Raw genomic sequence first — 57,671 nt, 5'->3', positions numbered from 1 at the left:
GTGGCCTGGGCCGGGCGTTCGCGGTCGCCCTGGCGGCGGCCGGCGCCGACGTCGTGCTCACCGACCGACCGGGCGTGGACCTCACCGAGACGAGCGCCCTGGTCGAGGCCCGCGGCCAGACCGCCCGAATCCGGCCGTTCGACCTGGCCGACACCGCCGGGTTGGCCTGCTATGTGGACGAACTGCGGGCCGAGGTCGGCCCGTTGCACATCCTGGTCAACAACGCCGGCACCGCGGCCCTGGAGCGGTTCAACGAGATCACCGTGGCGAGTTGGCGCCGGGTGCTCGCGGTGAACCTGGACGCGGTCTTCTTCCTGTCCCAACGCGTCGCCGAGCACATGATCGCGGACCGCGTGCCGGGCCGGATCATCGCGGTGACCTCGAAGAACGCGCATGTGGCCGAGGCCGGTCTGGCCCACTACAACGCCTCCAAGGCGGGTGTGGACCTGCTGGTGCAAAGCCTCGCGGTGGAACTGGCGCCGCACGGGATCACCGTCAACGCGGTGGCCCCGGGCATGGTCGAGACGCCCATCGACGGCGATTTCCCGCTCGATCGCGAGCCGTTCGAGGCCGCCTACCGCGAACGCATCCCGCTCGGGCGGTACGCCACGCCCGACGAGTGCGCGGGCGCCGCGGTCTTCCTCGCCTCCCCCGCCGCGTCCTACGTGACCGGCACCCGGATCGTGGTGGACGGCGGTGTGCTCGCCGACCAGATGCCCCGGATGCGCCACATGCCGCCGTACCGCAACTCGCTCTGACTCACCGGCGCGCCGGGCCGGCCCCGCACCGGGGTCCGGCTCCGGACGCCCCGCATCCCCTTCGTGCACGGATCGAGAAAGTGAGCGGGACCCATGTCCTCACTCGGTTCTTCCCCTTCGTCGTCCCGCCGCCGCCTGTTGGCCGCGGGTGGATTGGGCGGGCTGCTGCTCGCCGGCACGGCGGCCGCGGGTACCGCCTCGGCCTCCCCCGACGACGACCGCGACGGCGGGCGGCGCGAACCCTCCGGCAGTGTGCCGACGATCGCCGCTCTCTTGGACCTGGAAACCCGCCGTCTGCCCGCCGACACGATGGTCTCGGTGGCGGGCTATCACGCGGCGGGCGACGGCGGCGGCATGGTGGTGCGCTGGGACCCGCGCTCGAAACTGCCCGCCAACGGCGGCACGGTGCACACGATCGGCTCGCCCAAGCGAGAGGGTCGGTGGATCCAGGTGCACGACGGGGTGATGGACTTCCGCCGGTTCGGCATCCTGGACGACAAGGTCCCCGCCGACGCCGCGCTGGACGCGATGGTCGACGATCCGTACATCCACCGGATCGAGGCCCACACCGACCTGCTCTTCGTCAAGCGGCACACCTTCGGCCGCTCCCGGATCGTCCTGGACTTCGGCGGACACACCGTCCGCACCACCGGCATCGAGAAGAACACCCACGACAACCCGTTCGGCGCGGTCCTGTACTTCAAGGGCAAGGTCACCGACACGGTGGTCGCGTACCCGCTGGCCGAGACCGTCATCGAACTCACCGACGCCTTCCCGGTGCCGGACTCCGGCAGGTTCAAGGTCGGCGAGTGGTGGACCGTGGAGATCGACCCGATCGCGGGCGGCGGCACCTATGAGCGCGAGTTGCAGAAGCTGGTCGAGATCACGCAGATCGTCGACGGCAAGCACATCCGGGTGGACTACCTCAACGGCTGGGAACTGGCCGCCGGACGCCGCATCACCTGGACCCGAATCGAACCGGTCCGGCGCGCCGACGTCCGCAACATGGTGTTCCTCGGCGCCGGCCCCGCCGACGACGAATACACCGGCTCGCACCCGATCGCCTACGAATACGCGGTGCGCTGCGACGTGATCGGGATCGAGGCCACCGGGTCGTTCTGGCCGGTGATCATGCGCCGTTGGTGCACCCACTTCCACACCGCGCGCTCCTCGCTGAAGAACCCGCCGACGGTGATGTACGGCGGCGCGGGCTACCTGACCCAGCAGATCTACTGCCTGTACGGCCGGGTCGAGGACTGCGTCTCCAGCAACGCCCGACACCTGAACGACCTGACCGCGTCCGCCTACTGTCACGTGGTCAACTGCCACGGCGACGGCGACGACCAGGGCGGCAACCCGTTCACCACGCACGGGCAGTACGAGCACGACCTGCTCTTCGAGGGCAATTCGGGACTGATGGACATCGCCAACTCCGGCGCCCTGTGGGGGACTTCAGCGAAGCGCATCACCGTGCGCGACCACGTGTGCTCGTGGTTCGTCGCCGGCACGAAGATCACCGACCTGACCCTGGAGAACGTCCGGGTGATCCCCCGACCGACGTTCGACTCGGGCGGCACCCTCCAGGTCAACGCGGACGGCGTACAACTGCGCGGCTGCGTCGCGCACACCTTCGCGATCGGCCGGCGCTCGGCCCGCTCCACCCGGCCGAACGTGATCGAGGGCTGCACGTTCCACCTGCCCGCGAAGCAGGTGCTGGTGCAGACGCCGGTGACCAACACCGTGCACTTTCGGGACTGCACGTTCACCGGCGTGGACGGCGCGATCCTGCGCGGTTCGGGCGAGGTCGACTTCGACGGGTGCACGATCGTCGGGGCCTCGCCCGCGGCCGCGCCGCTGGAGGTGGGCGCGGCCGTGCTGCGGCTGACCGCGAGCACGCTGACCGACACCGGCGTAGTGCTCTCCGCGGTCCGCGACCAGAGCGTGCACGTGAGCGCCGGCACCCGGATGACCGGCGGCAACGGCTCCGGTGCGCTGCTGTCCCGAGCCGCCGGAACGGGCGTCGCACGCTGGCGGTTGCACGACGCGGAGTCCACCACCGACGGCGCCCACGTGCGGCTGGAATCCGGGATCAACCACTGGGTGGCCACCGGGACCCGGTTCACCGGCGGCCGGCTGGAACTGCGCCCGCAGGCGTTCGCCGGCGCGTCCTCGGCGCTGCACACCACGTGCGTCGAGGACGGCGTCACCCGGACCGCGCTGCCCACGGACGGCCCGCGGGTGGTCACCACCGGGAACCTGGCGATCTGAGATGGAACCGCGCACCACCACCTCGGCCGACGATCCGGCGCTGCGCGCCCTGTGGGCGGTGGCCTTCCCGGACGCACCCGGCCTGCCCGCGCTGCACGCGCACGACCCGGGCCGGCACGAGCGCACCCTGGTCGTCGCCGCCGACGACGGCGCGATCGACGCCGCCCTGCACTGGCAGCCCCGCCCGATCCGCGACGCGGCGGGCGGGGTCGAGACGGTCGGTTGTGTGGGCAGCGTCGCCAGTGCGCCCCGGGCCCGCGGCCGAGGGCTGATCCGCCGACTGCTCGCGGTGGCGATCGACGACATGACCCGATACGGCTGCGCGTGGTCGCTGATGTTCAGCGGCACGCCCGGCGTGTACACGGGATCCGGCTGGGAGACCTTCCCGACGCCGTATCTGCGCGGTGTGGCCGGCCCCGAGGCGGCGTGGGGCGATCGCCGGGTGCGCCGGGCGCGGCCCGCCGACCTGCCCCGGATGATCACGACGCACGCCGCCTCGAACGCGAACCGGCCGCTGAGCACGGTGCGTTCGCCGGCCGACTGGGCCCACCGCTTCCCGCACTGGTACGCGTCGCCCGCCCGGGTGTTGGCCACCGAGCAGGGCGACTACGCGGTGATCCGCCCGGACACCGGCGAGGTGCTCGAACTCGCCCTTGGCCCGGGCCGTCCGTACGCACTGCCCGCGCTGTTGCGCGAGGCGCTGTACGAACTCGGCGGCCCGGGCACGGTGGTGACGTTGCGGGTACCGATCGACACGGCGCTCACCCGGGCGATCGGCGCCGTGTTGACCGACGTGAGCACCGGCCACACCGACTTCGGTCTGGCCCGGCCGATCCGAAACGACCGGGCGCGGGTACGCGCCACGGTCACCGCCCCCGGTGCCACGCACTGGCTGGGGGACGCGTTCTGATGCATCGTCAGGACGCCCGCACACCGCCCGGCTCGGCGAGGAATCACCCCGTGCCGCCGAGCCGGGTGCCGGTTCTGGTCGGCGGTGACACCACCGTGGTGTGCACCGCCGATCCGGACACCGGTGCGCTGGTGGAGACCGGCCCACCGGTGCCGGTGCGCACCGCGTACGCGGCCGCCCACCCGCGCCTGGACCTGGTCTACGGCGTGGACGAGGCGCTCGACGGCACGGTCACCGTGCTCGAGCCGAGCCGGCACCCCCGACTCCGGCAACGGGTCTCCGCACGCGGCTCGATCCCGTGCCACGTCGCGGTGTCCCCCGCCGGCGGGCACCTGCTGGTCGCCAACTACGGCACCGGCGATCTGCTCGTCCACCGCCTCGACACGCACGGCGCGATCGCCGAGGTGACCGAGCAGATCGCGCTCCCGGGCCCGGGTTCGCGGGCGCACCCGGAACGGCAATCCGCCGCGCACCCGCACCAGATCGTGTTCGAGGACCGGGACACGCTCACCGTCGTCGACCTCGGCGGCGACGTCCTGCTCACCTACCACCTGAGCGCGGGCCGGCTGCGGCTGCGCTCCACCCACCGCGTCCCGACCGGCACCGGGCCGCGCCACCTGAGCGGCCGTTGGCTGCTCGGCGAACTCGACCCGGCGATCCTGGCCCTGCCCGACCTGACCCGCCATCCGCTCGCCGCGCCGGGCCTGCCCTCGGCCATCGTCGCCGCGCCCGACGGCGCGCACGTGTACGCGGCCAACCGGGGCCCGGGCACGATCACCACTTTGGCCACAACCGCCCCGCACACGATGTCCGACCTCCCCGCCGGTGGCGGCGCCCCGCAGGATCTGGCCTTCGTCGAAGACGTGCTCTACGCGGCCCTGCCCGACGCGGACGCGGTCGCCGCGTTCCGGTGGACCCCCGGCACCGGCGCGCTGAGCCCGCTGGGCATGGCGCTGCACACCCCCGATCCACGCTGCCTGCTGCCGCTGCGCCGGCCGTGACCGCCGACCGGCCCGCCCGAGACCCGCATTTCCGGCGCTGGAAAGGGCCCGGATGGCTCGGATTGCTCGGATGACCCGGCCTGCCCGGCCCGCCCGACCGAGTCGCCCGCCCCACCCCGCCCCCGTCAGGCCGACCCGCCCGCCCGAGTCGTCCGCCGCCACCCCGCCCCGCCCCGTCAGGCCGAGCGGAAGACCTCACTCACGCTGGTGAAGCTGTCCTTCGCGTGCCCGGCCTCGACCGCCCGCCGGAAGATCTCCTGGACCGCGCTCGGCAACGTCGCGTCCACCCCCGACTGGAGCGTCGTGTGCACGACGTGCTCGATGCTCGCCAAGCCCATCGCCAGGTTGTCCACGTCGCCACTGTGGTCCCCGACGTCCAGACGCGGCGTGTAGAAGGCGAGGAAGTCCGGAACCGACGCGGCCGTCGCCGACGCGTGCGGCAGGAACTCGGCGGCCGAGATGCCGTTCGCCCGCGCCACCGTCAGCGCGTGCAGGGCCGCGGTCATCGAGGTCCAGAAGATGTCCATCTGAAGCTGGTACAGGAGCGCGGCAAGGCCGGGGTCCGCGCCTCGGTAGTCGGTCCCGGTCAGCACGGCCAGGGTCTCCTGGTGTGCGGCGAACACGTCGGCCGGGCCGCTGTAGAACGTCGACATCTCGGGCGAGCCGATGCCCGACGGCGACGACTGCACCCCACCGGTCAGATGCCGGGCGCCGTGCCCCGCCGCCCACTCGGCCGCCGCCCTGGCCCGCGCGGGGGTGTCCGAACTGAGGTTGACCAGCACCCGACCCGCCAGCGCCGCCGCGGCCGGTTCCAGGATCGCGTGGACCGCGTCGTAGTCCGTCAGGCTCAACACCACCAGCTCATTCGCCGCCAACGCGGCCTCGATCGTGGCGGCCCGCGACGCTCCCTCTGCCACCAGCGCGTCCGCCTTGCTCGCGGTCCGGTTCCATACGGTCACCGGATGACCGGCGGCCAGGAATGCGCGGGTCATCGCCTGCCCCATCGGGCCGAGACCGATGACCGTGACCGGCTGCTTGTCGACCGCCTGCTTGTCGACCGCTTGCTTGTCGCCCATGAGTACTCCAAAGATCTCGCAATGGTGGACTAGAACGAACGCTCTATCCAGTCCCAGGAACGTAGCACACACTAGAGCGAACGCTCTATCCACTCTGGAGCGAACGCTCTATCCGATAAACTCGCCGCGTGAAGACCAAGGCGCAGCAGCACGAGTCGGCCGCCCCCGCCGCCGGGACGACCCCGCTCGGCACCCGCGAACGCATCGTCCGCACGGCTTCGCGGCTGATGCAGCGACAGGGCTACGACGGCACCGGGATCAAGCAGATCTCCACCGAGGCCGGCGCCACGCTCGGCTCGATGTACCACTTCTTCCCGGGCGGCAAGCAGGAGTTGGCGGTCGCCGCGATCCGGCACGGGGACGGCGAGTTCGCCGACGTCCTGCGCGACGTGCTGGCCGCCGAGCCGGACCCGGGCGCGGCGATCCGCGAGCTCACCCGCAGTCTTGTCGAGGGGCTGCGCGCGTCCGACTGGGTCGATGGCTGCCCGGTCACCGCGACCGCGCTCGGCACCGCGACCGGCGCGCCCGACATCCAGTCCGCCGCGGCCGAGGCGTTCGCACACTGGCGGGAGCTGGTGCGGGTGCGGCTGGTCGAGGTCGGCTTCGCCGAGACGGACGCCGAGGGCCTCGCGCAGACCGTGATCAGCACCCTGGAGGGCGCCGAACTGGCCGCGCAGGTCAGCCGGAGCGAGCAGCCGCTGCTGCTGGCCGGCGTCCACCTGACCCGGCTGATCGACACCTACGAGCGCGGCACCGCGCCGGCCGGCTGAGCGCACGAGCGGGCGATCCGAGAGCGGGACCGGGCGGCGGCCACGAACCCGGCCGAGTGCGAGTCAGCGCCCCTCGCCCGCCCGCACCACGCCGTTCTCGTACGCGAACACCGCCGCCTGGGTGCGATCGCGCAGGTTCAGCTTGGCCAGCAGCCGGCTCACGTGCGTCTTGACCGTCTGTTCGCTCACCACCAGCCGCGCGGCGATCTCGGCATTGGACAACCCCTGCGCGATCAGCGCGAGCACCTCGGTCTCCCGCTCGGTGAGCCGCTCGACCCGGCCGCGCGGTCCGGCGTCGGGCGGGCCGAGTCGGGCGAACTCGGCGATCAGCCGGCGCGTCACGGTCGGCGCGAGCAGCGCCTCGCCGTCCGCCACCACCCGTACCGCGTCCGCGAGTTGCACCGCCGAGGCGTCCTTGAGCAGGAATCCGCTCGCACCCGCGCGCAGCGCCTCGTAGACGTACTCGTCCAGGTCGAAGGTGGTCAGCACCAGGACCCGGGTGGTGTTGCCCGGGTCGGCGGTGATCTCGCGGGTCGCGGCCAGCCCGTCCAGCACCGGCATCCGCACGTCCATCAGCACCACGTCCGGGCGCAGTTCGGCGACCTGTTCGACCGCGTCGCGCCCGTGTACGGCCTCGCCGACCACGTCGATCCCGGGCTGCGCGCCGAGCAGGACCGAGAAGCCCTCGCGCACCATCATCTGGTCGTCGGCGATCAGCACCCGGATGGCCATCGATGTCACTGCTCCTCGGTCGGCAGGAAGACGTCCACGTGGTAGCCCCCTTCGGGAGTATGCCCGGCGTCCAACGTGCCGCCGATCATCGCCGCCCGTTCACGCATGCCCAGCACGCCGTGCCCGGAGCCCTCCCGCGCGGGCGCGTCGGCGTTCGGCGTGGGCTCGTTGTGCACCCGCAGACCGATCCCGGTCGGTACGTACGCGACCTCGACCCGCACCCGCGCGCCGGGCGCGTGTCGCAGCGCGTTGCTCAGCGCCTCCTGGCCGATCCGGTAGGCGGACAGGTCGACGCCCTGCGGCAACGGGCGGGGCATGCCGACGGTGAGGTGCTCCACCGTCATCCCGGCCGCGCGGACGTTGTCGATCAGTTCGGGCAGCCGGTCCAGGGTGGGCAGCGGGGCCGGCCGGCCCTGCCCGTCGAGCTCGCCGTCACCCTCCGGCCCGGTGCGCAACAGGCCCAGTACGCGCCGCAGTTCACCGAGCGCGTCGACCGCGTTGGCGCGGATCGTCACGAAGCTCTGCACCAGTTCCGGCGGCGGGTCCGGGACCCGGTAGCGGGCCGCCTCGGCCTGGATCGCGATCACCGACATGTGGTGCGCGACCACGTCGTGCAACTCGCGGGCGATCCGGGCGCGTTCCTCCAGAAGTGCGCTGCGCTCTCGCTCGGTGGCGGTCAGGTCGGCTTGCACGGCCAGCTCGCGGCGCGCGTCACTGCGACCCCGGAAGGCGATCACGACGACCATCGCGACCGCGGTCATCGTCGCGGCCACGGGCATCGTGCCCCAGCGCGAAGGGTCCTCCTGCGTGTTGCGGACCAACGCCACTCCGAGCAGCGCGGTGATCGCCCACGTCTCCACGACGACCCGCAACCGGGCGTGGAACGCCACATAGGCGAGCACCACGATCTGCGCGAAGATGCCCACGCTGGTCCAGGGCCACTGGACCAGGTCGTGCCCGTTCCCCTCGCCGGCGACGGCGCACGCCGCGGTCGCGGCGAGCGACATCCACCAGGCGATGAGTGGCCGTTGCGGCGCGAGCAGGATCGGCGCGCCGGTGGCCAGGCCCAGGGCGAAGGCCATACCGCCGGACACCCCGGGGTAGCCCGCCAGGACCGCGCCCTGGATGCCCACGGTGAGCACGACGGCCACGTAGAGCAGGCCGAGTGCGACCGCGCGGCTGCTGAACGGTGCCGGCGGACGCTCGGTGCGAACCCGTACGTCGAACAGGTCCGCGCGCAGCCCGCTCAGCCCTCGATGCACCCGGCCCGGCCGGGCCGCGCCGGCGGCGGCCGTGTCGGATGCGTGCACTCCGCCTGCCTTCACACTCACCCGCGGCACGCTACGCGGCGCGTGTGGCCCACCGCGTCCCCGCCCCGGGTGATCCCGGGTGTCACTCTCAGGAGCTACGTGCGACGCCCGGATCTGTCCGCGCCGGCCTCCCAGCGATGGAACACCACCCACAGCGCCAGCAGCACGGCGGCGAAGGCCGACATCCACCCGATGCGCGCCGCGATCCACGGCAGCCCGTCCGGCGCCGTGCCCAGTCCGGTCAGGCCGCCGAGCCCGATGCCGACCGAGGTCACCGCGAGCATCGCGCTCTGGTGCCACAGGAACACCGTCATCGCGGACAGGTTGACCAGCGCGACCGCCGCCCAGATCCCGGGGCGCCGGCTCAGCGCCCGCCGCAGCGGTGCCCGCACCAGCAGCGCGAGCCCGCATTGGGCCAGCCCGAAGGCGACCGCGGCGACGGTGGGCGGGTTGAGGTTGGAGATCGCCTGGCCCGGAACGCCGACCATGCTGACCGGATAGCCGCAGTAGCGGATCAGCCCGGCACACGCGAGCGCTCCGGCCACCAGCAGCGGCGCGCCGAGCCGCTCGATCCGCGCCCGGTGCGGCCCCGCCCACAACACGCCGAGGCTGTACGGGACGAGCCAGCCCGCGAGTACGTTGACCCAACCGACCGCGGCCGGCCCGTCGGCGGCGAAACGGGTCAGGTCCACCAGGACGACCGTGCCGATCGCGAGCACGGGTCCCACCCGGCCGAGCCGGACCACGAGCGGGGTGAGCGCGGTCAGGCCCGCGTAGACGAGCACGAACCACAGCGGTGACAGCACCAGTTTGCCCAGCGTGTGCAGGGTGTCGCCGGGCACGAAGTCGGCGAGCAGCGCGGTCGCGACGGTCCACACCGCGAGCAGCGCGGCGATCGGCCGGCCGAGCCGGATCATCCGCCGCCGGGCCCACGGTCGGTAGCGGTCCGCGCGTGCGTGGGATCGGGCCGCGACGTACCCGCCGACCAGGAAGAACACCGCGAGCGGCTGGAGCAGCCAGGTGACCGGCGCGTAGTCGGGCAGGAGGCGCAGCGGGCTGTCGGTCTGCCAGTGGTCGGCGCCCGCGTACACGCCCGTGACGATCCAGTGGCCGAACACGACGCCCAGGATGGCGATCGCCCGCAGGCCGTCCACCTCGCGCTCGCGGTCCGCCGGTGTCGAGTCCGCGATCCGACGGACCAGGACGCCCGGTTCACGCATGGGTCACCTCCGCGGCACGGCCCCGCGCGATCAGCGCGAGGTTGTACAGGGCCGGCCCGCCGGGCCGCAGGTAGTCCGAGTGGCCGCCGGCGCCGGCCACGAACTCGCGTGCGCCGAAGTCGTGCCCGGTCGGGTCGGCGCCGAAGCCGACGGTGGTGTCGAAGAACGGGATGCTCACGTTGGGCACCAGGTCGATCCAGTCCGCCCCGCCTCGACCGGCCCAGACCCGGGCACCGGTGGCCAGTTCGTCCCGGTCGTCCACGCCCAAGCCGGGGCTGCCGAACACGGCCAGGTCGGCGACGTCGATCCGGGAGACCGCGCGCCCGCACACCACCGAGCCGTAGGAGTGGCACAGCAGCGACACCTGCGCTGCGGGCGCCACCGTGTGCAAACCGGCGACGAAGCGGCGCAGTTCGCGCGCGCCGCGGTCGGCCCGGCCGGTGGTGAGCACGTCGAGGCTGATCGTGCGCGGCGGCGAGTAGCCCAGCCAGGCGATCACCGCGACACGCGCGGTCGGGTCCTGGAGGCGGATCTCGTCGTGGAGCGCGCGGGCGCCGCCGGCGGGGGTCGAGTACGGCTTGTCGCCGCGGGTGTCGTAGTGGTCCAGGTCGCTGTCGCTGCCCGGTACCACGACCGCGATCCGGTCGGCGCCGGCCAGGTCGCCGAGCACCTCCACCGCGCGGACCCGGCCCGCGCGACCGTCGAAGGACAGGAAGTTCCGCCCCGGGTCGGCCATCCGCGCGAGGTGCTCGGCCCGTGCGGTGTGGCCGGTGTCCCGGGCCAGGCCGGCCGCCTCGGCGATGGCGCCCTGGTTGGCCGCGTAGCGCTCGCCCAGCGTCGCGGCGGACATCGCGGGCAGCGTCGGTGGTGTCGGTGCCGCCGCGTCCGCGACGCCCGCGCCGGGTCCGGCCAACGCCCCGGCGACCAGCGCCGAGACCAAGCCCATTCGCAGCCGACCACGCATGTCCCGCTCCCGTCCTCGAAGTACGAACACGAAGCTAGGAATCGGCGTCGGTAGCCCGCGTCGCGCCGGAGAGTGGACTCCGCGGGTAGCTCTCCGGGACTACACGGGTCACCCGCGCGACACCGAATCGGGACAATTCATTGCGCCCGTCCCGCTCGGACCGGCCCGGTGCCGGTGATCGACGCACTCGAACCGGGGTCGAACCGGGCTCCGGTGGCACGGGGTTGGTCGGTCCGCAACGGCGGATGGAGTCGACCGGCGGCACCTTCCGCGGGGCCCGCGCCCCGGCGGCGGCTTCGAACTCGACACCCGGCTGTCGGTCGCGTCGACCGAATCGGACCGGGCGCACAAAATGCTCACGACGCACGAGGCTCCGGAGCCGGCGGAGCCGGTTCGGCCTGCCGCGTCGAGCCGGGGCGAACGGCCGCCCGCGCCCACCCGGCCGCTTCGCTCACGGCCGGCCCGGGCCGGTTCCGACCGGTCGCGGCGGGGCGCGCCGGACCGATCGGAACCGGAACCGAAAACGGCACCCGGAGTCCTGACCGCGTCACATCCCGAAACCGGCTGATACCCGACGGATCCCCCCGCATCGGGTTCCGTATCCTCGACACGTGTCACCGCCGCTTGGGTGTTGACTTGGCCGGCCCTCGGATGGACCCTCGGGCCAGCCACATCGCGGGTCGCCGGCGGCGGGCGCCGGCTCGACATCGCACCGTCCAGGCACGTCCTCATCACGTGGCGCCGGAGCGTCCACCGACCCACGCGTCGTCGACCCATCCGGCATCTCGGCACCGCAGCATATCGATCTTCCGGAATCGGAATCTCCGCTTCCGTATATCGAATTCCCCCGGGCTGCAGGCCCTCGGGACGCCCCGGAAAGGCTTCCTGATGCCGCGAGTTAACGATTCGAATCCGGACCACCCCTCCGACTCCCGAAGCTCCGCGCGCAGCACCACCCCCGGCACGCCCTCCCGTCGGGCCGTCCTCGGCGGTCTCGCCGGCACCGCGCTCGCCGCGACCCAGTGGACCCCCGCAGCTCTGCTGCCCGCGACCGAGGCGGTCGCGGCGCCGACTCCGCCGAACTTCCCGCCCGGCATCACGCTGGGCGTGCAGCAGTACAGGAACTGGTCCGGCGAACTGCGCGCCGACGACGTGTGGACGGCGGTGCCCGCGCACCCCTCCGACGTCGTGGTGCTCGCGAACTGGGCCCGAGCCAACGGCTATCGGCTCCGGCCTCGCGGGATGAGCCACAACTGGTCGCCGATCCTGATCCCGGCCGGCGCGGACACCTCGCGCACGCTGATGGTCGACACCACGCGGAACCTGACCTCGCTGGTGGTCAATCCGGGATCACCCACCACGGTCACCGTCCAGACCGGGTGCAGCGTCGAACGCCTGTTGACCAAGCTGGAGGAGGCCGGGCGCGGATTGATCGCGGCCACCGCGCCGGGCAAGTTGAGCGTCGGCGGCGTGCTGGCCATCGGCGCGCACGGCAGCGGAATCCCCAAGCCGGGCGAGAGTCTTCCGCAGGGCGGCACCTACGGCACTCTGAGCAACCTGGTGTTGTCCTTGACCGCGGTCGTGTGGGATCAGGCCGCCGGTGCCTACGTGCTCCGGACCTTCCAACGCAACGACCCGGAGATCGGCCCGTTCCTGGTGCACCTGGGCCGGGCCTTCGTCACCGAGGTCACGCTCCAGACCAACGCGAACCAAAGATTGCGCTGCCAGAACTTCTACCACGACCAGATCGGCACGCTGCTGGGCCCACCCGGCGGCGGCGGCAAGAAACTCGCCGACTACATCCGCGATTCGGGCCGGGTCGAGGTGATCTGGTTCCCGTTCACCACCGTGCCCTGGCTCAAGGTGTGGAGCGTGGCGCCGAGCAAGCCGTGGGTCTCCACGCAGATCAACAGCCCGTATCCGTACACGTTCGCCAACTTCGTCACCGAGGACCAGGCCGAGTTCCTGGCCGACATCGCGACCGGCAACGTAGGTGCGACCGAGGTGTTCACCAACGCCGAGATGGCGGTGGTGGGTTCGGGCCTGATCGTGACCTGGACCTGGGACATCTGGGGCTGGTCGAAGAACACCCAGCTGTTCGTCGAACCGACCACGCTGCGCATCCACGAAGGCGGCTGGGCCGTGCTGACCACGCGAGCGAACGTGCAGCGCGTACTCAACGAGTTCTTCGTGAAGTACACCGGCCTGCTGGGCGCGTACAAGGCCAACGGACAGTATCCGTGCAACAGTCCGATCGAACTGCGGGTGACCGGCGTCGACCGGGCGAACGAGGTGGTCACCGCGAACGCGGTCGAGCCCACGCTCTCCGCCGCCCGACCGCGCCCCGACCACCCGGAGTGGGACACGGTGGTCTGGCTGGATGTGGCGACCCTGCCCGGCACGCCCGCCAACCACGACTTCTACCAACAGATGGACGCCTGGATCTGGGGCAACTACACCGGCAACTACGCGTGCGTGCGCCCGGAGTGGTCCAAGGGCTGGGCGTATGGGATCGGCGGCGCGTGGACGGACACGGCCGCGATCACCGGCCGGATCCCGAACTCGTTCCGCACCGGCCTTCCCACGACGAGCAACTTCGACGCCGCGCGAGCCACCTTGAACAAGTACGACCCGAGCCGGGTCTTCTCCAACACGTTCCTGGACGTCCTGCTGCCCTGACCGCCTCCACCCGACACGGCATCCTCCCCACCCGGCGCGGCCCGAGCGGGGAGGTACCGTGCTGCGATGCACACTGTGGAACTGACCCTGGACGGAGCCGCCGAACTCGCCGTCCGTCGCGTGTGGAAGGAACTGGCCGACCTCGGCCTGCCCGGACAGAGCCCGCGTCCGTCCGCCGCCGACCGACCGCACATCACCCTCGGCACCAGCCACGAACTCACCGACCCGGTACGTGAGTTGCTTGCCGAAGCGCTCACCGCACTGCCCCTGGAGGTGGAGTTCACCCGGCCGGTGCGATTCGGCGGCCGATCGCGCACCGTGGCGTGGGAGGTCGCGCCGAGCGACGCGCTGCTCGCCCTCCAGTTGCGGGTGTGGCGCACGATCGACGCGGAGAACCCCTACCACCACCCCGCGGCCTGGGTCCCGCACGTCACGCTCGCCCGCACGCTCCGCCCGGGCGACGGGTGGCAGGAACACGCGTGGCGACTGCTCCGGGGTCGGCCCGCCCTACCCGCGCTGCTGACCGGCGCGCGCAGCTACGACCACGCCACCGACACCGCCGAGGACCTCCTGACGCCCACCGGGGCCGTACCGGCATCCGGCTGACCGGTTCGGGCCGGGGCCCGGTCGTCAGCCGTCGCCGTCGAGCCAGCCGTCGTCCAGTGCGCCGTTGTCGTCGTACACGACGAACTCGCGTTCCACCGAGGCGATCTCGTATCCGGCCAGCGCGGCCACCAGGTCCGCCATCGCGCGCGCGGCGGCCTCGTCGCCCATCCCGTGGCAGCGCTGCGTGACGAACCGTTCGGACCGCCCGTGCGCCCGGGTCCGACGCGCGTTGTGCGACAGGTGCGCACCGTGCCCGACCACCTCGGCGGCCAACGCGGCCAGGTCGGCGTCCTCGGCGAGCACGAGCTTGAGGTGATGCTCGAAGTACAGCCCGGGCCCGAGCGCCCGCGCCTGCGCGTCGCCGGCCGGGACGCCGGGATGCCACGGCGCCGCCTCGATCTTGGTCCGGGTCACCGGATACCCGTCCCGGCGCAGTGCCGCGGCGAGTTCGCCGGCCCGCTCGCGGGCCCGGGCCAGGGTCGTGGTCGCCCGCTCGGTCACCATCGGCTGGGACACCGTGTGCCCACGCGCGAGCACGATGTGGGTCAACCCCACGCCGTACGCGCCGGCCAGACGGGCCAGCCCGTCCACGTCGTCGGTGCGCACCGTGACGTGCGTCTCGAACACCCCGGCGAGATCGGCGGGGAAGGCCCGGCCGGCCCTGCCAAAGTGGCGGGCGTGGTCGGTCTCGGTGGCTTCGGTCGGCGCGTGCACCGCCCCATCCTCGCAGGTGGCGACGGGCGGCACCGGGAATAATCGGTACTTGGACCGGGCGCCGGGATCCGCATAATGGCCCGCATGCCGACGCGAGCCGAAGAACTCATCGCCACCCTGGACGCGCTGCCCCACCGCGAACGCGTGCGGGAGATCGCCCGCGTCGCCCGGCAGCTTCGCGGGTCCGCCGAACTGGCCGCGACACTGGCCGTGTTGGCCGGACAGGGTGGCTACGAGCGCGGTGTCGCGTTGACCATGGCGATCGTCGCGGGCGATGTCGAGCACGTGCTGCGGGCCACTCGGGATCCCGATCTCGCGTTGGCCCGCCGCGCGGTGAGCGCGACCCGTTCGCTGCCGGTGCCCGACGACGCGTTGGCCGCGTTGCTGGACGACGCCCCCTCCGTGCTGCGCGACTCGATCTACCGCGCCATCCGCGCGGGCCGGCGCACCGCGTTGGCGGATCGCGTCATCGCCGAGGTGCTCACGATCCGCGGACCTGCCGAGGCGGCCCGGGTGCTGCCGGCGTGCGGTCCGACCGTGGCGGCCGAGTACGTCGGCGTGCTCGGGCACATCGACAGGGTCCGGGACGCCTTCCTGCGCCGGTATCCGGCACTCGGCCTCGACGACGCGGAGCGCCTGCTGGCCGACCTCCCCGTCTCCGACCGGGACGCGTGGTGGACGAACCACGGTCGCGGCGTGATCGCGGCCGGTCAGCGATTCCCGCATCGGGTGCTGGACCTGATCGAGCGTCACCCCACCCGCGGGCCGCTGCCGTGGGCGTTCGTCGGCGGCATCCAGCCGTTCGTCACCGCGGATCGGGACCGGGTGCTGCGCCTGCTCGCCGCCTCCGAGCGGCGCGGCCGGACCCTGTCCGGGGTGAGCGTGAGCGCGCTGCGCCGACTCGTCGACACCGGGCCCGACTCCGCCGAACTGATCGCGCTCGGTCGCGCGGTGCGCACCGACGAGGCGGTCACCATCCGCCTGCTCAAGGCGATGGCGCCGAGCCGGCGCGCCGGGTTCCTCGACGCCGTGCACGCCGACCGGGACCGGAGTCGGGACATGCCGAGCGGCGCCCTGCTCGACGTGCTCCCGCACGCGCGTCGGCACGCCGAGGCGCGCCGGATGCTCGCACTCGCCTCGATCGCGGCCGACGAGCCGCGCCGCCTGCCGCTGCTCGCCTTCCTGCCGCTCGCCGAGGCGCACGCCGAACTCGACGCGAACACGCGACTTCCCGACGCCGGCGCCCGGGCCGAGGGGTATCGGCGACTGATCGCGTGCGCGGCCCGGACCGGCGACCCCGAGCAGTTCGGCGCGGTACTGCGCTCGCTGACCCGGCTGCGGAACGAGCAGGACCCGGTGCGCGGCGCGGCGTTGTTCGCGATCGCCGAGGCGCATCCGGGCCTGTTCGACGCGGAGGTGGTGGGCGTGCTCACCGACCTGGTACGGGACACCCTGGAGGCGCGGGACACCTCGTACCGGACCCGATCGGCCTTGACCGACCTGGCCGCACGCCTGCTGACCCAGCATGTCGTGGGCGGCGCACCGGAGTTGACCGGGTGGGCTCTGACCACCTTCGAGCGGGTGGCGGGCCGGTCGGGCGTGGTCCGACTGGCCGGCCTCGCCGACGACCTGCGTCGCGGTCGCGAACGGGAGATCCTGGAGGCGCTGTTGCCGTGGATCCGGGCACAGGTGGCCCGGGGTGAGCACTGGCTCGCGTTCGCCCTCGCCGGCACCCTGGACCGGCGGGCGTGGGCGCTGGAGCCGTTGCAGGAGATCCTGCGCCTGGCCACCCGCGCCGACTCGGACGCCGTCGCGGGTACCGCGATCGGGCTGTGGTTGGCCGACCCGCGTCGGCGCGCCGAGCGGGTCGCCGAGTTGGTCGAGTGGGACGAGTCGACGCCGACCCTGCCGGTGGTCCTGCACGCGCTCGCCTATCGCCGCACCGACCTGCTCGACGGCTACCTCGACGGCCGCACGTTGCGTGGTCGCTTCGCCACGCGTGGGGTGCGCTGGATCCCGTACCTGCCGTTCGACACCATGGCGCGGCTGTTGCCCAGGCAGCGGCGGGCCTACGCGGCGCGGCTGGTCGAACTCGCCGACGACGTGCGCCAGCACGTCGACACCCGAGTGCACGCGATCCGTCGGCTGGCCCGGGTGCCCGGGTTCGGCCGTCCCGCGGTGCTGCGGTATCTGACCGCCACCGAGGTGCCGTTGATGGAGGCCGCGCTGAGTGGTCTCACCCATACCGACGACCCCGGCGCGGCGTTGCCGATCCTGCTCGCGCACGTGGGCGACGATCGGGCCCGGGTCGCGGCGTACTCGATGTCGCGCGCCGCGCGGTACGTGCCGCCGAGTGTGCTCGAACCGGCGCTGCGGCAGGTGCTGTTCGGGCCGGCCAAGGTGACCTCGCGCAAGGAGGCGGCCCGGGTCGTGGTGCGCGAGGCGCTGCCCGGCGCGGTGGAGATGTTGGCACACGCGTGGTCGGCGCCGGATCAGCATCGGGACGTGCGCGGCGCGATCCTGCACCGGTTGACCACCCGGCTGGACGACGAACGTTCGTGGACGGTGCTGCGGGCCGGAATCGAGGGTCCCCGGGAGGCGGCCCAGGCGATCGTGGCCCGGCCGCCGGCCGCCCTCGCGCCGGCCTGGCGGGCCCGGTACGCGGAGTTGATCGGCACGGCCTGCGCGAGCGCGGACACCGAGGTGCGGCGGGCCGCCTATCGGGCCTTCCCGCGCTGGGCCCGGTATTCGCCCGACGGAGTCGTCGCGATCGCCCGCGCGGTCCTGGACCCGGCCGACCCGATCGGGTGGCGCGAGGCGGCCGACGCGCTGCACACCTTCACCACGGACGGCGTCGCACCGAAGACCTACCTCGACGTGATCACCACGCTGATCGTGTCGGACAGCGCACCGGACGCGCCGAACGCCGAGCCGGAGCAGGACCGCCCGGCCCGACGACGGTTGACCGTACTGCTCGACCAGGCGCGTGCGTGGGCGGTCCGCGCACCGGCCGAATCGGCGCCGGTACTGCGGCCGGTGCGGGCCGCGCTGGCGGGCGTCCCGGAGTTGCGGATCGAGGCGGCGACGTTGACCGCGTCGGTCCTGCCGCTGTCCGGCGACGCGGTCGAGGCCGGCTTCACCGATCTGGTGGAACTGTGCGCCGGCCGGGCGCTGCCCGCGATCCGCGCGGCCGGCGTGCTGCGCGATCGCCTCGGCCGGGCCGGCGCACCGATCGATGCCATCGCGCTGACGGCCGCCGCGCGCGATCTCGCCGCGTGTCCGGCGCCGGCGGCCGGGTTGTTCGGCTGCGAACTGGCCCGCGCGCTCGGCGTACGGGCCGGGTGGCCGGCCGAGTGGCGCGCGCTGCTGCGCGAACTGCGCGCACACCCGGACCCGGACGTACGCGAGAGCGCACTGGCGGTGCGCACCACGTCGACCTGAAACTGCCGTCCCCCGCCGGGCGATCGGGGCGACAGGCCCCGACCGCCGACCGATGCCGCGGCCGAACGGGCCGATCAGCTCTGTTCGGTGCGCAGCAGGCGCAGGAACGCCTTGATACCGGAGATCACTTCCTGGTTGTCCGTCAACCGGCTCACGGTGTCCTCGAATCGGCGGCCGAGAGCGTCGATCTTGCGGTCGGTCGCGTGATGCCGCTCGGTCGCCCGCTCGGCGTCCTGCTCGGTGGCGGTGCGCAACTGCGCCACCGTCTCGGTCAGTTCCCTGGTGCGCTCGTCGAGGCTCTCGACCTTGCTCTCCAGTGTGGCCACCCGGTCGATCAGCGCGAGCACGTCCTCACGCGGGTGGGTCACCTCGCGCAGCATGCTCCGCAGCCGCTGCCCGAGGTGCTCCAGGTACGCCTGGCTGGGCCGGAACATCGTGCTGAGCAGATAGAACCCGGCGAACCAGTAGCCCACCACACCACCGGACGCCCAGGTGATCACCGCGATCACCCCGGCCGAGACGACGTGCGCGCCGATCGCTCCCCACAACAACCGGCGGGCGATCCGGCGCGCCTCCGTGTCGCGCGCCTCCGGGACCGCGAGGCCCTTCTCCCGGCTGATCGCGATCTCCCGGATCAACTGCCGGGCCCGGAAGTACAGGTTCCAGGGCACGGTCAGCACCGCGATCAGCCAGAACAGACACAGTGCTCCGGCGCCCAGCGACAACAGATCGGTCAACGACGTGTCGTTGACGAAGTACAGGACGATGCCCAACACCGTCGTCCCGACCAGCAGCAACGCTCCCAAACCTTTGGCCGCACTCACCCGAACTCCACTCCCCCACCCGGTGATCCGGCCGTCCACGCGGACGACCTGCTCGGACTGTAGGGCACGCCGATCAAGCCCGCCGGTACGTCGCGCCTCGCGCGCAGCGGCGCCCGGCACCTCGCGGCGCGGGCCGGGTGTCAGGTGTGATCGGGGAACCACGAACCGTGCATGCCGGCCGGGACGCGGCGCGGCAGTCGCACGACCGCGAGCGGTGCCGCGGTGATGTCCCCGGCGTCCAGCACCAGCAATTCCGAGGTTTGCCCGGACAGATCGCCGACGATCGTGAGCAGGTACCCGTCGTCCTCGGCGGTGCCGTTCTCGGCGGGTACGAACACCGCCTCGCCGGGCATCCGGTCGGGCCCCAGGCCGGCGATCCGCCGCTCCCCGGTGGCCCCGTCGTACTTGACGATCGCGTGCTCGTGCAGTCCGCCGCCGGGAAAGGCGATCGCGTAGCCGAAGCGATGCGGGCGGCCCAGCCTGCGGGCGTCGATGGTCGGGAAATCGGTGACCAGTTCGTCGAGGTCCTCCTCGCCGGACACCCCCGAGACCGGGTCCAGGATCCAGCGGTGCCGGACCGCGCCGATCAGCGGCGTGTCCGGGTGTCCGCGCGCGCCCACCCACCACTTCCAACTGCTCTCCCACGAGGACCGGTCGAATCGTGGCCCTTCGAGCACGATCCGTCCACGCGAGTCCTGGTACGCGTTCTCCACGTGCAACAGCGCGCCGGCCCGCACGTCGAACCAGGTCACCGACGCGGGCCCGGTACGCGGCAGCACGCCGATCCGCGGCGCGTACGAGTCGCTCCAGCGGTACGGGATGCCGGAGCGCTCGGCCGGATTGAACACCACCGGCAGGTCCAGCCAGACGACGTGATGCTCGGTCAGACCGAAGTCGTGCATGAATGAGGGCCCCGCACCGGGGATCACCTCGGCCCGGGTGATCCGCCCCGGGGCCGACGCGACGTAGTAGGTCAGGTACGGCGGGAACGGCGAGCAGCCGAAGAAGTGCAACTCGCCGGTGACCGGATCCCGCTTCGGGTGCGCGGTCATCCCGGTGGTCAGCCGACCGGCGAAGTCGTACGGGCCGACCGTGTGCAACTCGCGGGTGACCTCGAACGGGAGGTCGCCCTCCTGGAGCGCGAGCAACCGGCCACCGTGCTCGACGATGTGGGTACCGGCGATGCTCGCGGTCGGGTCCGCGGTGCCGTCCTCGCGCACGAGCGGCGCGCCGGCCGGCGCGGGAGTGCGCACCCAGCGGTTGCGGTACCACTCGGCGCGCCCCTCGCGCAGCCGTATCCCGTGCAGCATGCCGCTGCCGCGGAACCAGTGGCCGGGCACGTCGCCGGGCCTGGGGTTGTGCCCGTTGCGGATGTACCGGCCGTTCAACTCCGGTGGAAGCGTGCCCCGCACCGCGAGGTCGTACCCGGTGATCTCGTCGACCACGGGTGCGAAGTGGCCGCTGAGGTAGGGCTTTCGGATGCTCATGATCGGTTCTCCCCGTCGAACGACTCGGACGACTCGGAACGACAACGATGGACCATCCACATCACGCCGAGCGCCTCGCGGCGGCGCAGCCACAGCCTATTACGGGCAGTCTCGAAAGTTATATATCATCACATTTGTTATGATTGATCGCGCACCGGATCCGAGCACGCTCGATCCAAGGACGCACTCGTGACCTCCGGCGCGCCCGCCGGCCCCCGGGCCCGCTTCCGCGAGCGGACGCGCGCCGAGATCAAAAAAGCGGGCCGGGGCTCTAGAGCCCCGGCCCGCCGGTCCTTCGCGCGGATCGCCTACCGCGCGCCCAACTCCTCGGCGAGCGCGGTCGCGAACGCGTCGATGTCGCCCTCGGTGGTGTCGAACGCCGTCATCCAGCGCACCTCACCGATCGACTCGTCCCACGTGTAGAACCGGAACCGCTTCTGCATCCGCTCGGTGACATCCGCCGGCAGCACCGCGAACACCGCGTTCGCCTGCGGCGTGCGGGTCAGCGTCACGCCGTCGAGGTCGGCGACCCGCTCGGCGAGCAGGGCGGCCATCGCGTTCGAGTGCCGTGCGTTGCGCAGCCACAGGTCGCCCGCGAGCAGCGCCTCGAACTGCACCGACATGAACCGCATCTTCGACCCGAGTTGCATCGCGGCCTTGCGCAGGTACCCGACACCGCGCGCCGCGTCGGGGTTGAGCACGACCACGGCCTCGCCGAACATCAGGCCGCTCTTGGTGCCGCCGAAGGACAGCACGTCCACGCCGACGTCCGTGCTCAGCGCGCGCAGCGGCACGTCCAGCGCGGCGGCGGCGTTGGCCAGCCGCGAGCCGTCCAGGTGCGCGAGCATGCCGTGCTCGTGCGCGTGCGCGACCAGCGCGGCGATCTCGTCCGGCGTGTAGACCGTGCCCAGTTCGGTGCTCTCCGCGAAGGAGACCACCCGCGGTTGCGCGCGGTGCTGGTCGCCCCAACCCCACGCGTGGGTGTCCACGAGTTCGGGGGTGAGCTTGCCGTCCGGCGTGTCCACGGCGAGCAGCTTGAGACCGGCCACCTTCTCCGGCGCACCGCACTCGTCCACGTTGATGTGCGCGGACGCGGCGCAGATCACCGACTCCCAGCGGTCGGTCATCGCCTGGAGACCGACCACGTTGGCGCCGGTGCCGTTGAACACCGGGAACACCTGGGCTCGTTCGCCGAAATGCGCGCGAAAGACCTCGGTGAGGTGCTCGGTGTAGACATCCTCGCCGTACGAGACCTGGTGACCCCCGTTGGCGATGCCGATCGCGGCCAGCACCTCGGGGTGGATGCCCGCGTAGTTGTCGCTGGCGAAGCCGCGCGTGTCGGGGTCGTGACGCGGGGTCAGGGGACGTTCAGGCACAGTCGTTTCCCGTTCAGATCGATGGCCGGGGTGTTCCACAGACCGGCGATCTCGACGGCGAGATCGGCCACGTCGGTGAATCCGGCGAACTTGGCGTTGGGTCGAGCCTGCCGCATCGCGTCGTTCACGAGCGCCTTGACCACCAGGATGGTGGCCGCCGCGTCGGACTCGGCGAACGCGTCGGCCAGCGCGAGCGTCCAGGTCTCCGCGGCCGCCTTGGCCGCCGCGTAGCCCGCGTTGCCCTGGGTGGGCTGCCCGGCCGCAGCGGCGGAGACCAGCACGAACCGCCCGCGCGGGCTGCGCGCGAGTGCTTCGTGGAAGGCCAGGCTGGTGTGTTGCACGGTACGCACGAGCAGGTCGTGCAGCAGCGCCCAGTCCTCGAGCGAGTTGTCGGCGAACCGCTTGCCGCCGCGCCACCCCCCGACCAGGTGCACCAGGCCGTCCACCCGCCCGTGCTCGCGCTCGACGTCGTCCGCCCACCGGCGCGTGGCGGCCGGGTCGAGCAGGTCCACCACCGCGCCGTGCGTACCGGGCGCGGCCTCCACGCTCTCGTGCAATCGCCCGGCGTCCGCGTCCGCGCCGTACACGTGCGCCCCGGCGCCGGCCAGCCGCGCGAGCACGGCCCGCCCGGTCGGCCCACCCGCGCCGGCGACCGCGATCACCGCGCCGTCGAGACCCTTCGTCACGCCCACTCCTCGTTCACCCTGCCGTTCACTGTCCACTGTTCGTCCCGGTGTCGCCGAACCGCTCACCACGGATCCTCGCCGCGGCGTTCACGACGCCGCGGCCGCGTCCTCGTCCTCCGCCAGGCGCTCCACCGGGCTGTCCGCGGTGATCCCGCGGGTGGACGCGATCACGTCGCGCAGCCGCCGGTTCAGCGCCTCGTAGAACATGCTCAGCGGGAACTCGTCGGGCAACACCGCGTCCACGAGCGCCTTCGGCGGCCCGTCCATCGGCAGCGCGGAAGTGCCCTTGGCCCACACCGAACCGGGGTGCGGGGAAACGTACTTGGCGACCAACGCGTAGCCGGCCAGCCAGTGGCCGACCTTCGGCCGGTCCACACCCTCGCGGTAGAGCTGGTCCACCTCTTCGTACAGCCCGAGCACCGCTTCGGTGATCCGGTCCCAGTCCACCGTCAGCCGGTTGTCCGCCCACTCGAGCACACCCGCGCGGTGCAGGTAGGCGAACAGCAGTTGCCCGCCCAAGCCGTCGTAGTTGCGCACCCGGCCCCCGGTGACCGGGAAGCGGAACAGCCGGTCGAAGATCACCGCGTACTGCACCGAACGCGCGGTCGCCACGCCCTCGCCGGCCAGCGCGACCGCCTCGCGGAACGCGGTCAGGTCGCAGCGCAGTTCCTCCAGCGCGTACATCCAGAACGGCATCCGCTGCTTGATCATGAACGGGTCGAACGGCATGTGGCCGCGCATGTGGGTGCGGTCGTGAATCAGGTCCCACAACACGAAGGCGTCCTGCGCGAGCTGCTGGTTCTCCACCAACTCCGCTGCTTCCGACGGAAGTTCGAGATCGAGGCTGTGTGCGGCGGCAGCCGCGACCCGACGGAAGCGGGCCGCCTCGCGGTCGCAGAAGATGCCACCCCAGGTGAACCTGGGCACCTCGCGCACGGCCACCGTCTCCGGGAAGAGCACCGCCGAGTCGGTGTCGTAGCCGGCGGTGAAGTCGACGAACGCGACCGGCACGAACATCGCGTTGTCGTAGCGCTCGGCCTCCAGCGCGGCCAGCCACTGCGGCCACACCACCCGCAGCAGCACGGCCTCGACGTTGCGGTTGGGATTGCCGTTCTGGGTGGTCATCGGGAACACCACCAGGTGCTCCAGACCGTCGCGCCGAGCCTGCTCCGGGCGGAACGCGACGAGCGAGTCCAGGAAGTCGGGACGGCCGAAGCCATCCGCCGCCCAGCGGGCGAAGTCGGCGACGACCGCTTCCAGGTACGCCTCGTCGTGCGGGAACAGCGGTGCGAGCCCGGTGACCGCCGACGTGATGTCGGCGACCAGCGCCCGGGCGGACGCGTGCTCGGACGGCTCGATCGAACCGTCCTTGGCCTGCAACGGACGCAGGTCGGCGACGGCTTCCTTGAGCACGGGCCACAGCGGGTGGTCTACGGCGGTACGGACGGCTACGCGGGTCATGTTCGACATGGAACCCTCTCAGGAGAAAGCAGGAACCACGGTCAGAAGAACCTATGTCAAAAGAATTTAACGCCGCAAGGGCGTTCCAAACGCAATCTTATCGTCGCTGGTACGTTTTGCCCGAATAAGTTGAGAATGCCATCCAGCCGCCTTCCGAAGATCGACGCCGCGTTCGGAGGAAGCCACAAGATGTGACCGGCCCGAACCGCCGACGCCTGTGCCTATTGACCGCCGATCCGGCCCGTCCCTACAGTCTCCTTCTGATCAACGGAATATTGATTCCGCATAGCGAAATACTCGGCAGGGGAACGCCCCGGATCCGCATCCACTCCCACTGCCCGATCCTGCGATCCAGTACGTCCAATGGGCCGGGCCGTCCTACGACGGCATCCGATGTGGAGGCGCCGATCATGGGCTGGAGAACCACCAGGAAGACCGCGGGCGCGGCACGATCGCCGGGCGATGCCACCGCCGGGGCGTCACCGGGGACCGGGGCGTCGCCCGTGCACCCCGTGGACGAGATGCTGCCGCCGGGGCGCATGCTGGCCGGCGCCCTGCAACACGTGGCCACGATGTACGCCGGGGTCGCCGCGCCACCGCTGATCATCGGCGGGGCGCTGGGCCTGTCCACCGCGGAGCTGACCACGCTGCTGGGGGCGAGCCTGTTGATCGCCGGGCTCGCCACGCTGCTGCAGACGCTCGGCTTCTGGCGGATCGGCTCCCGACTGCCGTTCGTCAACGGCGTCACCTTCGCGGTGGTCTCGCCGATCCTGGCGGTGGCCGCGGCCAAGCAGGACGCGACACTGCCGGTGATCTTCGGCGCGACGATCGTCTCGGGCGTGTTCTGCTTCCTGCTCGCGCCGGTCTTCTGTCGACTGATCCGCTTCTTCCCGCCGGTGGTCAGCGGCACGGTGATCACCTTGATCGGGGTGTCCCTGCTGCCGGTCGCCGGGAACTGGTCGCAGGGCGGCGACAGCAAGGCGGCCGACTACGGCTCGACGACCAACCTCGGGCTCGCCGCGGCGACGCTGGTCGCGATCCTGGTCCTGCACCGGGTGCTGACCGGTTTCCTGCAGCGCATCGCGATCCTGCTCGGCCTGCTCTTCGGCACCCTGCTGGCCATCCCGTTCGACAAGGTGGACGGCGGCGCCCTGGGCGACCTGGCCGTCTTCGAGGTCCCGCAGCCGTTCGCCTTCGGCGCGCCGCAGTTCGACGTGTCGGTGACCGTGTCCATGCTCGTGGTGATGATCGTCTGCATGACCGAGTCGACGGCCGACATCATCGCGCTGGGCGAGGTGGTGGACAAACCCGCCGACGACCGGACGATAGCCGGCGGCCTGCGCGCCGACGGCCTGGCCACCGCGCTCGGCGGGGTGTTCAACGGCTTCGCGTGCACGGCCTTCGCACAGAACATCGGCCTGGTCGCGCTGACCCGCATCCGCAGCCGGTTCGTGGTCGCGGTGTGCGGCGGATTCCTGGTCCTGATGGGCTTGATGCCGATCGTCGGCGGCCTGGTCGCGCTCGTCCCGCAGCCGGTCCTCGGCGGCGCCGGCGTGGTGCTGTTCGGCACCGTCGCGGTGGCCGGCATCCGCACCCTGGGCAAGGCCGACCTCGACACCGGACCCAACGCGCTGATCGTGGCGGTGGCCCTGGCCTTCGGCGTCTTCCCGATCGCGTTCCCGGACTTCTACCACGCGTTCCCGGACAAGGTCGCGATGATCGCCGAGTCCGGCATCTCGGCCGGCTCGATCATCGCGGTCGTACTCAACCTGCTGCTCAACCACACCGGATCCGCGTCCGGCGAAGCGGCCGACGAACCGGCTATCCCCGCCCCCACCCGGTCCACCGAACCCGCCGAACTGCCCAGCCGGGCCTGATCGATCGACGAAGCGAACGGCAACACGGCCAATCGACATCCCGTTTCGATCACCACCGACCGGACATGGGCGTGGGCCCCGCCGAAGTACTCGACGGGGCCCACGTGTTGCCGTTCGTGTGTCAGACGGAGAGCTTGGTGCCCACGCTGATCACGTTCGGGTTGTCACCGATGACACCCGAGTTGGCGCTGTACAGGGCCTGGTAGCCACCCTTGACGCCGAGCTTGGCGGCGACGGAGGAGAGCGTGTCACCGGCCTTGACGGTGTAGCTGCCGGAGCCCGAAGCCTGCTTGCTCGCGGCCGACTTCGACGCGTCCTGCGCAGCGACGTCCTGCTTCGGCTGCACCCGGACCTTCGGCGCATCGGCGCCGGAGTTGCGCGGTGCGGTCTCGGTCGCCGACTCGGCCTTGGCCGCGGCCTTCGGCGCGTCCTGGGCCTTGGTCTTGCCGGTGGTCGAGGACTCGGCCGTGGCGGACGCGTTGCCGCCCTTGGCCAGACCGGCCTTCTGCGAACAGACCGGCCAGGCGCCGGGGCCCTGCGCGGCCAGCACGCGCTCGGCGACCGCGATCTGCTGTGCCTTGCTCGCCTGCGCGGCACTGGCCGCGTACTCGCCGCCGCCGAAGGCGTTCCAGGTGCTCGGGGTGAACTGCAGACCGCCGGAGAAGCCGTTGCCCGTGTTGATGCTCCAATTCCCGGTGCTCTCGCACTGCGCGACCGCGTCCCACGTGGACGAGGACGCCGCGTTCGCGCTGCCCGCCATGCCCACGAGGGGAAGGACGAGACCCGCACCGGCGGCGACGGCGATGCCGGCGCGACGGCCACGAGAGAGCGAGCGAACGGGAGCGGTGATGGCACGGAAGGTCATTGATTACCTCGTCGGGCGCCTACGAAGTTAGCTGTCGGGTTCGGACGATTGGCCCGGCCTCGCCTGAAAACAGGCATGACTTCACCCCACGGCATCGACATTGCCGATGCCGGCACTCACTTGGTTCCCCCGCTCCTGCCGCCAGTCGATATCGACTGCTTCCCTCGGGCGGCGGCAGGATTCGGCGTACCGCCCGGGGAGTCCGCTTGTGCGAACAACCACGAAGCTACGCACCGGGCCGCCGGGTTGGCAAACATTTCGGGCGCTTTGTGAGGTGCCCCATAAGCAGGAATAACACCGATTTGCCCGATATGTCGCCATCCTCGCAGGTCACGGCGCCGGCGTCCACGGTGCGCGGCCGCGTGGTCACCCGTGCTTCACCGTCGGGCTATTCCGTCGCGGGCAGCTCCACAGGTACGACTACCCGCTCCTCGTCCCAAAGGAACGTCGCGCCGCCGGTCGCGAAATTGGCGACATCGGCCACCGTGGCCCGGCCCTCGGGCGAATCCAGGGTCGCCTGGAGACCCGCGCGAGTCGGCGCGTACAACCCGACCACCAGGTAATAGGGCGGCTGCGCGCCGGAGGGGTCCGGATCGCACTTGCCGATGGTCCAGCCGGTCAATCCCGGCATCGTGCGGGCGAGCGGGACGTGCTTCTCCCAGTAATAGGCGTCGAACGCCGCCGGGTCCTCGGGGTGGCCATACAGCACGGTCAGCTTGTACACACGCGACTCCTCGCGGTCGTGGTGGATGTGTCTCCTGCCGGTGGCGCCCTGTGCTTCCCGCCTCCGACGTGGGACGCCCTGTGCGTCCCACCGGTACCGCCCGGCGCCCGGCACGTGCTGCCCGGATTCGTACGGCGCGGCGCCTACCGGGCTCCGATCGCCTTGAACGCCCGCGCCTGCTCGGTGATGGCCGTCTCGGTCGGCAGCCGTTCCATGCTGGAGGCGCCGAAGAAGCCCACCACGCCGGTGGTGTGCGCCAGCACGTACGCGGCATCCTCGGGCTCGGCGATCGGCCCGCCGTGACACAGCACCAGCACGTCCGGGTTCACCTCCGCCGCCGCGTCGCGCATGCGCTGCACCCGCTCCACCGCCTCGTCGAGCGAGACCGCGGTGCTCGCGCCGATGCTGCCCTTGGTGGTCAGCCCCAGGTGCGGGACCAGGACGTCCGCGCCGGCCGCGGCCATCGCGCGGGCCTGCTCCGGGTCGAAGACGTAGGGCGCGGTGAGCAGGCCGCGCTCGGCGGCCAGCCGGATCATCTCCACCTCCAGGTCGTAGCCCATGCCGGTCTCCTCCAGGTTCTGCCGGAAGACACCGTCGAACAGGCCGACCGTGGGGAAGTTCTGCACGCCCGCGAAGCCCATCGCGGCGAGCTGGTCCAGGAAGTGCGGCATGATCCGGAACGGATCCGTGCCGCACACCCCGGCCAGCACCGGAGTACCGTGCACCACCGGCAGCACCTCGCCGGCCATCTCGACCACGATCGCGTTGGCGTCGCCGTACGGCAGCAGCCCGGCCAGCGAGCCGCGGCCGGCCATCCGGTAGCGGCCGGAGTTGTAGATGATGATCAGGTCCACGCCGCCGGCCTCGGCGCACTTGGCCGACAATCCGGTGCCCGCGCCCGCGCCGATCACGACGCCGCCCTGCCCGACCGTCCTGTGCAGTCGGCCCCGCGCCTCGCGTCCGTCCATCTCAGTCCACACGTCCCTTCGTGATCATCTCGTGCAGTCGATCCGCCGCCGCCGTGGCGAACGCCGGATCGTTGATGTCCGTCGCCGCCTCGTGCAACTCGACGGCACTGCCCGCGAGTCCGGACCGCAACTCGTCGAACAGCGCCTTGTCGGCGACGGAATCGTAGAAGGGCGCGCCCTCGACGTCGATCGCCGAGACCCCGCGCAGTGGCAGGTAGAGGGCGGTGGGACCGGTCGCGGCGATCAGTTTCGCGGCGATCCGCCGACCCAGCTCGGCGTTCTCCGCCGGCGTGGTGCGCATCAGCGTCACCGTCGGGTTGTGCACGTACAGCTTCCGCTCCTCGAACCGCTCGGGCACGGTGTCGCGCGGGCCGAAGTTGACCATGTCCAGCGCACCCACGCTGACCACCTGCGGCAGCCCCATCCGCCCGGCCGCGGTCAGCCGTTCGGGGCCCGCGCTCAGCACCCCGCCCACCAGGTCGTCGGCCAGCTCGGTGGTGGTCAGGTCGAGGATCCCGGCCAGGAAGCCCGCCTCGGCCAGGTTCTCCATCGAGGTGCCGCCGGCGCCCGTGGCGTGGAAGACCAGCACCTCGTAGCCCAGCTCGGTGAGCCGCTCGCGCGCGGCGTCCACGGCCGGCGTGGTCACCCCGAACATCGACGCGGCGACCAGCGGACGGCCCTCGCCGCTCACCCCCGCCACCGCCGCGCGATCCTCGGCGTAGCCGCCCGCCATGCCCGCGATCGCGTCCGCCGCGTTGCCCAGGATCCGCTCGGAGAGCCGGTTTATCCCGGCGATGTCCACGACGCTGTACATCATCGTGACGTCCACCGCGCCGACGTAGGGCGACACGTCGCCCGCGGCCATCGTGGAGACCAGCAGCTTGGGTACACCGACCGGCAGCGCGCGCATCGCGTAGGAGGCGATCGCCGACCCGCCCGAGCCGCCCATCGCGAGCACACCGTCCACCCGGCCCTGGTCGAACAACTCACGCAGGATGGACGCGGCGCCCTCGGCCATCGCGGCGGTGGCCGCGCCCCGGTCCGCGCGGGTGCGCAGGTCGGCCAGATCGGTGCCGGCCGCCGCCGCGACGTCCGATGCCTGCACGTCGGCCTGGGCGAGCGACTCGCCCAGCACACCCACGTTCATCAGGACCACCTCGGCTCCCCGAGCCCGCAGCCGGTAGGCCAGCCACGCGTATTCGGATCCCTTGGTGTCGAGCGTTCCGATCAGTACGACGGTGGGCATCGGTGCCTCCGGTGGTGTCGGTACGGCTGGCCGGGTTGACTCTTCGGCGGCAAACGGCCGCGCACAGTAACCCAACCGGATGATCATGGCGATTGAAAGCACCGTGCGGTAGGACGGGTGGCGAGTTACGAAGTTTTGGCACGTCACGGAGGTATCGATGGCGGAGGAACCGGACGCACGGGTCGCAATCGTCGCGGGAGCCGGCGACGGCATCGGGCGCGCCTGCGCGATCGCCCTGGCCCGGGACGGCGCGGATCTGGCGCTGGCCGCGCGCCGACCCGAGCCGCTGCGCCGACTCGCCGAGGAGATCGGCGGGCTGATCGGCCGTCGGGTGCTCGCGATACCCACCGATCTGGCCGACCAGGCCGAGTGCCGGGCGCTGGTGGACACCGCGGCCCGGGAGTTGGGCCGGGTCGACGTGGTGGTCAACGTCGCCACCTACAACCCCTCGGGGCGGCTGGAGGACCTGGATCCGGCGGAGTTCCGGCGGGCGTTCGAGATCAACGTGCTGGGCGTACTGGCCGTCTCGCGCGCCGCGCTGCCGTACATGCGCGCGGTCGGCGGGGGCTCGATCGTGCAGATCAGCTCGGAGGCGCCGCGCGCGAAGCTGGTGAACCTGGGCGCGTACGCGGCGACCAAGGCCGCGATGGAGGTCGCCTCCGGCGTGCTGGCCAAGGAGGTCGGGCCGGACGGCGTGCGGGTGAACGTGGTGGTCGCGGGCTACACCGAGAACGCCAAGCTGGCCGCGTACATCGCCGACATCGCGGCCCGCCGACAGGTACCCGAGGCCGAGGTGCGCGCCGAGATGACCAAGTCGTCGGCGCTGCGCCGGATCACCCTGCCCGAGGACATCGCGGACGCGGTCGCGTTCCTGTCCTCACCCGGGGCCAAGGCGATCACCGGCACGGTCACCCCGGTCACGTCGGGCGTGTCCTTCGGCTGACCCACCACGGCGCACACCGGCCGCGCGGTCGGCCCGGCGCGGGCCGGTCGAGAGCGCGTCGCGGCCTGTCGAGGGCGCGTCGCGGCCTGTCGAGGGCGCGCCGCGGCCTGTCGAGGGCGCGCCGCGGCCTGTCGAGGGCGCGCCGCGGCCTGTCGAGGGCGCGCCGCGCGCTTCTCCGCGGCCCACCGCCGGCACGCGGCGGCGTCCCGGACCCGCTCAGCGCAGCTTGAGCGCCAGGAAAAAGTCCACCTTGTCCTCCAGCCGGGCCAACTGACGCCCGGTCAACTCCTCGATCCGGCCGATCCGATAGCGCAGTGTGTTCACGTGTACGTGCAGCCGCGCCGCGCACCGCGTCCAGGACCCGTCGCAGTCCAGGAACACCTCCAACGTGCCGACCAGATCGGCCTGATGGCTCGCGTCGTACGCGCGCAGCGGCTCCAGCAGGCGCCCGCGGAACGCCCGCCGCACGTCCTCCGGCACCGCGGCCAACAGCGCGACGTGCGACGCGAGTTCGGCATGCCCGACCACCTCGACCCGGCCGGACCTGGTGGCCGCGATCCGGCCCGCGTGCCAGGCCTCCTCCAGCGCGCCGCGCAGCCCGTCGGCGCGGGCCACCCGCGCGCTCACCCCGATGTGCACGCGTACGCCGCTCGCGATGGGCCCCTCCAGCGCGGCCAGCCGCTCGCGCAGCAGCCGCGTGGTGGGGTCGGGTTCGCCGCCCTCCTGGTCCTGCGGAGGCTCGCCGGGGATCAGCGCCACCGCGCCCGGCCCGGTCGCCGACACCAGGGCCGCGCTCGGTTGATCCGCCAACGCCTCCTCCAGCAGCACCCGGGCCAGCCGCTGCGCGTCACGTGAGGGCAGGTCGGGGATGGTGGCGGTGGCGAACTGCCAGCAGGTCTCGCCGGATTCGTCCGGTTCGGCGGCACGCAACCGCGCGGCCACCTCGACCGGATCGGCACCGGCCGCGAGCAGGTTGAGCACGTCCTCGGACAACCGTCGGGTGCGCCGACGCTGATCCTCGACCCGATCCCGACCCACCGACACCAGCCGGACCAACTCGCCCAGCAGCGTCTGGTGGCGGTCCGGCCAGTCGGTGACGTCGTCCTCGACCGCGAGGAACCAGTCGCCCCACGCGTCCAGGTCGGCCGAGCCGCCCGCCTCGGGCACCGGAAGCAGCGAGAACGAGCGCCCGTCCACGCGATAGCGGAACGGCACCCTGGCCTTGCGCTCGCGGGCGGCGAAGTGCGCGCGGGCCATCTTGACCCGCAACCCCGGCGCCAGGTCCGGCCCGCCGGCGGCAGCCTGGCGCCCGGTCAGCGAGAGCACCCAGCAGTGGATGTCGATATCGGCCGCGATCAGCCCGAGCACCCCGTCCAGCCCCGCGCCGCCGGCGGCGGCCTGAACCAGGCGCCGGTGCCGGTCGACCACCGCGGTCAGGTCGCCGGCCCGTTCGGCGGAGATCCGGCGGATCACGAACTCGGTCAGATGCGCGAAGGAGAGCTCCTCCTCGACCGCGAACAACGGCAGGTGGTGCCGCTCGCAGGCCAGCACCAGATCCGCCGGGATGTCGCCGATCTCGGCCTGCCCGGCGGCCAGCGCGGTGGCCCCGCCCCCGGTCAGCACCCGGACGAAGCGCTCCGAGTCCTCCGGACCCGAGCGCCAGCCCATACCGGTCAGCACCAGGGCCCCGGCCGTCAGGTACCGGCTGGGGTCGTGCAGGTCGGTGGTCATCACGGCCCGCACCGCCCGGTCCAGCTCCCCTTGCCCCACCAACAGCCGGATCCCGGGTATGCCGGTACCGGCTGTTCCGTCGCCGAGAAGCGCGCGCAATCGCATCGACGGCCCCCTCTCGATCGAGCCTGCGTGGCCTCGGCACACGCGGCGGATCCGTCATACCGGTTCGACGAGCGGACGAACACTTGGAGAAAAGTACGGGAACAACGCCCGCTTGACACGCCTGGGTCATGTCTTTGGTGGGTACTCACAGTGACCCTCGTCTCGGTGTACTGGTGCGCACCCTCCGATCCACACAACCCGAAGCGAAGCGCCCCCCGCGACGGGTACAAGGACGGTAGGGCCATACGCAAGGCAGAAGGAGACACCCGTCATGGAATTCCTGCGGCCCGCGACGTGGGAGGAGGCGCTCGCCGTCAAGGCGCAGCACCCGTCCGCGGTCCCGATCGCCGGTGGCACCGACGTGATGGTCGAACTGAACTTCGATCGGCATCGTCCGGAAGCCCTGTTGGATCTCAACCGTATCCACGAGCTGCACACCTGGCAGATCGAGAAGGACGACACCGTGCGTCTCGGCGCCTCCGTGCCGTACGCGAAGATCATCGACTCGCTGCACGACCGGCTTCCGGGCCTGTCGCTGGGCGCGCGCACGGTCGGGTCACCACAGATCCGCAACCGGGGCTCGGTAGGCGGCAACCTCGGTGGCGCCTCGCCCGCGGGCGACGCGCACCCGCCGCTGCTCGCGTCCGGGGCGACCGTCGAGGCGGCCTCGGTGCGCGGCACCCGGCTGATCCCGATCGACGACTTCTATCTCGGGGTCAAGCGCAACGCGCTGGAGCCGGACGAACTAATCCGGGCGGTCCACATCCCGTCCGCGACCGGGCCGCAGCAGTTCGCCAAGATCGGCACCCGCAACGCGATGGTGATCGCGGTCTGCTCGTTCGCGGTCGCGCTGCATCCGCGCGCCCGCGACGTGCGCACCGGGATCGGTTCGGCCGCACCCACCCCGCGGCGGGCGACCGAGGCCGAGGCGTTCATCCGCGCCGAGCTCGAGGACACCGGTCTGTGGACCTCCGGCGCCGAGTTGCCCGTGGCCACCGCCAAGCGCTTCGGCGAACTGGTCGCGCAGGCCGCGGCGCCGATCGACGACGTGCGCGGTTCGGCCGCGTACCGGCGACACGCGCTGGCCGTGATGGCCCGGCGCACGCTGATCTGGACCTGGAACGACCACCGCACCACCGGGAGGGCCGCCGCGTGAAGGTCACATTCACCGTGAACGGCCGCCCGACCGAGGCGGAGGACGTATGGGAGGGCGAGAGCCTGCTGTACGTGCTGCGCGAACGGGTCGGCCTGCCCGGCTCGAAGAACGCGTGCGAACAGGGCGAATGCGGCTCCTGCACGGTCTATCTCGACGGCGACCCGGTCTGTTCGTGTCTGGTCGCGGCCGGCCAGGTGCAGGACCGCGAGGTCGGCACCGTCGAGGGCCTGGCCGACGGCGACACCCTGGACCCGGTCCAGCAGGCGTTCGTGGACGCGGGCGCCGTGCAGTGCGGGTTCTGTACGCCGGGGTTGCTGGTCCAGACGCACGACCTGCTGAACCGGGCGCACCACCCCTCCGACGCGGAGATCCGCGAGGCGCTCTCGGGCAACCTGTGCCGCTGTACGGGCTACGAGAAGATCATGGACGCGGTCCGCCTCGCCGCCGCCCGCAAGGCCGACGCCCGCGACGCGGCCTCGACCGTAGCGGAGGGCTGAGCCATGGCCGGTCTGACCAAGCCGAAGAACCTCCAGGACGTGACCGCACACGGCCGGGACGGCATCGGCGCCTCGCCGCTGCGCCCGGACGGCATCCTCAAGGTCAAGGGCGACTTCGCCTACTCCTCGGACCTGTGGCACGAGGACATGTTGTGGGGCACGGCCCTGCGCAGTCCGCACGCCCGGGCCCGGATCCTGTCGGTGGACGTGTCCGGCGCACTCGCCCAGCCGGGTGTGTACGCGGTGCTCACGCACGAGGACATCCCCGGCGCCAAGTACTACGGCCTGGAGATCCAGGACCAGCCCGTGCTGGCGATCGACGAGGTGCGCTTCCACGGCGAGCCGATCGTGATCGTCGCGGCCGACCACCCCGAGACCGCGCGCCGCGCGGTCGCCAAGATCGTGGTCGAGTACGACGTGCTGCCCTCGATCGGCCCGGTCGAGGCGTTGGATCCGGAACGGTTCGGCTATGTTCACGCACCGGCCGACTACAAGGCGCACGCCTTCGGCAACATCGTGCACAGCCAGCACATCCACCACGGCGACGGCGATTCGGCCGAGGTGCGCGCGCTCGCGGACGTGATCGTGCGCGGCGAGTACGAGGTCGGCATGCAGGACCAGGCGTTCCTGGGCCCGGAGTCCGGTCTCGCGGTGCCCGCCGAGGACGGTGGCATCGACCTGTACATCGCCACCCAGTGGCTGCACGTGGACCAGCAGCAGATGTGCCCGGTGCTGGGCCTGCCGCCGGAGAAGGTCAGGCTCACCCTGGCCGGCGTCGGCGGCGCGTTCGGCGGGCGCGAGGACATCTCGATGCAGGTGCACGCGTGCCTGCTCGCGCAGCACACCGGCAAGCCGGTCAAGATCGTGTACAACCGCGAGGAGTCCTTCTTCGGCCACGTGCACCGCCATCCCGCGACGATGGTGTTCGAGCACGGCGCCACCCGGGACGGCAGGCTGGTCTTCGTCAAGGCCGAGATCGTCCTGGACGGCGGCGCCTACGCGTCCGCCTCACCCGCCGTGGTCGGCAACGCGGCCTCGCTGGGCATCGGGCCGTACGTGATCCCCAACGCGGTGGTCGACTCGACGGCGGTGTACACCAACAATCCGCCGTGTGGCGCGATGCGCGGTTTCGGCGCGGTGCAGATGTGCTTCGGCTACGAGACGCAGATGGACCGACTGGCCGAGGAACTGGGCCTGGATCCAGTCGAGTTGCGCCGGTTGAATGCGATGGAGCAGGGCTCGGTGCTGCCCACCGGGCAGACCGTGGACGCCCCCGCGCCGGTCGCCGATCTGCTCCGGCGGGTCAAGGAGATGCCGCTGCCCGAGGTGGAGAACTGGCGCACGGCCGACGGCCCGGATGTGCGCGAGCTGCCCGGCGGACTGTCCAACACCACGCACGGCGAGGGCGTGGTGCGCGGGGTCGGCTACGCGGTCGGCATCAAGAACGTCGGCTTCTCCGAGGGCTTCGACGACTACTCGACGGCCCGGGTCCGGTTGGAGGTGATCAACGGCGCGCCGGTCGCGCTGGTGCACACAGCGATGGCCGAGGTCGGCCAGGGCGGGGTCACCGTGCACGCGCAGATCGTGCGTACCGAGCTGGGCGTGGACCAGGTGACCATCGCGCCGGCGGACACCCGGGTGGGCTCGGCGGGTTCGACGTCCGCGTCCCGACAGACGTACATGACCGGCGGCGCGGTCAAGCTGGCAGCCGAGACGGTGCGCGCCGCGGTGCTCGCCCGCGGTCGGGCTCGGCACGGCTGGGCGCCCGCGTCCACGGCGGGCCTGCGGCTGTCCGGCGGCAAGGTGGTCAACGCCGCCGGCGAGGTCGTCGCCGACCTGGCCGAACTGCTCGGCGACGAGCCGGTGGACGAGACCACCGTGTTCCACCACCGGCCGACCGAGGCGTTCGACAAGGTCACCGGGCAGGGCTTCGGGCACGTCCAGTACACCTTCTGCGCGCACCGCGCGGTGGTGGACGTGGACGTGGAACTGGGTCTGGTCAAGGTGATCGAGCTGGCCGCGGCGCAGGATGTCGGCAAGGCGATCAACCCGCTCGCCGTGGTCGGCCAGATCCACGGCGGCAGCACCCAGGGATTGGGCCTGGCGGTGATGGAGGAGATCATCGTCAGGGACGGCAAGGTCCAAAACCCCTCGTTCACGGACTACCTGATCCCCACCATTCTCGACACCCCGCCGATGCCGGTGGACGTGCTCGAACTGGCCGACCCCAACGCGCCGTACGGGCTGCGCGGGGCCGGCGAGGCGCCCACCCTCTCCTCGACACCGGCGATCGTCGCGGCGATCCGCGCGGCGACCGGCCTCGCGCTGAACCGGGTACCGGTTCGGCCGGAACATCTCACCGGGACCTGAGACACCGTCAGTTCTGGTTTCAAGACCGTAGTACGGCCCCGGCGGCGGCGCAGACGCCTCCCCGGGGCCGGACCGGCCCGACTCCGCACGGCCGATCGCCGTGTCGTCGAACGGACGCGCCCCCACGCAGAAAAGTCGTCGCATTCGCCTGCCCGAAGCGGTCGGGCAGCCCCGACGCGGCGACCGGCTCCACCCCAACAACACCTAAGACACTTGGGAGTGGGAAGTGGCTCAGACCTCGGTTCCGACGGAACCCGGCGAAAATCCCCCGCATCCGCCACACGGATCCGGGACGACCCTCACCGGCGACCCGTCGCCCCTGACCGGCTCGGGCGGCTCGGGCGGCTCGGGCGCATTGGACAAGTACTTCAGGATCAGCGCGCGCGGCAGCTCGGTGGGCCGCGAACTGCGCGGCGGCCTCACCACGTTCATGGCGATGGCGTACATCCTGCTGCTCAACCCGATTCTGCTCGGTGGCAAGGACGTCAAGGGGCATCAACTCGACCCCGCGCAGATCACCACGATGACCGCGCTGGCGGCGTTCATCACCACGGTCGCGATGGGCCTGATCGGCAACGTGCCGCTCGCGCTCGCCGCGGGTCTGTCGGTGGCCGGCGTGGTGGGCAGTCAGGTGGCCGCCGAGATGACCTGGCCGCAGGCGATGGGCCTGTGCGTCATCTACGGCCTGATCATCATGTTGATGGTCGTCTCGGGTCTGCGCGAGCGGATCATGAACGCCATCCCGATGGCGCTCAAGCACGCGATCACCATCGGCATCGGGCTGTTCATCGCGATGATCGGCCTGAACAAGGCCGGCGTGGTCACCGAGAACGCCGCGCCGGGCGGACCGCCGGTCACGCTCGGCCCGGCCGGGGAGCTGGCCGGCTGGCCGGTACTGATCTTCGCGGTCACGGTGATCAGCATCTTCCTGCTGATGGCCCGCAACATCCGCGGCGCGATCCTGATCGGCCTGGTGTTCGGCACGCTGCTGGCGATGGTGGTCAACGCGGTCGTCGACATATCCGACAAGACCTGGGGCGGTGGCGTCCCGAACCTGCCGGACAAGGTGGTCGACGCGCCCGACTTCGGGCTGTTCGGTGACGTGAGCGTGTTCGGCGGCTTCGCCGAGGCGGGCGGGATCACCGCCTCCGTCCTGGTGTTCACCCTGGTGTTCGCGGGCTTCTTCGACGCGATGGCGACCATCATCGGGATCGGCAACGAGGCCAAACTCGTGGACGACAAGGGTCGGATGCCCGGCCTGTCCAAGGCGCTGGCCATCGACGGCGCGGGGGGCGTCATCGGTGGCGTGACCAGCTCGTCCGGTCAGACGGTGTTCATCGAGTCGGCCACCGGCGTCGGCGACGGCGCGCGCACGGGTCTGTCCAGCGTGGTCACCGGCGGCATCTTCGGCCTGATGTTGTTCTTCACACCGATCGCCGGCGTGGTCCCGGACCAGGTCGCGGCCGCGGCCCTCGTGGTGATCGGCTCGATGATGATCACCCAGGTCAAGCACATCGACTGGGACGACAAGGCGGCGGCGATCCCGGCGTTCCTGACCATCGTGCTGATGCCGTTCACGTACTCGATCACCGCGGGCGTCGGCGCCGGCGTGATCGTCTACACCCTGATCAAGGCCGCCCAGGGCAAGTTCCGCGACATCGGCCCGCTGATGTGGGTCCTCACCCTGGCGTTCCTCGTGTTCTTCGCCCTGCATCCGATCAAGGAGTGGTTGGGCGTCAGCTGACGCACCGACCGCGCCACCCACAACCCAGGAGACGTCGATGCTCGACCTCGGGACCGAAATCGCGGCATGGCGACGTGCGGGAACGCCATACGCCCTGGCCACCGTGGTCCGCGTCAGCGGGAGCGCGCCCCGCCCCCCGGGTGCGGCGCTCGCGGTGGCCGCCGACGGCACGGTGGTCGGCAGCGTCTCGGGCGGGTGCGTGGAGGGTGCGGTGTACGAGCTGTGCCGCGAGGCGCTGGACAGCGGGACCCCGGTGCTCCAGCGCTTCGGCTACAGCGACGAGGACGCCTTCGCCGTGGGGCTCACCTGCGGCGGAGTGCTGGACGTGTTCGTTCGACCCGGCGGCGACGCCGCCGTGGAGGCGGCGTTGGCCGCGGCCGAGCGGGACATCCCGGTCGCCGCGGCCCAGGTCGTGGCCGGGCCGGCCGAGCTGCTCGGCGCGGTGATCACGGTGATCGCCGACGCGGAGGTGATCGGTACGTACGGCGCCGATCCCGCGCTGGACGCGTCGGTGATCGACACGGCCCGGGCCATGCTGAACGCGGGCCGCACCGGCTTGTCGACGCTGCGTCCGGACGGCCGCCCGTGCCCGGAGGCGGGCCCGGACGACATCACCGTCTTCGTCGAGAGCCGCACCCCGCCGCCCCGTCTCCTGGTCTACGGCGCGATCGACTTCGCGGCGGCGGTGGCCCGGATGGGCAAGCTGCTCGGCTACCACGTGACGGTGTGCGACGCCCGCGAGGTGTTCGCGACGCGGCGGCGGTTCCCGGAGGCGGACGAGGTCGTCGTGGACTGGCCGCACCGCCACCTGGCCTCGATCGCGCCGTCCCTGGACCGACGCACGGTGGTCACGGTGCTCACCCACGACCCGAAGTTCGACATCCCCCTCCTCGACCTCGCGCTGCGCCTGGACCTGGCCTACGTCGGCGCGATGGGCTCCCGCCGCACCCACGAGGCCCGCCTCACCCGCCTCCGCGAAACCACGCTCACCGAAAGGGAGTTGGCCGCCCTCCACTCCCCCATCGGCCTGGACCTGGGCGCCCGAACCCCGGAGGAGACAGCCCTGTCGATCTTCGCCGAGGTGATAGCCACCCACCACGCCGCCACCGGCCTCCCCCTACGCACAGCCACAGGCCCCATCCACTCCAAGGCCGCCTGACCCCCACCCCCGGCCGACCCTCCAACCCAACCGACACCCCCAGCCCGGCCGACACCTCCCAGCCCGGCCGACAATCTCCAGCCCGGCCGAAACTCGAGGCCACCTCCCAACCCGACCAGGCACCCCAACAGCCCGGCCGGCGCTTGAGGCCACCCATCAACCCGACCAGGCACCCTCCAGCCCGGCCGGCGCTTGAGGCCACCTCCCAACCCGACCAGGCACCCTCCAGCCCGGCCGGCGCTTGAGGCCACCTCCCAACCCGACCAGGCGCCCCAACAGCCCGGCCGGCGCTTGAGGCCAACCAAGCAACCCAACAGCCCGCCGGCGAATGAGGCCCCCAATTCCGCTGTTGCCCGCGCGAGCCACGCAACTCTCGGAATAGTGGAACCAGCCAGGCCAACACGACCGTTGCCCGGCCGTCCACCCTTCCGTCAGGAGCCCCATGACCGCGCCCCCACCAGCCCGACCAGCCCCAACACCCCCCGCACCCGCACCCGCAACACCCCCGCCGCTCCGCGTCGCAATCGCATCCCATTCCGCCGCGAGCTTCGCCCGACTACACGCGATCTGCGCCGCCGCCGGCCACCACCCCGTCACCTACGTGCGCGCCCGCTCGCTACGCCCCCGTCGCGCCGCCGACCCCCATACCCCGGCCGAGGTCGCGGAGATCGTCGAACGCCTGCCCACCGACGTGGATCTCGCGCTGCCCCGCGACGGCGCCGGGTTGACCCGGTTACTGGCCGGCGCCGACCTCGACCTGATCCTGGTACACGGCTTCCCGTGGCGCGTCCCGGCGAGCGCGTTGCGCCTCCCGCGCCTGGGCGCGATCAACATCCACTCCTCGCTGCTGCCTCGACACCGGGGTCCGTGCCCCATCCACTGGGCCATTCGAGCGGGAGACGCCACGACCGGCGTCACCATCCACCGAATGACCGAGGACTTCGACACCGGTCCCGTCCTGGCCCGCGCCGGCGGCATCGAACTCGCCGACGACATCGACCCGGACGCCCTGTTCGCCGAGATCGACGCGACGATCGAACGTCTGCTCCCCGAGGCCCTGGCCCTGGTGGCGGCCCGCGTCCCGGGCACACCCCAGGACGACACGGCGGCCACCACCGCCGGGTGGGTTCCCGAGGAGGATCGGCTCGTGGACTGGTCCCGCCCCGCCCGCGACATCCACAACGACGTACGAATGTTCCATTTCTTCGTCGACCGCGCCGCGATCGCCACCGTGGCAGGTCGCCGCCTGCTCGTACACCGCACCTCCCCGACTCCGGTGTCCGGGGCCGTCCGGGTGGAGTGTGGGGACGGTCCGCTGTGGATCGTGGAGAGCGAGGAGATCGCGACGTAACGGCTCAGTCGCCGAGGATCCGCGCCTGTCGCTCCCTCAGTCGCGATGCCCGCACGTCGTCATAGCGGGCCAGAATCCCCACCGCCTCACGCCGGGCCGCCGCACCCGCGTCGTGCTCTCCCGAGCACGACCGGGCCTCGGCGAGATCTGCCAGGACGACCGCGAGGCGCCGCCCGTCGTCGAGTTCGCGAAAGACCGCCGCAGCCGTCAGGTGGAAGTCGACGGCCTCGCGATGCCGGCCCAGCGCCTGATACGCGACACCGGTCAGATGCCAGGCCCTCGCCTCACGCACACGGTCACCGAGGCCGTGCTGGAGGGCGGCCGAGCGCCGATAGGAGGCCAGCGCCTCGTCGATGTCGCCGCAGGCCTGCTGGGCACGGCCGAGGGTGCACAACCAATGGCCCTCCCAGACCCGGTTGTGCCGGCTCGTGGCGACTTCCACGGCCGCCGCGGCCGCCGCGCGTGCGGACTCGGCATCGCCGAGCCCGAGCCGCGCCGTACTCAACACATTCAGCGCATTGCCTCGATGACCGGCCGAAGCCGGCTCCCGCAACTCCGGCAGCACCTCGCTCACGAGCGCGACGGCGGAGCCGAACTCTTCGGCCTCGCAATATGCTTCGGCGAGATTCACCCGGGAGATCCGGGCCCAATGCCACTCGCCGATCGCCTCGAATGCCTCGGCCGCGCGCCGAGCCCACAACAGCGCCGCCGCCGAATCGAGAGTGCGCAACCCGAGTACGGCGAGATTGTTCAGCGCGAACGCCACTCCCCGCGGGTCCAGCAATTCCTGACGGATCGTCAGGCAATTCCGGTGGAAGTCGGCCGCCTCGACCGCCTGCCCTCGCTGTGCGTACGCCATCCCCAGGCTTTCCAGAACTTCCGCCTCGGCCGCACGATCCCCCGAGCGTCGAGCCGCCACCAAGCCGGCGTCGGCGATCGCGATCCATTCGTCGAAGGGTTGCAGGCGCATGTGAATGGCCCGCAGTACCACCGCCAATTGCCATGCCGGCCGATCGAGTCCCGCGTCGACCGCCGCGAGGATTATCGCCGGCAGGCCGGCGCGCTCGGCCTCGTACCACGCGACCGCCTCGTCGTGACCGGAGAAGACCAGCGGTACGACGCCCTCTTCCGGCGCGTCGAGTTCGACATGCGGCTCGTGTGGATTGATCCAGGTCTGCGCCGCGTCCGCGGTATGCCCGTACCAGTTCAGGACCCGACGAAGCAGACCGTTCCGCAGCTCCGGGGCCTCCTCGTGGCAAGCCTGGTCCCTGGCGTAGGTCCGCAGGAGGTCGTGGAAGTGGTAGCGGTCCGCCTCGTGTTGCTCGATGAGGTGGGCACCGATGAGCACGTCGAGCAGGGTCCGTGCCCGCGCGAGGGTCACCCCGGCAAGCGTCGCCGCGACGCCCGCCCCGAAATCGGGCCCCGGGTGCAGGCCGAGGAGTCGGAACAGCCGAGCCTCCTCGGGCGGCAACGCGCGGTACGACCACGCGAAGACCGTGCGTACGGCGTCCGCCTCCTCGCCGTCGTCCACCGTCAGCGCGTCCCACAACACCGACTCGTCGCGCAGATCGCGGATCAGGTCGGTGAGCCGCATCCAGGGACGGGCCGCCGCGCGCTCGGCGGCAATCCGCAGTGCCAACGGCAGGTGGGCGCACAGCCGGGCCAGTTCGGCCAGCGCGGCCGGTTCGTCGTCCGGGCGCTGTCCCGCGGTGACCTCACGCACCAGTCGCACCGCCTCGTCCTCGGACAGCACGTCCAGGGTGATCCGGCGCGCACCCTCCCGGGCGGCAAGCCCGGACAGCCGACTCCGGCTCGTCACGAGCACCTGACAGCCACCCGAGCCGGGCAACAACGGGCGTACCTGGGACACGCCCGCGGCGTTGTCCAGCACCACCAGGATGCGCCGTCCGGCCAGCAGGGACCGATAGGCGGCAGCCTTGTCGGGCAACTTCCGGGGGATCGCCCTCGGCGGTACGTCGAGCGCTTCCAGGAAACAGTCGAGCGCGTGTTGCGGGGTCACCGGCTTGCCCGGGTCGTAGCCCCTGAGGTTGACGTACAACTGACCATCGGGAAATCGATGCTGTTCGCGATGCGCCCACCGCAGGGCCAGCGACGTCTTGCCCACCCCGGCGGTGCCGGCGATGACCGCGAGGGCCGTGACGCCCGGTTCCGTGCAATCGGCGGCGGTGATCTCGTCCAGGCGTTCGAGGTCCCGGGTTCGATTGACGAATCCGCGCACGTCGCCCGGAAGCTGGCGAGGCACCGGGCGTCGGGGCGCACCGTCCTGATGGAAGTGCACCCCGCCGGAGACCTCACGTGCCTGGACGACGTTGCCCGCGGCCCCGGACAATTCGGAATGCGTCGACCCGGGCGCGGCGCCCGACGGATCCGCCGACCCGAATTCGCTTCCGCCGGCGGGAGTGGGCATCCTGATCGGCTCCTATTCGAGTTTCGGCGGCGGCAGGTGGGCTACCCGGCGCTCGAAGAAGCTATCGATCTCCTCGCCGCCCCGGTAAAGCTCCTCGGCCAATTCGGTGACCTTGGCGACACTTTCCGGATCGGTAATTCGAATACCGCCGTCGAGCACGCCTTCGTCGGTGTAGACGATTTTATAGAGCGTATGCGAACCGAGGGTGATCAATTCGGGCAGCGCGGCGATTCTTTCACGGTCGGCAATTTTCTCGGGCCCGATGATCCTGATATTCTCGCCGACCTCGGCGCGAACCCGGAGAAGATTGAGCTCCCATTGCAGATAGGGCGCGATCGGCTCCTCCACCACACGCACCCGATACAACGTGTTCCGTTGTGCGTCGACCGTGGCCTGATATTCGGCGAGGGAACCACGGCGCTGCTCCGCGAGCCGCAGCGCCTCGCTCCAGTCCCCGCGCGCGAACGCCTCCCAGCTCTCGTTGCCGGGCTCCCTGAAGACCTGCCGTCGCTCCAGCTTCCAGGACGCCTGGCCCCGGCCCGCGGCCTCGCGAGCCGCGAAGTCGTCCCGGTAGTCCGCAAGTGCGAGGAACTCGCCCGAAGCCTCGTCGAAGAGGTCGGGATCAGGCATCCGGAATATCCTTCTTGGCGGCGACGAGCATGATGCGCGGAATGATCACCATGCGTTCGTCGGAAGCGACGGTCACACCAGCGGGCAATAGCGGCAGGTAGGCGTCGGTCAGATCGCGACCGATGATCGCAATGTCACCGTTGTCCAACTCCCAGATATCAGGACAGCCCTCACGCCCCTCGCTCTGCCCCAGCTCCGCGGCCGATTTGCCCAGTCTCCGTGACAGCGCGGCGGACGGATCGGCTTCCCAAGGTCGATTCATGACTCCCCCAAGTCTCGAACTCGCCATTGATCACCCAGTGTAGGCGCGCCCGCACCGACCGGACAACGCATATGGGCATACCGGCAACCGATCGGATGAAATGATCACCGTTTATCGATGCCTTGATCCAGAAAAATTCCCGCCCGAGCCAGAACGATTCCCGCCGACCCCGAGTCCCGGAATCCCGTGCCGCCGCGCCCCGGTGACGCGCATCCGCCGCCGGAACGCCCCGAGGCCCCCGGCGCGCGCCGGGGGCCTCGGGCCTTGCGAGGGTGGGTCAGTCGCGTTTGAGGGAGCCCTTGATCTTGTTGATCGCCTCGTTGGCCTTGTCCTTGGCACTCGTGACGGCTTCCTTGGCCTTGGCCGAACCCTGGTCCTGCTGACCCTCGTCGCGCAGGTCCTCGTTTCCGGTCGCCTCGCCGACCTTCTCCTTGGCCTGGCCGCCGACATCCTGGGCCTTGTTGCGGATGTTGTCGTCGATGCCCATGTCTCGGGTCTCCTGTCACGATCGACCGCGCGCGTCCGTTGTTCGCGCGACGTCCAGCCCGACCTATAACCGGAAACGACCCATCCGACACAATTTGGTGATGCTCGTGACCTTTGTCACCCGACTCGGGAGATCTCCACGTTCTCCAGGACGCCGAGCGCGTCGGGCACCAGGATCGCCGCCGAGTAGTACGCGGTGACCAGGTAGGAGATCAGCGCCTGCTCGTTGATGCCCATGAATCGCACGGACAGGCCGGGCTGGTACTCGTCCGGCAGGCCGGTCTGATGCAGGCCCACCACACCCTGGTCGTCCTCACCCGTACGCAGCACCAGAATCGAACTCGTGCGCGCCTCGGAGATCGGGATCTTGTTGCACGGGAAGATCGGCACCCCGCGCCAGGCCGGGATCTGGTTGCCGCCCACGTCGACCGTGGTCGGGTACAGGCCGAGCCGGCTGCATTCGCGGCCGAACGCGGCGATCGTGCGCGGGTGGGCCAGGAACAGCCGGGAGCCGCGCCGCCGGCTGAGCAGCTCGTCCATGTCGTCCGGCGTCGGCGGGCCCGCCTGGGCCTGGATGCGCTGCTCGTAGTCCGCGTTGTGCAGCAGGCCGAACTCGCGGTTGTTGATCAGCTCGTGTTCCTGCCGCTCGCGCAGCGCCTCGATGGTCAGTCGCAGCTGCTGCTCGATCTGGTCCATCGGCTGGTTGTACAGATCGGCCACCCGGCTGTGCACCCGCAGCACCGTCTGCGCCGCGCTCAACTCGTACTCGCGCGGCTTGAGTTCGTAGTCCACGAAGCTGCCCGGCAGCACCGCCTCGCCGTGGTGGCCGGCGGACATCGGGATCTCCGCCTCACCCTTCGCGTTCTGCGGCCGGCCGCTGCTCTCGACGTAATCCGCGAGGTGGTCACGCAGCGTGTCGGCGTGGACCCCGTCGAACGCGTCCCGCGGCATCTCGAGCACGATCACCGAGGTGGCCGCCGTGGCCGTGTAGTCCCAGGTCGACTCCCGGTCGACGAGCATCTTCTCGCCGAAGTGGTCGCCGTCGCCGTGCAGTCCGAGCGAAGTGCGATCGCCGTACGGTCCCACCCCGAACTTGCCGATCTTGCCGTGCACGACCAGGAATACCCGGTCGTTCGGCTCGCCGATCGTGGCGAGCGTCTCCCCCGCCGCGAACTCCCGCCGCACGAAGCGGTCCGCCAGCGCGCGCAGCACCTCCTCGTCCTCGAACCCGCGCAACGGAGCCAGCTCGCTCAACTCCGCCGGAATGACCCGGACTTCCGATCCGGTCTGGACGAACTGCACCCGCCCGTCGCCCACCCGGTAACTCAACCGCCGGTTGACCCGGTACGTACCACCCGACACCTGGACCCACGGCAACATCTTCAGCAGCCACCGAGACGTGATGTCCTGCATCTGCGGGACGGTCTTGGTCGTGGTCGCGAGATTTCGCGCCGCCGCCGTCGCAAGACTCGAACGAGCCTGCGTGTCCTGGGCCTCACTGTTCGTTTCGGCCCCAGCATCGATCGACAACGATTCCGCCTCCCCTGGATGAACCGGTCTTCGCGGTCAATCGTTGCCGGTGCGAGGGCAGCCGGCCATTACCCGAACGGGTGAGACTGGAGAGGCGTCGAAGTGGCTATGTAACTACGGTTGCCCAGGGGTTTCCGGGCCACCCGGCCCCACGCGGCATGGGGCCGAACGGCCGAATGCGCGCCCGGGACGTCCGAGGACATCCGGGCGCGCGTCGACCCGACCCGATCGGGCTTCGGGTGGCTCTCGTCCGGGACCGGACCCGCCGGCCCGGGGGTCAGACGTCCCGGATCGCCGCGACCGCCCGCTTCACGCGCGTTCCGTACTCCGGATCCGCCGCGTGGAAGTGCTGGAGCACCCGATCCACGATGTCATCCCGGGTGACCTGGCCCAGGCTGCCCGCGATGTTCTCGACCAGCCGGGCCCGTTCCGTGTCGGACATCAGCCGGTACAGCTCGCCCGCCTGGTAGAAGTCGTCGTCCTTCGCGTGCGCCGGCGCCGCGTGCGCGCCGGTGTGGCCGGTCACCGCGAGCGGAGCGGACAACGGCTCGCCGCTCTCGTACGGACCGCCGAAGCTGTTCGGTTCGTAATTCCGGGCCCGCCCACCGGCGTTGGTCGCCATCGCGCCGTCCCGCCCGTGGTTGAGCGCCGCGGTCGCCTTGGGCGCGTTCACCGCGAGCTGCGTGTGGTTGACGCCCAGGCGGTAGCGATGCGCGTCCGCGTAGGCGAACAGCCGGCCCTGGAGCATCTTGTCCGGGCTCGGCCCGATCCCCGGCACGAAGTTGTTCGGGCTGAACGCGGCCTGCTCGACATCCGCGAACACGTTCTCCGGGTTGCGGTCCAGGGTCAGCCGACCGACCTTGAGCAACGGATAATCCGCGTGCGGCCACACCTTGGTCAGGTCGAACGGGTTGAACCGGTAGCGCGGCGCCTCGGCGACCGGCATCACCTGGACGTACAGCGTCCAGGACGGGAAGACACCCCGGTCGATCGCCTGGTGCAGGTCGCGCTGGTGCGAATCCGGGTCCTCGCCCGCCAGTTCGGCTCCCTCGGCGCTGGTGAGCGTGCGGATGCCCTGGTTCGTCGTGAAGTGGTACTTGACCCAGAACGCCTCGCCCTCGGCGTTGACCCACTGGTAGGTGTGCGAGCCGAAACCGTTCATGTGCCGGTAGGACGCCGGGATGCCCCGGTCGCCGAACAGCCACGTGACCTGGTGGGTGGCCTCCGGCGAGTGCGACCAGAAGTCCCAGACGTTGTCCGGCTCGGTCGTCCCCGTGTACGGGTCGCGCTTCTGCGAGTGGATGAAGTCCGGGAACTTCAGCGGGTCCTTGATGAAGAACACCGGCGTGTTGTTGCCGACAAGGTCGTAATTGCCCTCCTCGGTGTAGAACTTCACCGCGAACCCGCGCGGATCGCGCACCGCGTCGCCCGCCCCCAGGTTGCCCGCGACGGTCGAGAAGCGCTGGAAGACCTCGGTCCGTCGCCCGACCTCGCCGAGGAAGTGCGCACGCGTGTAGCGGGTGACGTCCTCGGTCACCTCGAACACGCCGTACGCGCCGGACCCGCGCGCGTGCACCACCCGCTCCGGGATGCGCTCGCGGTTGAACCGGGCCAACTTCTCGATCAGGTACTGGTCCTGGAGCAGCAGCGGGCCGCCGGCCCCGGCCGCCGCGCTGTTCTGGTTGTCGGAGACGGGCGCACCGGCCTCCGTCGTCAGTATCGGCTTGCTCATAGCAGAGTTGACTCCCTGTCAGCTATTCCGGGGGATGGCGGCACCGGTCTTTCCGAGCGTGGGTGCGCCGAGCGTGGGTGCACCGAGGACCGGCTGTCGCGGGCCCTCTGTACGTGCGAACGTCCGCTACCGCTGCGAGGGTGCGAAGCGGTTCCGCAGGGCTGTCAGACCGCCCTCGGTCAGCCGTCCCGGCAGCCGCAGTCGGGCCACCCCGCCGTCCGGGAAGACCTCGATGCGCACGTGCGTGACGGGCGGTACGTCGGTGAGCCGGAACCGGTGCCGAGTGTCCGGCTGCACCCTCGTGCGCGGCAGCAGTTCGAACCAGCCGTCCGGGTCCACGCTCGCGTCGCTGCCCATCAGGGCGACCCAACCCGGCGCGTTGCCGAGGTAGTTGTCGATGTCGATCTCGGCGGCCAGGATCTGCGCCTGCTCGACCAGGCGCACCCGCACCCAGTCGTGTCCGTCGTCCCGTCGGCGGCGGGTCTCCCAGCCCTCGCCCATCACCCGCGAGCGGCCCGGCGCGTTGAGGTTGTGCGGCGATGAGAAGTAGCGGTCGCTGGCCGCCTCGGCCACCGCGCCGTACTCCTGCGCCGCGAGGTCCACCGTGAGCCCGTCCAGCCAGGCCGGATCCGGCACCGCCTCGCCGAACACGCGCAGCCTGGCCACCCCGCCGTCGGGGAAGATGTTCAGCCGCACATGGGTGAACCGCTGCCCGGAGGTGACGGTGAACGGGTGTGCCGTGTCGCCCTTGAGATCGGTGCGCGCGACGATCGTGGTCCACCGCACCGCCGGGTCGAGCAGTTCCTCGACCGAGGGTGTGCCGGGCACGGACGCGGCCTCCACCGAGCCGCTCGGCGGGTAGTTGCCGGTGAAGAACGCGGTGTCCACCACGATCCCGCGCAGCACACCGGGCACGCCGAGCCGGACGATCGCCCAGTCGTGCGCGTCCGGTTCGGGATGCGGGTGCTCGGCCGAGGGGCCGCGCCGGCGGCGGGTCTCCCAGCCGTCCATGATCTGGCCCTTGGGGCCGAACGTGTGCGGTACGAAGACCGGCGGCTCGGCCTTGAGCAGGTTCTCCTTCTCGGCGAACCACTCGTCGTTGGCGGCCACCACGCCCGCCCCGAGGGCGCGCGAGGCGAGGTTGACGTATTCGGTGAATTCGGCGGTCATCGGCTGATCTCCTCGTCCGGAAAGGAAGTCGACGGCTACTCGGCTACAACTCGGGACGAGGGGGCGGGCCGTGGCCGCGCAACCGGCGCATTCCCGGGGTGATCACGCGGCGGTCTCCGTCCGGTCCAGGAGCCGGCCGCGCGGGCTTCCGTGCACGTCCACCGGCGCGCCCGCGAGCCACGTGGTGCGCACCGTGCCGGTGAGCGCGCGGCCCGCGTACGGGGTGACCGGGTTGCGGTGGTGCAGCCCGGCCGGGTCCACGGTGAACACCGCGTCCGGGTCGAACGCGACCAGGTCGGCGTCGTATCCCGGTGCGATCGCGCCCTTGCGGGCCAGGCCCACCAACCGGGCCGGGCCGGCCGCCATCAGCGCGACCACGTCGGCCAGTTCGAAGCCGCGTGCCCTGGCCTCGGTCCAAACCGTGGCCAGGCCCAGTTGCAGCGACGCGATCCCGCCCCACGCGGCGGCGAAGTCGCCCACGTCCAGCCGTTTGAGATCGGCGGTGCACGGCGAGTGGTCGGAGACCACGGCGGCGAACGAGCCCGCCTCGATCCCGCGCCACAGCCGGTCGCGGTTGTCCTGGGAGCGGATCGGCGGGCAACACTTGAACGCGGTGTCGCCCGCCGGAACACCCTCGGCGACCAGGGTCAGATAGTGCGGGCAGGTCTCGGCGGTGACCGCGATCCCGTCCGCGCGGGCGGCGTCCAGGAGCGGCAACACCTGCGCCGAGGACACGTGCAGGACGTGCACGCGTGCGCCGGTGCGCTTGGCGATGTCGAGCAACTGCTCGACCGCGACCGTCTCGGCCGCGTCCGGCCGGGACGCGAGGAAGTCGGCGTACGCCCGGCCGGGCACCTGCGGCGCCGCGTCCAGCACGTGCGGCGCCTCGGCGTGGATGATCGCCAGCGCGTCCAGCCGCGCCTGTTCGGTGAGCGCCTGGGCCAACTCGGCCGCGTTCACGTGCGGGAACTCGTCCACGCCGGAGGGTGCGAGGAAACTCTTGAACCCGTACACGCCCGCGCGGTACAGCGGTTCCAGCTCGTCGGTGTTGCCCGGGATCGCACCGCCCCAGAAACCCACGTCCACGTACACCCGACCGCGCGCGACCTCCTGCTTGACCCGCAGCGCGTCGAGGGTGACGGTGGCCGGGATCGAGTTCAGCGGCATGTCGATCAAGGTGGTGACGCCACCGGCCGCCGCCGCCCGGGTCGCGCTCGTGAAGCCCTCCCACGCGGTGCGGCCCGGCTCGTTGATGTGTACGTGGGTGTCCACCAGGCCCGGCAGCAGGGCGAGTTCGCCCAGATCCTCGACCGGCGCGCCGGCGGCGCTGCGATACGGCGCCACGTCGGCGATCCGGCCGCCGGCCACGATCACGTCGGCCGGAAGCTCGCCGGCCGGGGTGAACACGCGGCGCGAGCGTAGTACGAGGGTGGGGGTGTGGGTCACGACGCGTCCTCCGAGTCCACGGGATGGGCCGAGCCGATCCGGTCGGTCGAACCGGGCCGGTCCGTCGAATGGGTCGGGTCCGGCGGGTCGGACGGGTGGTGCGATGAGGTCGGGTGATGCGATGCGGATCGGCCGGCCGGGTCGACCCCGTCGGCCGGGCCGGTGAGCAGGTCTCGGGCCAGACGTTCGCCCGCGTCCTCGGCCAGCTCGCCGGCGCGGGACATGCTGTCGGCGCCGAGGTCGGCCAGCGCGTAGGCCGCCACGATGCCGGCCGCGTCGAGTTGAACCCCGCTCAACTCGACGCGACCGCACACCACCGCCACGGGTACACCCCGTTCCCGGGCGGCGACCGCGACCCCGGCCGGTGCCTTGCCGTGCAGGGTCTGCCGGTCCAGGCTGCCCTCTCCGGTGACCACGAGATCCGCCCCGTCGAGCAGTTCGTCGAAGCCCAGGAGTTCGAGCAGCAGGCCGATGCCGGGCCGGATGCTCGCGCCGAGCAGCGCCAGCGCGCCGAACCCGGCCCCACCCGCGGCACCCGCCCCGGGCACCTCGGCCAGTTCGGGCGCGACCACCTCGGCCCAGCGCGCGAGCGCCGAGTCCAGGAGCCGAACCTCGTCCGGCGAGGCGCCCTTCTGCGGCCCGTACACCGCCGCGGCCCCCTTGGGGCCGAGCAGCGGATTGTCCACGTCCGAGGCGATCACCACCTCGACGCCGGCCAGCCGGGTCGCCAGGTCGCCGCGCTCGATCCGGTCCAGCCGCAGCAGCGCGGCCCCGCCCCGGGGCAGTTCCTCCCCCGCCGCGTCCAGCAGCCGTACGCCCAGCGCGCGAGCCAGCCCGGAGCCGCCGTCGGTGGAGGCGCTGCCGCCCAGGCCGAGCACGATCCGGGTACAACCCAGCTCCAGCGCCCGGCCGATCAGCTCGCCCACCCCGGTGGTGTCCGCCGTCAGCGGCGCGGGCCCGTCCGGGAGCAGCGCGAGCCCCGAGGACTCGGCCAGCTCGACCACCGCGGTCCGGCCACGCACGGCGAGCGCCGCGCCCACCGGCCGCCCGGTGGGGCCGGTGACCCGTACCGGGATGCGCGCGAAGCCGGCGGCCACCGCGGCGTCCACGGTGCCCTCGCCGCCGTCGGCGATCGGCAACATGCGCACGTCCGCGTCCGGACGGGCCCGCCGGATCCCGGCACCGATCCTGACCGCGGCCTGCACGGCGGTCAGGGTCCCCTTGAACTTGTCGGGGGCCAGGACGACGACCGGTCCCATGCGCTGCTCCTTCGGGTGGGCTGCCGGAGGGGATGTCCGGGGTCGGCGCGGAGCCGACCGATCGGATGCCGTGCCGAGGCACAGTCAACTACGTGGCTGCCGCTCTCGGGGAGATCGACAGGGGTGACGACGGTCCGACGTGCACGCGACACCACGCGGGTGCGACGGTCGGGCGCGGGCCCGACCCGACGCGTGCGATCGGGGTGGCAACCGCCCGGTGACGCGGGCGCGACACCACGAGTGGGATCAGCGTCACCGGGCGGAATCGAAGGGAGCGGGGCGGGCCCCTGGGAGGGTCCGACGACTCGGCCCGCCCCGCTCCGGACCTGACGAGCGGGTACGCCCCGCCGGTCACCCGTGGTCTGCCACGCGGCCGACCGCGGGTCGCGGACCGGCTACGGAACCGGCTCGAACTCCTTGACCGCGTCGATCGCCGGCCCGTGCGGCGTGTTCGCCTCGCGCTCGATCATGATCTCCACCAGGACCGGGCGCGATGTGCGCTGCGCCTCCTTGCGGGCCCATTCGATGGTGGACCGGATGTCGTCCGGCTCCACCACCCGCTTGCCCGAGCAGCCATACGCCTCCATCAACTTGACGTTGTCGGTGCCGACCTCGTCGTAGTGGATGTCGACCTGGAAGTTCATCTCGTACGGGATCGACGCCTGGCGGATCAGCCCGAGGTACTCGTTGTTGATCATGATGATCACGAACGGCACGTTGTACTGCGCCGCCACCGCGAGTTCCTCGACCAGGTACTGGAAGCCGTAGTCGCCGACGATGCCGACCACCTCGGCGTCCGGGTCGCTGTGCTTGAGCGCCTTCTTGACGCCGATCGCCGCCGGGATCTCCCAGCCGAGCGGGCCGGCCTGGCCGCAGACCTGGTAGTGGCGCGGCTTGTAGGCCTTCTGGTGCTGGCCGCCCCAGATCTGGTAGAGGCCGATCGCGGTGACGAAGTAGGTGTCCTCGTCGAAGACCTCGTTGATCTCCTTGTACACCCGCGGCGCCTTGATCGGCACGCTGTCGAAGTCCTCGCGCCGGGTCAGCGTCGCGCGCAGCTCCTGGATCCGGGCCACCCACGCGCCCGCCTCGCGGCGGATGCCCCGCTCCTTCGCGGTGGCCAGGATCGCCTGGAGGAAATGCCGGGTGTCCGAGACGATGCCCAGGTCCGGTTCGAAGACCTTGCCGATCTGGGTCGGCTCGATGTCCACGTGGATGAACTTGCGGGTGCCCCGGTAGACGTCCAGCGTGCCGGTGTGCCGGTCGCCGAAGCGCGCGCCGAGCGCGAGCACCAGGTCGGACTCCAGGAACGACGCGTTCCCGTAGCGCTGCGAGGTCTGCACGCCGGTCATCCCGCTGTAGAGCGCGTGGTTCTCGTCGATCGAGCCCTTGCCCATCAGGGTGACCTGCACCGGAATCCGGAGCAGTTCGGCCAGCTCGACGAGCTCCTCGTGCGCCTCGCCGATGATCACGCCGCCACCGGAGAGCAGCAGCGGACGCTCGGCGGCGAGCAGCAGGTCCAGGGCGGCGTCCACGCGGGGCTGGTGTGGGAGCACCTCGCTCACCGGCAGCGGCGCGTCCACCTCGGAGTCCCACCAGATCTCCTGCTTCTGCACGTCCAGCGGCAGGTCGATCAGCACCGGGCCGGGCCGGCCCGAGCGGGCCAGCCGAAACGCCTCGCGGAAGATCCACGGCGCCTGTGCGGCCTCCTTGACCTGCACGGACCACTTGGTCACCGGCTTGGCGATCTCGACGATGTCGACCGCCTGGAACGCCTCCTGGTGCAGCTTGCTGGAGACGGCCTGGCCGGTGATGCACACGATCGGGATGGAGTCGGCGAGCGCGGTGTACAGACCGGTGATCATGTTGGTGCCGGCCGGACCGGACGTACCGATCGCGACGCCGACCCCGCCGTTCGTACGGGCCCAGCCGTCGGCCATGTGGGTCGCGCCCTCTTCGTGCCGGACGATCAGGTGCTCGATGCCGCCGACCGTTTCCAGGGCCTGGTACAGCGGCAGGATCGCCGCGCCGGGACAGCCGAACGCGGTGTCCACACCTTCGGACCTGAGCACCTCGACGACGGCGTTCATGACCGGAACTCGACGGGGTGCCATCAGTTGTCTCCCTGCTTCGAACTGCCTTGCCCGGAACTGCCTTGCTCGGCACCGCCTTGCCCGGAACTGCCTTGCCCGGAACTGCCTTGCTCGGCACTGCCTTGCCCGGAACTGCCTTGCTCGGCACTGCCTTGCCCGGAACCGCCCTGCGCGGGAGAGCCGTTGAGCCTTTCCAGGCCGAGCAGCAGACCGGAGTGGTCCAGCCCGCCGCCGCCCTGGGCGCGCAGCGACGCGACGAGTTGCGCGGTCAGGCCGGCGAGCGGCAGCACGAGGTCGAACTCGCGGGCCGACTCGGTGACGATGCCCATGTCCTTGTGGTGCAGGTCGATCCGGAACCCGGGCTTGAAGTCGCGGTCCCGCATCACCCGGGCCTTGCGGTCCAGGACCGTGCTGCCGGCCAGGCCGCCGGCGAGCACCTTCAGGCCCGCCTCGGTGTCCACCCCGGCACGTTCGAGGAACAGCAGTGCCTCGGCGACGAGTTGGATGTTCCCCGCGACGATGAGCTGGTTGGCCGCCTTGACCGTCTGGCCCGCGCCGTGCGGGCCGACGTGCACGATGGTCTTGCCGAGCACCTCGAACAGGGGCAGCGCGGCGGCGAAGTCCGCCGCCTCACCGCCGACCATGATGGACAGCACCGCCTCGATCGCGCCCGCCTCGCCGCCGCTGACCGGGGCGTCCAGCACCCGCAGCTTTCGCTCGGCGCCGGCCTCGGCCACCGCGATCGAGGTGCCGGGCTTGATCGAACTCATGTCGATCACCAGGGTGCCGGGCTCGACCGTGTCCAACACGCCGCCGTCGCCGAACATCACCTTCTCGACGTGTGGGTCGGCCGGGAGCATGGTGATCACCACGTCCGCGTCGCGCACCGCCTCGGCGATGTTCGCCGCGCCCTTGCCGCCGGCCGCGATCAGCCGGTCGATGGCGTCCCGCTCCAGGTTGAACCCGGTCACCTCGTGGCCGGCCCGGACCAGGTGGGCGGCCATCGGACCGCCCATGATGCCGAGACCGACGAAACCGATCCTCTTGCTTGCGCCGGTCATCCGGCCCCTCCCTTGGTGTCGCGCAGCTCGCGCGGAAGCCAGCCGAAGCTGTCCGCGCTCGGGCCGACGGGCTTGTATTCGAGGCCGACGCGCCCGGTGTACCCGGCGGCGACGAGTCGGCGGAACAGGTCTTCGAAGTCCAGCCCGCCGGTGCCCGGTTGCCCCCGTCCGGGAGTGTCGGCGATCTGTACGTGGCCGAACCGGTCGGCGTACGTGTCGATCACGGCGGTGAGGTCCTCGCCGTTGCGGTCGAGGTGGTACAGGTCGCACAGGAAGGTCGCGTTGCCCAGGCCGGTCTCGGCGTTGACCTTGTCCACCACCGCCACCGCTTCCGCGGCGGTGGTCAGCGGATAGCGCGCGTTCTCCGGCGTGTTGAGCGCCTCGATCAGCACGATCGCGCCGATGCCGTGCGCGGCGTGGGCCGCCAGGGCCAGGTTCTCCAGGGCGAGTTCGTCCTGGGCCCGCGGGTCCACGCCGTCCTCGCGGTTGCCGTACAGCGCGTTCAGCGCGCGGCAGCCCAGGCTCTCGGCGAAGCCGGTCGCCGCGGCGATGTTGTCCCGAAAGCGCGCCGATTCGGCCGGCCGGGACAGCAGGCCGCGGTCGCCGGCGGGCATGTCGCCCGCGTCGAAGTTCAGGCCGACCAGGTCGACGCCGGCGTCGCGGATCGCTCGGGCGAGCGCGTCCAGCTCGGCGTCGGCGGGGGTCGGGCCGCCGAAGGGCCACCACAGCTCGATCTCGGCGAAGCCGGCCTCGGCAGCGGCAGCGGGCCGCTCGAGGAGCGGGAGTTCGGTGAAGAGGATCGAGAGATTGATGTCGAAGCGCAGATCACGAGCGCTCACGGGATCACCTCTTCCACGTCGGTTCCACAATGCGGAAGTAAGATTCTGCTCACCGGAATGATGTCACGCGCCTTCAACAGTTTGTCAAGGGTGGCCGCCGCAGTCTGACCCACGCGCGCCCCGCCGACCAGCCCCCCGCCCAGGCCGCTCCCGCCCCGTCGAATCGCCGGCCCGCGGCGCGGGCCCGGCGAGGCTCCCGAGCCGGGCGCTAGGGTTCGAGCGTGCGATTGCGGATTGAGTTCTCGACCGAGCCGTTCGACCTGGACGGCGTGCCGGCCCACGCCCTGGAGGCCCGCCGGGTCCTCGACGAAGCGGGCCTCGACGTGGAGGTCGGCCCCTTCGGTACGACCGCCGAGGGCGAGGCCGACGTGGTCCTCGCCGCGCTGGACAAGGTCTACCGAGGCGCGCTCGGGGTCGGCGCGACTCGGATCTCGGTGCAGGTCACCACCGTGCCGACGGCGCCGGGAGGCCCCGCGTGAGCCCCGCAGAACACCCGCTGGCCGCCGCGATCAAGCCGCTGGTGACCGCGATGGGCGCGCAATTCGTCACCCCGGACGAGGCCGGCCCCGAGGACGTCGTGCTGGACTGGGAGGGCGAACCGGCCGTCGCCGTCCGCCTCCCCGGCCTCGGCACCGCCCTCGACCGCCTCCTCGGCGACGCGGAACGCCAGTACGGCCCGCTGGCCGACCTCGACCGCGAGGCCAAACAGCGCGTGGTCCGCACCCTCGAACAACGCGGCGCCTTCACCATCCGCCACGGCGTCGAGACCGTGGCCGCGGCCCTGGGCGTGAGCCGCTTCACCGTCTACAACTACCTCAACCGCGAATCCCGAGGCTGAACCCGGCCCCCTCGGCCCGGCCCGACCCGCGCGAGGGCGAGCGCCGCCGCGCGCGGAAACGAAGTGCCTCCCCCACGCGAGCACTTCGGCGAGCCTCGTTTCCGGCGGGTCACGTTGTGTTCACCACGATGATCGACTTCAACAAACTGTTGACGCGGGAGATTCGGAGCGCCTAGCGTTCCGGCCATCGTCGCGTCGGGGTATTCGCTCGGACGCGGCGCATGGCTCTGGACGGGCACGCCCGCCGAGTGAGGAGGTTCCCGACATGTCATCAGCGCCAGGACTCGACAGACTCGACGCCGCGTCCGCCGAAGAGGCGATCCGACTGCTCGGTGAGGTCTGCGCGAGTCGTGCCTGGATCGGCGCGCTGCTCGCGGCCCGGCCCTACGGCGACCCGGAGAAGTTGTACGCGAGATCCGACGAGGCGGTGGCGATCCTGACCGCCGACGATCTCCAGGAGGCGATCGACGGTCACGCGGTGATCGGCCGCCCGCGCCACGACGATCCGCAGTCGACGCGCGAGCAGTCCGGGGTACACCGGGCGGGTGACGCGGTGTTGGCCGATCTGCGGGCCGGGAACATCGCGTACGAACAGCGGTTCGGCCACGTCTTCCTGATCTGCGCGAGCGGTCGCAGCGCCGCGGAGATGCTCGCCGAACTGCGGCACCGACTCGACAACGACCCGGCGTCCGAGTGGGAGGTCACCCGCGAGGAACTGCGGAAGATCAACCGCCTGCGCCTGGAAGGGCTGATCTCCGCGTGATCTCCACCCACATCCTGGACACCAGCGAGGGCCGGCCGGCGCCGGACGTGCCGGTCGAGTTGTCCCGACGCGCGGCCGACGGGACGTGGACCGTACTGGGCAACTCGGCGACCAACGC

At 71.5% G+C, this 57,671-nt stretch carries 47 protein-coding genes, 1 pseudogene and 1 riboswitch (2 of these 49 cut by a window edge); of the genes and pseudogenes, 20 read left to right on the top strand and 28 right to left on the bottom strand.

The genetic code is table 11. From position 1 onward, the window contains the following. The 4 genes from ACIBSV_RS17035 to ACIBSV_RS17020 form a co-directional block, all read left to right on the top strand. A protein-coding gene (locus ACIBSV_RS17035) for an SDR family NAD(P)-dependent oxidoreductase (protein WP_395864065.1) crosses the window boundary here: on the top strand, positions 1-758 show its 3' portion. 64 nt of this gene lie to the left of the window's left edge; only the last 758 of its 822 coding nucleotides appear in the window; the start codon falls outside the window, past its left edge; the stop codon is at positions 756-758. Between the two features lie 93 nt (positions 759-851). Next, a complete protein-coding gene (locus ACIBSV_RS17030) occupies positions 852-3,026 on the top strand; it encodes a peptidase C14 (RefSeq protein WP_395863650.1) in 2,175 nt (724 codons plus the stop codon). Position 3,027: 1 nt separating this feature from the next. After that, positions 3,028-3,936 carry a GNAT family N-acetyltransferase gene (locus tag ACIBSV_RS17025; protein ID WP_395863648.1) on the top strand — a complete coding sequence of 303 codons (909 nt, stop codon included), beginning with the start codon at positions 3,028-3,030 and terminating at the stop codon, positions 3,934-3,936. Further along, positions 3,936-4,937, top strand: coding sequence for a lactonase family protein (locus ACIBSV_RS17020; protein WP_395863646.1), 1,002 nt, complete (start codon positions 3,936-3,938; stop codon positions 4,935-4,937). The genes ACIBSV_RS17025 and ACIBSV_RS17020 overlap by 1 nt, the downstream gene beginning before the upstream one ends. Positions 4,938-5,113: 176 nt before the next feature. Here the strand turns inward: ACIBSV_RS17020 and ACIBSV_RS17015 are convergent, their stop codons facing one another. Next, positions 5,114-6,013, bottom strand: a complete 900-nt coding sequence (locus ACIBSV_RS17015; protein WP_395863644.1) for an NAD(P)-dependent oxidoreductase — start codon at positions 6,011-6,013, stop codon at positions 5,114-5,116. A 128-nt stretch (positions 6,014-6,141) separates the two neighbouring features. Here ACIBSV_RS17015 and ACIBSV_RS17010 point away from each other — a divergent pair, with 128 nt between their 5' ends. Then, a complete protein-coding gene (locus ACIBSV_RS17010; protein ID WP_395863642.1) occupies positions 6,142-6,783 on the top strand; it encodes a TetR/AcrR family transcriptional regulator in 642 nt (213 codons plus the stop codon). Between the two features lie 63 nt (positions 6,784-6,846). Here the strand turns inward: ACIBSV_RS17010 and ACIBSV_RS17005 are convergent, their stop codons facing one another. From ACIBSV_RS17005 to ACIBSV_RS16990, 4 genes are all read right to left on the bottom strand, one after another. Beyond that, the gene (locus ACIBSV_RS17005; protein ID WP_395863640.1) at positions 6,847-7,515 is read right to left on the bottom strand and encodes a response regulator; all 669 of its coding nucleotides are present in this window, start codon (positions 7,513-7,515) and stop codon (positions 6,847-6,849) included. Between the two features lie 5 nt (positions 7,516-7,520). Then, a complete protein-coding gene (locus ACIBSV_RS17000; protein WP_395863638.1) occupies positions 7,521-8,846 on the bottom strand; it encodes a sensor histidine kinase in 1,326 nt (441 codons plus the stop codon). A 74-nt stretch (positions 8,847-8,920) separates the two neighbouring features. Continuing rightward, positions 8,921-10,045: an acyltransferase gene (locus ACIBSV_RS16995; protein ID WP_395863636.1), complete on the bottom strand. Its 1,125-nt coding sequence runs from the start codon at positions 10,043-10,045 to the stop codon at positions 8,921-8,923. Next, the gene (locus ACIBSV_RS16990) at positions 10,038-11,009 is read right to left on the bottom strand and encodes an alpha/beta hydrolase (RefSeq protein WP_395863634.1); all 972 of its coding nucleotides are present in this window, start codon (positions 11,007-11,009) and stop codon (positions 10,038-10,040) included. Before ACIBSV_RS16990 ends, ACIBSV_RS16995 begins: the two co-directional genes overlap by 8 nt. Before the next feature lie 888 nt (positions 11,010-11,897). Here ACIBSV_RS16990 and ACIBSV_RS16985 point away from each other — a divergent pair. Continuing rightward, positions 11,898-13,688: a cholesterol oxidase substrate-binding domain-containing protein gene (locus ACIBSV_RS16985; RefSeq protein ID WP_395863632.1), complete on the top strand. Its 1,791-nt coding sequence runs from the start codon at positions 11,898-11,900 to the stop codon at positions 13,686-13,688. Positions 13,689-13,754: 66 nt separating this feature from the next. Further along, entirely contained in the window at positions 13,755-14,294 is a 540-nt protein-coding gene (locus ACIBSV_RS16980; protein WP_395863630.1) for a 2'-5' RNA ligase family protein, read from the top strand. Between the two features lie 24 nt (positions 14,295-14,318). On the opposite strand, the gene ACIBSV_RS16975 is transcribed toward ACIBSV_RS16980, so the two are convergent. Next, entirely contained in the window at positions 14,319-15,008 is a 690-nt protein-coding gene (locus ACIBSV_RS16975; RefSeq protein WP_395863628.1) for a hypothetical protein, read from the bottom strand. Between the two features lie 84 nt (positions 15,009-15,092). Between ACIBSV_RS16975 and ACIBSV_RS16970 the strand changes: the two genes are divergently transcribed. Then, on the top strand, positions 15,093-18,449 hold the full coding sequence (locus tag ACIBSV_RS16970) for a hypothetical protein (RefSeq protein WP_395863626.1): 3,357 nt from the start codon (positions 15,093-15,095) through the stop codon (positions 18,447-18,449). A 74-nt stretch (positions 18,450-18,523) separates the two neighbouring features. Here the strand turns inward: ACIBSV_RS16970 and ACIBSV_RS16965 are convergent, their stop codons facing one another. From ACIBSV_RS16965 to ACIBSV_RS16945, 5 genes are all read right to left on the bottom strand, one after another. Further along, the gene (locus ACIBSV_RS16965) at positions 18,524-19,273 is read right to left on the bottom strand and encodes a hypothetical protein (RefSeq protein WP_395863624.1); all 750 of its coding nucleotides are present in this window, start codon (positions 19,271-19,273) and stop codon (positions 18,524-18,526) included. 140 nt (positions 19,274-19,413) lie between these two features. Beyond that, the gene (locus ACIBSV_RS16960; RefSeq protein WP_395863622.1) at positions 19,414-20,760 is read right to left on the bottom strand and encodes a carotenoid oxygenase family protein; all 1,347 of its coding nucleotides are present in this window, start codon (positions 20,758-20,760) and stop codon (positions 19,414-19,416) included. 308 nt (positions 20,761-21,068) lie between these two features. After that, a complete protein-coding gene (locus ACIBSV_RS16955) occupies positions 21,069-22,136 on the bottom strand; it encodes a threonine aldolase family protein (protein ID WP_395863620.1) in 1,068 nt (355 codons plus the stop codon). After that, the gene (locus ACIBSV_RS16950; RefSeq protein ID WP_395863618.1) at positions 22,118-22,822 is read right to left on the bottom strand and encodes an SDR family NAD(P)-dependent oxidoreductase; all 705 of its coding nucleotides are present in this window, start codon (positions 22,820-22,822) and stop codon (positions 22,118-22,120) included. The genes ACIBSV_RS16955 and ACIBSV_RS16950 overlap by 19 nt, the downstream gene beginning before the upstream one ends. An 87-nt stretch (positions 22,823-22,909) precedes the next feature. Further along, positions 22,910-24,292 carry a DUF6421 family protein gene (locus ACIBSV_RS16945; protein ID WP_395863616.1) on the bottom strand — a complete coding sequence of 461 codons (1,383 nt, stop codon included), beginning with the start codon at positions 24,290-24,292 and terminating at the stop codon, positions 22,910-22,912. A gap of 512 nt (positions 24,293-24,804) precedes the next feature. Here ACIBSV_RS16945 and ACIBSV_RS16940 point away from each other — a divergent pair. Continuing rightward, positions 24,805-26,160: a nucleobase:cation symporter-2 family protein gene (locus ACIBSV_RS16940; RefSeq protein WP_395864063.1), complete on the top strand. Its 1,356-nt coding sequence runs from the start codon at positions 24,805-24,807 to the stop codon at positions 26,158-26,160. A 121-nt stretch (positions 26,161-26,281) separates the two neighbouring features. Here the strand turns inward: ACIBSV_RS16940 and ACIBSV_RS16935 are convergent, their stop codons facing one another. From ACIBSV_RS16935 to ACIBSV_RS16920, 4 genes are all read right to left on the bottom strand, one after another. Then, positions 26,282-26,920: a transglycosylase family protein gene (locus ACIBSV_RS16935; protein WP_395863614.1), complete on the bottom strand. Its 639-nt coding sequence runs from the start codon at positions 26,918-26,920 to the stop codon at positions 26,282-26,284. A 105-nt stretch (positions 26,921-27,025) separates the two neighbouring features. Beyond that, positions 27,026-27,217: riboswitch (cyclic di-AMP (ydaO/yuaA leader) on the bottom strand. Between the two features lie 196 nt (positions 27,218-27,413). Beyond that, the gene (locus tag ACIBSV_RS16930) at positions 27,414-27,749 is read right to left on the bottom strand and encodes an EthD family reductase (protein ID WP_395863612.1); all 336 of its coding nucleotides are present in this window, start codon (positions 27,747-27,749) and stop codon (positions 27,414-27,416) included. Between the two features lie 143 nt (positions 27,750-27,892). Further along, positions 27,893-28,717, bottom strand: a complete 825-nt coding sequence (locus ACIBSV_RS16925; RefSeq protein ID WP_395863610.1) for a phosphoenolpyruvate hydrolase family protein — start codon at positions 28,715-28,717, stop codon at positions 27,893-27,895. A 1-nt stretch (position 28,718) separates the two neighbouring features. Then, a complete protein-coding gene (locus ACIBSV_RS16920; protein WP_395863608.1) occupies positions 28,719-29,963 on the bottom strand; it encodes a Tm-1-like ATP-binding domain-containing protein in 1,245 nt (414 codons plus the stop codon). A gap of 157 nt (positions 29,964-30,120) precedes the next feature. Between ACIBSV_RS16920 and ACIBSV_RS16915 the strand changes: the two genes are divergently transcribed. After that, positions 30,121-30,906 carry an SDR family NAD(P)-dependent oxidoreductase gene (locus ACIBSV_RS16915; RefSeq protein WP_395863606.1) on the top strand — a complete coding sequence of 262 codons (786 nt, stop codon included), beginning with the start codon at positions 30,121-30,123 and terminating at the stop codon, positions 30,904-30,906. Positions 30,907-31,122: 216 nt separating this feature from the next. Here the strand turns inward: ACIBSV_RS16915 and ACIBSV_RS16910 are convergent, their stop codons facing one another. After that, positions 31,123-32,742, bottom strand: a complete 1,620-nt coding sequence (locus ACIBSV_RS16910; RefSeq protein WP_395863604.1) for a helix-turn-helix domain-containing protein — start codon at positions 32,740-32,742, stop codon at positions 31,123-31,125. Between the two features lie 271 nt (positions 32,743-33,013). On the opposite strand from ACIBSV_RS16910, the gene ACIBSV_RS16905 reads away from it, so the two are divergent. The 6 genes from ACIBSV_RS16905 to ACIBSV_RS16880 all read left to right on the top strand — a co-directional run bounded on the left by ACIBSV_RS16905 (position 33,014) and on the right by ACIBSV_RS16880 (position 41,019). Beyond that, complete coding sequence (locus tag ACIBSV_RS16905) at positions 33,014-33,898, top strand: FAD binding domain-containing protein (protein ID WP_395863602.1); 885 nt, start codon at positions 33,014-33,016, stop codon at positions 33,896-33,898. Next, positions 33,895-34,395, top strand: a complete 501-nt coding sequence (locus tag ACIBSV_RS16900) for a (2Fe-2S)-binding protein (protein WP_395863600.1) — start codon at positions 33,895-33,897, stop codon at positions 34,393-34,395. The genes ACIBSV_RS16905 and ACIBSV_RS16900 overlap by 4 nt, the downstream gene beginning before the upstream one ends. 3 nt (positions 34,396-34,398) lie before the next feature. After that, the gene (pucD, locus tag ACIBSV_RS16895; RefSeq protein WP_395863598.1) at positions 34,399-36,765 is read left to right on the top strand and encodes a xanthine dehydrogenase subunit D; all 2,367 of its coding nucleotides are present in this window, start codon (positions 34,399-34,401) and stop codon (positions 36,763-36,765) included. 319 nt (positions 36,766-37,084) lie between these two features. Further along, on the top strand, positions 37,085-38,509 hold the full coding sequence (locus tag ACIBSV_RS16890) for an NCS2 family permease (RefSeq protein WP_395864061.1): 1,425 nt from the start codon (positions 37,085-37,087) through the stop codon (positions 38,507-38,509). 37 nt (positions 38,510-38,546) lie between these two features. Next, complete coding sequence (locus tag ACIBSV_RS16885; RefSeq protein ID WP_395863596.1) at positions 38,547-39,668, top strand: XdhC family protein; 1,122 nt, start codon at positions 38,547-38,549, stop codon at positions 39,666-39,668. 601 nt (positions 39,669-40,269) lie between these two features. Next, positions 40,270-41,019 (top strand): methionyl-tRNA formyltransferase, encoded by a 750-nt coding sequence (locus ACIBSV_RS16880; RefSeq protein WP_395863594.1) that lies wholly within the window; start codon positions 40,270-40,272, stop codon positions 41,017-41,019. A 4-nt stretch (positions 41,020-41,023) separates the two neighbouring features. Here ACIBSV_RS16880 and ACIBSV_RS16875 read toward each other — a convergent pair whose 3' ends face one another. The 12 genes and pseudogenes from ACIBSV_RS16875 to ACIBSV_RS16820 all read right to left on the bottom strand — a co-directional run bounded on the left by ACIBSV_RS16875 (position 41,024) and on the right by ACIBSV_RS16820 (position 55,952). Beyond that, the gene (locus ACIBSV_RS16875; protein WP_395863592.1) at positions 41,024-43,447 is read right to left on the bottom strand and encodes an ATP-binding protein; all 2,424 of its coding nucleotides are present in this window, start codon (positions 43,445-43,447) and stop codon (positions 41,024-41,026) included. Positions 43,448-43,459: 12 nt separating this feature from the next. Further along, complete coding sequence (locus ACIBSV_RS16870) at positions 43,460-44,077, bottom strand: DUF6879 family protein (RefSeq protein ID WP_395863591.1); 618 nt, start codon at positions 44,075-44,077, stop codon at positions 43,460-43,462. After that, the gene (locus ACIBSV_RS16865; RefSeq protein ID WP_395863589.1) at positions 44,070-44,339 is read right to left on the bottom strand and encodes a hypothetical protein; all 270 of its coding nucleotides are present in this window, start codon (positions 44,337-44,339) and stop codon (positions 44,070-44,072) included. Before ACIBSV_RS16865 ends, ACIBSV_RS16870 begins: the two co-directional genes overlap by 8 nt. Before the next feature lie 277 nt (positions 44,340-44,616). Continuing rightward, on the bottom strand, positions 44,617-44,826 hold the full coding sequence (locus ACIBSV_RS16860; RefSeq protein WP_395863587.1) for a CsbD family protein: 210 nt from the start codon (positions 44,824-44,826) through the stop codon (positions 44,617-44,619). Between the two features lie 116 nt (positions 44,827-44,942). Continuing rightward, positions 44,943-46,355, bottom strand: a complete 1,413-nt coding sequence (locus tag ACIBSV_RS16855) for a family 2B encapsulin nanocompartment shell protein (protein ID WP_395863586.1) — start codon at positions 46,353-46,355, stop codon at positions 44,943-44,945. A 277-nt stretch (positions 46,356-46,632) separates the two neighbouring features. Continuing rightward, positions 46,633-48,087 carry a catalase gene (locus tag ACIBSV_RS16850; protein WP_395863584.1) on the bottom strand — a complete coding sequence of 485 codons (1,455 nt, stop codon included), beginning with the start codon at positions 48,085-48,087 and terminating at the stop codon, positions 46,633-46,635. Between the two features lie 126 nt (positions 48,088-48,213). Continuing rightward, positions 48,214-49,257, bottom strand: coding sequence for an allantoicase (gene alc / locus ACIBSV_RS16845; protein ID WP_395863582.1), 1,044 nt, complete (start codon positions 49,255-49,257; stop codon positions 48,214-48,216). 102 nt (positions 49,258-49,359) lie between these two features. Next, a complete protein-coding gene (allB, locus tag ACIBSV_RS16840) occupies positions 49,360-50,703 on the bottom strand; it encodes an allantoinase AllB (protein ID WP_395863580.1) in 1,344 nt (447 codons plus the stop codon). Continuing rightward, positions 50,700-51,962: a glycerate kinase gene (locus ACIBSV_RS16835; protein WP_395863578.1), complete on the bottom strand. Its 1,263-nt coding sequence runs from the start codon at positions 51,960-51,962 to the stop codon at positions 50,700-50,702. The genes allB and ACIBSV_RS16835 overlap by 4 nt, the downstream gene beginning before the upstream one ends. A 395-nt stretch (positions 51,963-52,357) precedes the next feature. Next, a complete protein-coding gene (gene gcl / locus ACIBSV_RS16830) occupies positions 52,358-54,073 on the bottom strand; it encodes a glyoxylate carboligase (protein WP_395863576.1) in 1,716 nt (571 codons plus the stop codon). Positions 54,074-54,228: 155 nt separating this feature from the next. Further along, positions 54,229-55,113, bottom strand: a pseudogene (locus ACIBSV_RS16825) (2-hydroxy-3-oxopropionate reductase); the annotation flags it as partial. Then, entirely contained in the window at positions 55,110-55,952 is an 843-nt protein-coding gene (locus ACIBSV_RS16820) for a TIM barrel protein (RefSeq protein ID WP_395863574.1), read from the bottom strand. The gene ACIBSV_RS16820 and the pseudogene ACIBSV_RS16825, both read right to left, overlap by 4 nt. A 221-nt stretch (positions 55,953-56,173) precedes the next feature. Here ACIBSV_RS16820 and ACIBSV_RS16815 point away from each other — a divergent pair, with 221 nt between their 5' ends. The 4 genes from ACIBSV_RS16815 to uraH all read left to right on the top strand — a co-directional run. Beyond that, positions 56,174-56,431: a thiamine-binding protein gene (locus tag ACIBSV_RS16815; protein WP_395863572.1), complete on the top strand. Its 258-nt coding sequence runs from the start codon at positions 56,174-56,176 to the stop codon at positions 56,429-56,431. A 50-nt stretch (positions 56,432-56,481) separates the two neighbouring features. After that, positions 56,482-56,790, top strand: coding sequence for a helix-turn-helix domain-containing protein (locus tag ACIBSV_RS16810; protein ID WP_395864059.1), 309 nt, complete (start codon positions 56,482-56,484; stop codon positions 56,788-56,790). A 265-nt stretch (positions 56,791-57,055) separates the two neighbouring features. Then, positions 57,056-57,553 (top strand): 2-oxo-4-hydroxy-4-carboxy-5-ureidoimidazoline decarboxylase, encoded by a 498-nt coding sequence (gene uraD, locus ACIBSV_RS16805; RefSeq protein ID WP_395863570.1) that lies wholly within the window; start codon positions 57,056-57,058, stop codon positions 57,551-57,553. Beyond that, positions 57,550-57,671, top strand: the 5' end (the start) of a protein-coding gene (uraH, locus tag ACIBSV_RS16800) for a hydroxyisourate hydrolase (RefSeq protein WP_395863568.1). It continues 220 nt past the right edge of the window; only the first 122 of its 342 coding nucleotides appear in the window; it begins with the start codon at positions 57,550-57,552; its stop codon lies off the right edge, out of view. Before uraD ends, uraH begins: the two co-directional genes overlap by 4 nt.

Origin of the sequence: Embleya sp. NPDC050154 (genome assembly GCF_044460165.1) — a bacterium.
GTDB lineage: Bacteria > Actinomycetota > Actinomycetes > Streptomycetales > Streptomycetaceae > Embleya.
This window is presented reverse-complemented; position numbering and strand designations above follow the sequence as displayed.

What these genes read in the sequence shown, in the direction of transcription:
- ACIBSV_RS16875 (WP_395863592.1), bottom strand. Translation starts at nt 43,447, where the DNA reads ATGCCCACTCCCGCCGGCGGAAGCGAATTCGGGTCGGCGGATCCGTCG.
- ACIBSV_RS17005 (WP_395863640.1), bottom strand. Translation starts at nt 7,515, where the DNA reads ATGGCCATCCGGGTGCTGATCGCCGACGACCAGATGATGGTGCGCGAG.
- ACIBSV_RS16850 (WP_395863584.1), bottom strand. Translation starts at nt 48,087, where the DNA reads ATGAGCAAGCCGATACTGACGACGGAGGCCGGTGCGCCCGTCTCCGAC.
- ACIBSV_RS16835 (WP_395863578.1), bottom strand. Translation starts at nt 51,962, where the DNA reads ATGGGACCGGTCGTCGTCCTGGCCCCCGACAAGTTCAAGGGGACCCTG.
- ACIBSV_RS17015 (WP_395863644.1), bottom strand. Translation starts at nt 6,013, where the DNA reads ATGGGCGACAAGCAAGCGGTCGACAAGCAGGCGGTCGACAAGCAGCCG.
- ACIBSV_RS16960 (WP_395863622.1), bottom strand. Translation starts at nt 20,760, where the DNA reads ATGAGCATCCGAAAGCCCTACCTCAGCGGCCACTTCGCACCCGTGGTC.
- ACIBSV_RS16865 (WP_395863589.1), bottom strand. Translation starts at nt 44,339, where the DNA reads ATGAATCGACCTTGGGAAGCCGATCCGTCCGCCGCGCTGTCACGGAGA.
- ACIBSV_RS16990 (WP_395863634.1), bottom strand. Translation starts at nt 11,009, where the DNA reads ATGCGTGGTCGGCTGCGAATGGGCTTGGTCTCGGCGCTGGTCGCCGGG.
- ACIBSV_RS16920 (WP_395863608.1), bottom strand. Translation starts at nt 29,963, where the DNA reads ATGCCCACCGTCGTACTGATCGGAACGCTCGACACCAAGGGATCCGAA.
- gcl (WP_395863576.1), bottom strand. Translation starts at nt 54,073, where the DNA reads ATGGCACCCCGTCGAGTTCCGGTCATGAACGCCGTCGTCGAGGTGCTC.
- uraD (WP_395863570.1), top strand. Translation starts at nt 57,056, where the DNA reads ATGTCATCAGCGCCAGGACTCGACAGACTCGACGCCGCGTCCGCCGAA.
- ACIBSV_RS17025 (WP_395863648.1), top strand. Translation starts at nt 3,028, where the DNA reads ATGGAACCGCGCACCACCACCTCGGCCGACGATCCGGCGCTGCGCGCC.
- ACIBSV_RS16870 (WP_395863591.1), bottom strand. Translation starts at nt 44,077, where the DNA reads ATGCCTGATCCCGACCTCTTCGACGAGGCTTCGGGCGAGTTCCTCGCA.
- ACIBSV_RS16860 (WP_395863587.1), bottom strand. Translation starts at nt 44,826, where the DNA reads ATGGGCATCGACGACAACATCCGCAACAAGGCCCAGGATGTCGGCGGC.
- ACIBSV_RS16940 (WP_395864063.1), top strand. Translation starts at nt 24,805, where the DNA reads ATGCTGCCGCCGGGGCGCATGCTGGCCGGCGCCCTGCAACACGTGGCC.
- ACIBSV_RS16905 (WP_395863602.1), top strand. Translation starts at nt 33,014, where the DNA reads ATGGAATTCCTGCGGCCCGCGACGTGGGAGGAGGCGCTCGCCGTCAAG.
- ACIBSV_RS16945 (WP_395863616.1), bottom strand. Translation starts at nt 24,292, where the DNA reads ATGTCGAACATGACCCGCGTAGCCGTCCGTACCGCCGTAGACCACCCG.
- ACIBSV_RS16925 (WP_395863610.1), bottom strand. Translation starts at nt 28,717, where the DNA reads ATGGACGGACGCGAGGCGCGGGGCCGACTGCACAGGACGGTCGGGCAG.
- ACIBSV_RS17020 (WP_395863646.1), top strand. Translation starts at nt 3,936, where the DNA reads ATGCATCGTCAGGACGCCCGCACACCGCCCGGCTCGGCGAGGAATCAC.
- ACIBSV_RS16885 (WP_395863596.1), top strand. Translation starts at nt 38,547, where the DNA reads ATGCTCGACCTCGGGACCGAAATCGCGGCATGGCGACGTGCGGGAACG.
- alc (WP_395863582.1), bottom strand. Translation starts at nt 49,257, where the DNA reads ATGACCGCCGAATTCACCGAATACGTCAACCTCGCCTCGCGCGCCCTC.
- ACIBSV_RS17030 (WP_395863650.1), top strand. Translation starts at nt 852, where the DNA reads ATGTCCTCACTCGGTTCTTCCCCTTCGTCGTCCCGCCGCCGCCTGTTG.
- ACIBSV_RS16810 (WP_395864059.1), top strand. Translation starts at nt 56,482, where the DNA reads ATGGGCGCGCAATTCGTCACCCCGGACGAGGCCGGCCCCGAGGACGTC.
- ACIBSV_RS16985 (WP_395863632.1), top strand. Translation starts at nt 11,898, where the DNA reads ATGCCGCGAGTTAACGATTCGAATCCGGACCACCCCTCCGACTCCCGA.
- ACIBSV_RS16915 (WP_395863606.1), top strand. Translation starts at nt 30,121, where the DNA reads ATGGCGGAGGAACCGGACGCACGGGTCGCAATCGTCGCGGGAGCCGGC.
- pucD (WP_395863598.1), top strand. Translation starts at nt 34,399, where the DNA reads ATGGCCGGTCTGACCAAGCCGAAGAACCTCCAGGACGTGACCGCACAC.
- ACIBSV_RS16980 (WP_395863630.1), top strand. Translation starts at nt 13,755, where the DNA reads ATGCACACTGTGGAACTGACCCTGGACGGAGCCGCCGAACTCGCCGTC.
- ACIBSV_RS16910 (WP_395863604.1), bottom strand. Translation starts at nt 32,742, where the DNA reads ATGCGATTGCGCGCGCTTCTCGGCGACGGAACAGCCGGTACCGGCATA.
- ACIBSV_RS16995 (WP_395863636.1), bottom strand. Translation starts at nt 10,045, where the DNA reads ATGCGTGAACCGGGCGTCCTGGTCCGTCGGATCGCGGACTCGACACCG.
- ACIBSV_RS16970 (WP_395863626.1), top strand. Translation starts at nt 15,093, where the DNA reads ATGCCGACGCGAGCCGAAGAACTCATCGCCACCCTGGACGCGCTGCCC.
- ACIBSV_RS16935 (WP_395863614.1), bottom strand. Translation starts at nt 26,920, where the DNA reads ATGGCGGGCAGCGCGAACGCGGCGTCCTCGTCCACGTGGGACGCGGTC.